This window comes from Oceanospirillum multiglobuliferum (assembly GCF_900167095.1).
GTDB classification, from domain to species: Bacteria; Pseudomonadota; Gammaproteobacteria; order Pseudomonadales; family Halomonadaceae; genus Oceanospirillum; species Oceanospirillum multiglobuliferum.
This window is the reverse complement of the sequence record NZ_FUXG01000019.1, coordinates 1-56,388: the sequence shown is the minus strand read 5'-3', so window position 1 is coordinate 56,388 and position 56,388 is coordinate 1. Positions and strand designations below refer to the sequence as shown.

The following is a 56,388-nucleotide window of genomic DNA, read 5'->3' as shown; positions in this document are numbered from 1 at the left end:
GCTCTCTTCTAGTCTTTATACTCAGAGCAGCTTGGCATCTGAATATGCCGCCCATGAGCATGGTGTAATTCATTTAAAACTGGCACAGGAAGGTCATCAGGTGAGCGTTGAGTTGTCGGGTGCTGCCGATGGTTTTCTGGGTTTTGAGCACTCGCCTAAAACAGAGGCAGAACATGAGCAGCTTGATAAATTGATAGGGCTATTGAAGCAACCCGAGCAACTTTTTGCGTTTGCAAAAAATTGCCAGCTTGATGATAAAGTTCTCTCGATTCCATTCAAAGATGACGACCATGACGCGGATCATGCGCATGAAAAAGATCATGCCCATGAAGACGATCACGCTCATGAAAAAGATCATGCCCATGCAGAAAGCAGCCATAACGACATCGCTGCCAATTACACTTTTGACTGTAAAAGCGGGCAAGCCTCTCCTTTTAGTGTAAAAATGTTTAACCTGTTGCCACATCTGGAACATTTACGCATTGAAGCAGTCTCTGATCGTAGTGTTTTTGTGGGTGAGCGCGAAGCCAACGGCACTTTCACTTGGTAAATCCAACCGGATAACATTGGTATGATTGAACTGCAAAATGTCAGCTTCACTTGGCCCTCTCAAACAGAGCCCACGTTAAAAATAGAGTCGCTGACCATTGCTGCGGGTGAAAAAGTATTTATTCATGGCCCCAGTGGTTGCGGTAAGAGCACCTTGCTCTCGCTCTTAGCGGGGGTCATGGTGCCGCAGCAGGGTGAGATTTTGATTGATCATCAAGCCCTGCAAAGCTTAAGCGCAGGGCAGCGTGATCATTTTCGGGCAGACAATATCGGGTTGGTATTTCAGCAGTTCAACTTACTGCCCTACCTCTCTGTGTTGGATAACGTGACCCTGCCCTGCCAATTTTCTAAACAGCGCAAACTGCGGTTGCAGCACGCTGGCACCAGCCCCAAAGATGCCGCGCAGCAGTTACTGCGCCATTTAGATTTATCTGAGTCACTTTGGCAAAAGCCTATCACGCAATTAAGCATAGGCCAGCAACAGCGTGTGGCCGTTGCGCGCGCGCTGATTGGCTCACCACCTGTTATTATCGCCGATGAACCCACCTCTGCACTGGACAAGCAGAGTCGAGATCAGTTTTTGGCGCTATTAACCGCTGAAGTCGATAACAGCCAAAGTAGCCTGATTTTTGTCAGTCATGATGACGAGTTACAGAAGCACTTCTCTCGCATGATCCGCTTACCCGAGCTTAATCAAGCCGTACTTCGCCACGAGGCTTAATCAAAGGCCATTACTCTCGCTTATTCAACAGGAGCTGAAGCCTTGTTAACACTGCTTAAACTCTCTATCAGCAGTTTGCGCAACCGCCGTTTAACCGTGCTGCTGTCGGTGATCACCATTGCCTTCAGTGTGGCTTTACTTTTGGGGGTTGAGCGAGTACGTACAGAAGCGCGCACCAGTTTTAATCAAACCATTTCAGGAACCGATCTGATTGTTGGTGCGCCCAGCGGAGATGTTCAACTTTTATTGTACTCTGTTTTTCACTTGGGTAACGCCAGCAACAACATCAGTTGGAAAAGTGCGGAGCAGATCAAAGCCCGACCAGATGTGGCTTGGACGATTCCATTAGCACTGGGCGACTCTCACAAAGGGTATCGAGTAATCGGCACAGAGACGGGCTATTTCAAACACTATCAATATGGGCAGAAACAAAGCTTGGCGTTCAGCAGTGGTCAGGCTTTTAGTGGCTTATTTCAAGCGGTGATTGGGGCAGAGGTTGCTCAAAAGCTGGGTTACAAAGTCGGCGATCCAATGGTTGTTGCACACGGCATGGGTAAAACCAGCTTTAAATCTCATGATGATAACCCTTTTCAGGTAATCGGCATTTTGGCGCGAACAGGGACGCCTGTTGATCGCAGTATTTTGGTCAGCCTTGAAAGCCTAGAGGCGATTCATATTGGCTGGGGGCAACCTTCTGTGTCAGATCTGCGTGCACGCTTACAGCAGCGCCAGCAGTCTCACGCCACTTTCACTGAAGAGGCGCTACAACCTAAAGCCATTACCGCTTTATTGGTGGGCGTTAAGTCAAAAACACAGCTGTTTAAAGTGCAACGCGATTTGAACAATCAAAAAGGGGAGGCATTACAGGCGGTAATCCCTGCGGTTGCGCTGCAGCAAGTGTGGCAGCTTGTATCCGTTGCGGAGAATGCGTTATTGATTGTGGCTGCATTTGTGGTGGTCAGTGCCTTGGTTGGGTTGATGGCGGTTATTTTAACCGGACTGAATGAACGCCGCCGTGAGATGGCCATTTTACGGGCTATTGGTGCCCGCCCCCTGCAAGTGATGAGCTTATTGGTAACAGAATCCTCTGTGCTGACGCTGCTGGGTCTTGGTTTTGGCACCTTACTTTTTTATCTCATTTTGCTGGTGGCCGCGCCTTGGCTTTACGCGGAGTGGGGCATTTGGTTTGAGATAAAAACACTCACGCCAACCGAGCTCAATCTATTATTATCCGTTGCCGCCAGTGGTATTTTGGTGGGTTTGTGGCCGGGTTATCGCGCTTATAAAACATCACTGGCCGATGGTTTGGCTATTCGCCTATAACGGTGTTTTAAAAGGTTATTTCAATAGGATTTTAATGTGAGTCAACGTTTAATTTACGGCCTAAAACTCTGTTTATTGAGTGTCAGTTTGGTACTTCTGCCACTGCAAACCAGTTACGCCAACACCGCAAAGCCAGAAGGCTTTGATCAGCTACCCTTTAAAATTCAAAGCCGATGGGATGGCGCTGTACTCGATTTAGACTGGGAGGATCTGATCCCTGACGGCTACCGTGCAGATGCGATATTAGACCAATATGACCCAGAAAAAATCGCCCAGTTGACCGATGACGATCCACTGATGTTAGAGATTATGGCGAAGCTGGAGAAAGCCTATCAAACTGCCCCCGTTGTACTAACCCTGAATAGCCAACCTGTACGCTTAGGGGGTTATGTGGTGCCATTGGAGATTACCCCTGATGGCGTTACAGAGTTTTTATTGGTGCCTTTTTTTGGCGCCTGTGTGCATGTGCCGCCGCCACCGTCTAACCAAATCATTTATGTTAAAACCGAAATTCCTCTGCTTGAAAAGCAGCTAGAAGATGCAGTGTGGGTTTCAGGTCGGTTGTCTGTAACGGGTGAAAATACCGCTTTGGCTCAAGCGGGTTATACCTTATACGCTGAGCATATTGTGCCAGTTGAATAACGTTAAAAGTTAGCCTGTTCCAACCTATTAAAAAGAGCTGACCGCAATAAAAACAGCCCGTAGTGCAAAAGCACTACGGGCTGTTAGATTAGCCACTGATGTTTAAATCAGTATTTACTCGTATTCTTTAGGCAGTTTGAATGTCCAAACCGAACCACCTTGGTTCAGGTTTTTAACACGTTTGGCCACCTCACCACCCCATAGAGGTACTGCGCCGCCCCAACCTGATACAACTGACACATACTGCTCACCGTCTTGTTCCCAAGTGATTGGAGAACCTACGATGCCTGAGCCTGTATTGAACTTGTACTTGATTTCACCTGACTTAGCGTCAAATGCCATCAAATAGCCTTCTGGGTTACCCATAAACACCAAGTTACCTTTGGTGGTTAATACGCCACCCCATAGAGGTGCGTAGTTTTTGTAACGCCATTTTTCTTCACCGGTTTTCGGGTCAATCGCGCGCAGTACACCGATGTAATCATCGTGTAGCGGCTTAATGGTGAAGCCTGCACCTAAATAGGCAGCGCCTTTCTTATAAGCGGTTGGCTCATTCCAAATGTCCATCGCCCATTCGTTTGATGGCACATAGAACAGCTCGGTATCTTGGCTGTATGCCATCGGCATCCAGTTCTTACCACCTAGGAAAGAAGGAATTGCAACAACAGGCTCACCTTTTTTACCATCAGCACTCTTACGTGGATCACCTGGACGACCATTAGCGGCGTAAATTGGGCGGCCGTTTTTGTCTAAACCTTCTGCCCAAGTGATTTTATCAACAAATGGGAAACCACGGATAAAGTCACCGTTTTCACGGTTCAATACGTAGAAGAAACCGTTACGGTCAGCCGTTGCAGCCGCTTTTACTGTTTTACCGTTCTCTTTGTAGTTGAACGAAATCAGCTCGTTCACACCATCGTAATCCCAGCCATCATGTGGCGTGGTTTGGAAGTGCCAAACGATTTTACCGTTATCAGGATTAATCGCTAAACGAGAAGAAGAGAACAGGTTATCACCTGGACGTAAGTGAGAGTTCCAAGGCGCAGGGTTACCCGTACCGAAGAACAACAGGTTAGTTTCAGCGTCATAAGTACCGCCTAACCAAGTGGCCGCACCGCCTGACTTCCACAGATCACCCGGCCAAGTTTTACCCGCTTCACCACCTGAAATACCGGCTTCAACTTTTTTGCCATTTTTATAGGTATAACCCATATGGCCTTCAACTGTTGGACGTGTCCACAGCAAAGTACCATTCTTAGCATCGTAAGCTTCTACTTTACCTACCACACCAAACTCACCACCCGATACACCAGTGATGATCTTGCCGTTTACAACCAGTGGCGCAGCAGAGATTGAGTAGCCTGCTTTATAGTCTGCAACGGTTTTTTTCCAACGCACTTTACCCGTTTTCTGATCTAACGCGACTAGCTTAGCGTCCAACGTTGCAAATACAACTAGATCGTCATACAGCGCAGCACCACGGTTAATCACGTCACAGCAAGGCATAATGCCGTCTGGTAGACGTGCATCGTACTGCCACAGCTCATCACCTGTAGTCGCATCAACTGCAAACAAGCGAGAGTAAGAACCTGTCACGAACATCACACCATCTTTTACCAACGGCTGAGATTCTTGACCACGCTGCTTTTCACCACCAAAAGAGAACGACCATACTGGGCGCAAGTCTTTTACTGTATTGGCATTGACTTTGGTTAGAGGGGAGAAACGCTGACCTTGTAGACCAAGACCGTTGGTTACCACATCACCTGTTGTCAGGTGATCATTATTGATATCTGCATCGGTTACTTTTGCAGATGCAGTACCTGCGACCATCATCGCTGATACTAGAGCAGTCGCCATTAGCGACTTTTTGCCCAAACCATTTGTTAACATGACTGTCTCCTGTGTACGCCTTTCTTATTGGATTGCTTGGCATAGTTGTTTGGCATAGTCATTTGAAAGCAGGGCGGCCATAGCAACAATACAACCACTGAACAGTTTTAGTCGTACAACAGTCATTAAAAAGTGCTGTTTATTGGTACTATAGATGTACAAATTAAGCCGCTAGTAGTAGAAGAGATAGTTCGAAAAAGCAGCCTTAAAAAGTAACGAGCACACACACAAAACTAACCGAAATAGTTAATTTAGGGGTAAAAACTAGGGAAAACCCCAGTAACATCAAACAGCCTTCAGATTGTATAATGGGCCGTTAAATGGTCTAGAACTGCTGCACAAAATAGCAGCAGTTAAAGTGATCACACCTTTTTTAAGCTCCCAGTGCTGGATATTTATCCATGGAAGGTGGATCCAAATTGAATATATATGTCACACATCTATTTGAATTGGTAATTTTGATGCCGATAAAGGCTAGACTTACATTAATATTGATCTTGCTGTCCACACTGTTAGTAGCAAAAGCCTATGCCACAGAAATTCCAAGCTACAACATTGCCGATAATCAGCAACTTCAAGAACAGTTTGAGCTCGCTTACATACAAGCTCCCAGAAAAGAGATGCTGCCAGCAGATATAGCCAAGCTAAAACCTAAATACAGCATTCGTTCATCTCGATTTTATATACCGTCAGTTGATGCTGACCACTGGTTTATTGTCAGGGTTGAAAATAATAGTGATAGCTATATTGAGAGAATGCTGCGTATAGATGAGGGTTATTTTTCTGAAGCGTCGCTTTTTTTTCTACGTAATGATCAGTGGAATACTGAACTTAATGGTCTGCAAATCCCTTTAGAAGATCGTAAAGTTAAAAGCTTACACCCTAGTTTCCTTATTGAGCTAGCCCCATTTGAAACAAAAGTAATTTATTTAAAGTTAAACTCGCACTATTACAACTTAACCGCTGGAATACATATTGAACCTATGGCGCAATTCTATAAAAAAGAACAAGCCAACCTATTAATATATGCAGCCTACTTAGGAGCCGCATTAACCATACTAATTTACAATCTATTTTTATACCTATCGATTAAAGAAAAGCTTTACCTATACTATTTTTATCAGGGCATCAGTTTCTTTGTTTTTGTATTCTTATATAGCAACTTTGACTTATATTTGGGTACAAGTGAAACCATACACTACATGGCAACCACCTCTATTGCTTTAGCAATGGCTTTTTTAATTATATTTGCTAGAGAAATGTTGGATACAAGGTCAAACATGCCTAAAGTCGACATTCTTCTACTGCTATGCTCGTCGCTTTTCTTTTTAATTGCACTCTTGATCTTACTTGATGTAAGAAATCATCGCTTTCTGCTCATGCTTGTCATGCCAACAAGTGTATTGCTACTAGCCGTTGGTGTGAAAGCACTTACCCAAAAAGTCGTGCTATCAAAATTCTATCTGATCGGCTCCAGCTGGCATCTTATTGGATTGTTTACCATAACTGCGGTTAATACCGGATTTATCAGCTACAGTCCTTTTATGCGCCATGCCTACTTAGCAGGTTCGTTGATTGAGCTGACACTGTTTTCTTTTGCGCTGGCTTATAAAATTAAAGTACTGCAAGAAACTAAGTTATCCAAACAGCAACAACAGGTACATAGTGAGCACGAGAACAGCCAGCATCTAAGGCAGCTCATTGACAATCAAGCAATAGCGCTTAGTAGAGCAAACCAACATCTTGATCGGCTGTCGGCAAAAGATAATGTAACCTTTCTGAATAGCCGTCAGCACTTTGATCAACATCTCAGCACACTATGGCAGGAAGGTGATAGCATTTGTTTGTTGTTCTGCGATATCAATCATTTTACCAATTACAATCAAAGCTACGGTTATCCTGCTGGAGACCAGTGCCTTATTCAAGTTGCAGATGTTATCGAAAGCGTTGTAACTGACCTGATTCCATTCTCAGAGGCGCGTCTTTGCTCTCGCTTTGCTGGAGGAAAATTCGCGGTTATATTGCCACAGCTTTCTATTGACAAAGCTTCGTTCATTGCCAATGAAATATCTGACCGCCTTGTTGAGCTGGCGCTTCCAGACTACAGTGGCAGCGCTCATATATCCCTCTGCTTTGGGTATGCTCAAATGACGCCTTTTGCAGATAAGACACCACAAGACCTTGTTAAACAAGCCGATATTGATCTACTGCGTAATAAAGTGACCCAAAGTAACGTAGCAGAAAAAAAGAACTCCAGCGCGCCTTATCACGTTGGCTCCACTTCCATTTCCCATGGTTAACAGCGTACACTGCTAAGCATTGCTCTAACGGAGAAGGAAAGTGCTAATGAAGTTAGTGGGTTCTACTACATCGCCTTATGTTCGTCGTACTCGTTTATGGCTTGCAAATGAAAATTATGAGTTTATCAATCTAAATATATTTGATGCTGAAGAGCGTAAAGTTTTACAGAGCTATAACCCTGCCATGAAAGTTCCAATGCTTTTGGATGGCGATCAACCTATTTTTGATTCTAGGGTGATATTTCGATATCTGAATAACAAGCTACAAAGAGAAACTCTAACTTGGCATGATGAGAATTTATTGACGCTCATAGACAATGCCAATGACTCTCTCGTCACAATATTGCTATCTAAGCGCTCAGGCTTTGAACTTAACGATGACAAATTAATTATCAAACTACAACATGAGCGTATTAATAATACTTTTGCAGAATTAGAACAGGCTGCCCAGAATGGTGATTTTGACCATTGGCATTACCCTGCTATTTGTTTGTTCTCTTTATTAGATTGGACTTTATTTAGAGAACTGCATGACCTTGCAGCTTACCCTGCCCTTAACGCATTTAAGACCAGCGCAATGGATAAACCAATGGTGACGGAAACTGATCCAAGACTATGAATTCTGGCCTCGGCTTGAAGCGCTAAATCTTAATTAACGCTTCAAGCGCAGGTGCGTTGATATTAAAGTGTGCAGTTAGCGCAATTCACCACGCGCCGGATAGTCATTTTTTAATACAAAATCAACAGCGCCTAACATCTCTTTAAAGTTAGGTCGTGCAAATGGCATTGTACTCACAGATCCCCAATAGAGCGTACCATCTGGGCGAATAAGATACAGTGCAGGTTCACTAAACTCAGCAGGCTCTTCAACTCCAATTGAAGTTTTTCCTTTCCCAGCTGAACGATATAAACCCCATGCTTCAGCCTGTTCTTGGCTAAGTCCATAACCTATATTTAATTTATCAAGCGACCATTCTCCTTTCGAGAGTTCAGCACGCGCCTGATTATCACTGCTTAAAGCTAAAAGTGTAATGCCTCGCTCAGCAAAATCTGCACTCAATCGGTTCAGCTCAGTTAAATAGCTACGACAAATTGGACAGTGATAGCCACGATAAAAGACTAACAAGGTGAAGTTTTCAGGCTGTTGGCTTGACAATGACCAATGGCCTGCCAGCGTCTCAATATTCAGTTCTGGTACAGATTGACGTGGATACAACGGTTGCATACTTAGTGCTCCAATATGTAGTTAGCTCAAAAACTACTGATAGCTTAGCCAAAAATAAGTACTTACCATACACAAATATTGCATTTATCATAGCAGATCGTACAGAATGTCTTTTTCAACATACAAGGAAGCCAGCTATTGGACCGCTTATCTTCTCTATTGGCAATATTCCAACCAGAAGCAAAAAGAGTACGCTCCCTTGCACTAACAGGACGTACAGCTATTACAGTATCGGCTCAACTTAATGTCTTATATTTAGTCGACAATATCACTACGGGATCAGCGGCCGTACAAATCGAGCAATCTGTTTACCCTATCCATGAGCAAACTTTAATTTGGCTACCACAAGGCTGCTCGCATGACATTATCACGGAGCAGGCCATCACACTGACACAAATTGAAATCTCATTTGGGGATATCATTGAGAACCCGTTGCTTCAAGCCTTACCGCCAGCTGTATCCATTACACCTGACAAGGACGAGTCTGAGCTTCACACTTTTTTTCAGATGATGTTAAAAGAGGCTCAAGCACAGAGGTGTGGTCATAATGCGGTGTTAAATAGGCTTGCTGAAGTTTTACTAATCAAAGCGCTACGCCACCTTATGTCGTCTAAACAGGTTGAGACAGGTCTTCTGGGTGGACTGAGCGATCCAAAACTAGCCAAAGCTATAACCGCCATGCACCAAAACCCAGCCCAAGCTTGGACTTTAGGTTCACTTGCACAACAAGCAGGTATGTCACGGACAAGTTTCAGCCAAGGCTTTAAAGTAGTGGTCGGTTTAACGCCAATGGATTACCTCACCTATTGGCGAATGCAAATCGCACGTCAACAGCTGCAAAATGGAAGGCTTAGTATTGACGAAATAGGCTCGCAGCTAGGTTACCAAAGTGAGACGGCGTTTCGTCGCGCGTTTAGACGCACAATAGGTACGCCTCCGGGGCAATTCAAACGGAATAAACTGTTTACCGCTCAAGTCTAATCTGTAAACCGTGCATCCACATAAACCCAAGCAGTTAGCCCTGATGCAAGATTTGCAGAAATACGCTTGTAAGCAGACACCTCATATTGATCAGCATTCGCAAGTTCAGCATCCGTTATTTCAAACACCATGCCTGCAACCCGCTCTTCCATATCACCCGTGTGCTTTACAATAGGATGATGGCTTTTGCCACTAGTCGCCACAACCTCTGGATCATCAATTGCAACCATCGTTTGAGAGAAACCTAATAACTGATCATGCTGCCCTGATAGAAGCCTACCAAATGTGGAGATTTGCACCTCAGGTTGTTGCAATGTACCGTATGAAAATAGTAGAGGCATAACCAAATCCTTTAATTATTGGTAAAGACGCCCATCATAAACAAAAAGCCCCGCATATTAATAGCGAGGCTTTGGGTAATTGGTACTGTATCAACAACTAGATTAAGATTTGATATCAAGCAAGTTACCTAAAGCGGCTTGATCTGTTCTGCCTTCTGCTTGTTTGCGTGCTAGATCATTAGACTGATCATGCACCGCGTTGTAAGTTGCAGGCTGTTCAGTTGTCTCAGCCGCTCTGTTGACTTGATCTGAAGGAGCTGAACTAATTGCAACGCGATCCTGCAAAACGTTGGCACCATTAACGCCATTGCTAGAAGTGGGTTGCGAAGACCCCGCCTCTTCTTGTTTAGAGCTGCTGCTGGCATCAATTTTCTGTTGAGCCTGATTATTAGTGCCCGACAGCTGACGGTTGATTAAGGTCGCTTGCGATACACTGGACTCTAACATAAAGCACCCCCGCTAAGGCTGGTTAACATCTGCAAATAAAGAGTGAGGTCTAAAAAGCACTAAACCCATACGAATATCAGTAAGACAACTGGCATAGGCATGGGTTCAATATAGACGCTTTTTCTCATTTCTAACAGCTAACAAGCCACTTGAAATGATATTATTTTTTAGGTTTATCCTTCACAATGAAGATGCCAAAGCCGATAAAGAATGCAATTGCACCACCAACAACCAATAAACCTGCGATTACAGCATCATCTACATACATGGTTATTACTCCACCAAGAAAAATCAAATCACTGGCTACAGGCTATCAGTCAAAAGGTTTATAAACCCTGATCAAGATCAATATTATTAGCTATTCTTAATTTAAGTTTTGACACACATCAATGACTTACCTCGCCAGACAATTTGCTATGTAGCCCCCCATCTCTTCAAGCTGTTTAACACAAACCTCATGCCCCATTGGGTAGCTATTCCAAGTGCTTTTACGACCTTGATCGGCACTTTTCTCATAGGCTTTTTTACCCATTGCAAACGGTACTACATCATCATACAGGCCATGTCCGTGCCAAAAATCAACTGATAGCTTGTTTACCGCATCGCTCGGTAGGGCTTGATAGGTAGAAAGCGCCATAACCGCACTAGGTAACGAACAATTACTGTAACGTTGTGAGTTCAATGCAGCTTCTAGCACCACTGCACCACCTTGTGAGAAGCCAATCCAGATGATTTTATCTGCGGGAATTCCCAACGTAATTTGCTCATGGGTTAGTCTGTGTAGCTCTTGAGCTGAATACTGTAGATGTGCTGGTACAATCTCACGCTCAGGCAGCATTTTTAAAATGTCATACCATGCAGGCATCTCCCAGCCACCATTGATGGTGACAGGTATTGTAGGTGCCTGTGGAAATAAAAATTTAATATTGAGTGTTTCAGCCAGCCTCAGATAAGGCACCGCTGGAATAAAGTCATCAGCACCTGCACCTAAGCCATGTAGCCAAATAATGCAGGCATCAGGCTTGCTAGAACCAATAGTTAGACTTTTCAAACTGTCTTGCATCGACCAATTCTCTAACGACATGCATTTCTCTCTTATTTATTGTCACTATCAAACAACTCAATAGCCAAGATTCTAGCATTTTTGCTGTCATTCATTAGCACATTGGCACTCATAGATTTCGGCTAGTAAAGCTGAAGGGATTCAGTAGAATAATCATATTGTTAGCAAGCGCTAAATATAACGCCAGCATTAGATTTGGCGCACATTGAACAAAATGGATATTTTATGGGCAATCAAACTTGGTCTCCGTCCTCTTGGAGGGAGAAAACAGCATTACAGTTACCGACCTACCCTAATACAGATCAATTACAAGCGGTAGAGCAAAAGCTAGGAGGACTACCACCATTAGTATTTGCTGGCGAAGCCCGCCGCCTAGAAGCACAGTTAGCCGAAGTGGCGAAGGGTAAAGCTTTTCTTCTGCAAGGTGGTGACTGTGCGGAAAGTTTCGACGAATTCTCTGCCAATCATATAAAAGACACCTTTATGGTACTGCTGCAAATGGCAGTGGTGTTGACCTTCGGCGGCCAAAGCCCTGTGGTAAAAGTAGGACGTATGGCAGGGCAGTTTGCAAAACCACGCTCGGCTGATACTGAAACCATTAATGGCGTAACCTTGCCCTCTTACCGTGGCGATATTATTAATGATAATGCATTTACGGCAGAGGCTCGAACCCCAGACCCTGAACGTATGATTCAGGCATACCATCAGTCAACTTCAACCCTAAATCTATTACGGGCATTCTCCCGTGGCGGAATGGCCGACTTACATCAAGTACATCAGTGGAACTTGAACTTTGTTGAAAAAAGCCCTGTATCAGAGCGCTATCACGACTTAGCTGACCGCATCAGCGAAACTTTAGCCTTTATGAGTGCTTGCGGTATTCACCCTGATAACACGCCAAGCATTCATGAAACCCGATTTTACACCGCTCATGAAGCGCTATTATTACCTTATGAACAAGCACTCACACGTCAAGACAGTTTGACTGGTGATTGGTTTGGCTGCTCTGCACATATGCTTTGGATTGGTGATCGTACCCGCCAACTGGATGGTGCACATGTTGAATACTGCCGAGGTGTGAATAACCCAATCGGTGTCAAGGCAGGCCCAACTACAGACCCTGAAGATCTCTTACGTCTAATTGATCGCATTAATCCAGATAATAAGGCGGGACGGATGAATGTGATTGTGCGAATGGGAGCAAACAAGGTTGAGCAGTATCTACCCGCGCTAATTCGCCGAATTGAATCAGAAGGCCGCTCCGTTGTTTGGAGCAGCGATCCTATGCACGGCAATACAATTAAAGCCTCAACAGGTTACAAAACACGCCCCGTTGACTCTGTTCTGCAAGAGGTTCGTCAGTTCTTTGCCATCCATCAAGCGGAAGGCACTCATGCAGGTGGTGTACATTTAGAGATGACAGGCCGGAATGTCACAGAATGCATTGGCGGTCGATTCCAGATTACCGAAGAAGACCTCGGCAATCGCTATCATACTTTTTGTGACCCTAGGCTTAATGCAGATCAGTCTTTAGAGCTAGCCTTCTTAATTGCTGATAGCTTAAAAGCCGCCCGCAACGGTAACTGATTAGTGCAAGCTTTTCTAAATACACTTAAAGAGACTGTTATCAGTCTCTTTTTACATTTAACACACGCTAAGTGAGCCTGTATGAGCAAGCAGATCAGTTTTATAACCGATTTTATAAAACTCTCATTTTTATTACTGATAATCACCTTTGCCTTGAGGGCAAGCTTGCTGCTGTATACACCAGAAGTGGCGACAGGCCTCTCATCTTCTGAAATTACTCATGCATTGCTTTGGGGGTTACGTTTTGACTTAGCCATTGTAGGTGTTTTGAGTTTCTTTAATTTATTGACGGCCTATCTCTTTGGCTTTGGCAAAGGCCCTCGTACAATAAAATGGCTATTGCCTGCCATTACCTTGCTGGTTATGTTACAGCTGGGTGATATGGCCTACTTTAAAGATGCTGGTCGGCATATATCCTATGAATCCAAAGATTTTTTTGCGACCCCTATTAGCTTGATCTCTCAAGGCATAGGCCAACTAGGCTGGCTTGTGCTAGTGCTACCTATCACACTGCTTATTTTTAGCCGAATCCCTTTTAAGCTAGGACGTTTTAATAAGCCTTACTCTTGGGCAAAAGTGCTATTTCTTTTTCCCTCACAAATTTTTATTACGCTACTAGTTGCCGCAATAATGGCAAGAGGTGGTGTAAAAGGCTTACCACTTGACCCTGCAAGCGCCTATAACATTGGCGATGTTCGCTTAGCCCCTATTGCACTGAATGGAGCGTATAGTGCGCTTTATGGTCTACTTCGCAGTAACGATGGTATTCAGGCTAGCAGTATTGCAGCACCAGAAAATAGAGAGCAACTTGTTCGCTCTCTTTATATGCCAAAAGAGCAACCCTTAGAAAATACCAACTTAGAACAGTTTAACCTTGTTTTTGTTTTGCTTGAGAGCTGGCCAATTGTGCGGATGACAACAGAAAGTGGGGAACAAGTCACACCTGTTTTTTCTGCCTTGCAGGCGCAGTCATTATCGGCAGAAACCATGATTGCAAGTGGGCACCGCACCACCGAAGGCATCTATAGCATATTTTGTAGCGGCCAAAATCCATTAGGCAAAACAATCGCTAAAACACAGTTACAAAACATGCCTTACGGCTGTTTACCTCAGCTGCTACGCGAGCAGGGCTGGAGCAGTGCTTTTTTCCAAGGTTCTTATAAAAACACCAGTGGCACAGGCGCTTTTGCGCAAACTACAGGTTTTGAGCATAGCTACGGTAAAGAAGATATAAGCTCTGACCAAGCGCAATATGAGCAAAACAGTTGGGGGTACTACGACCAAGATCTGTATCGCTTTGTTGTTAACTCAATAGAAAGCCTACCAGAGCCATTTATTATCGGCATCAACACCAACACCACCCATGACCTTAAACTCCCTAAAGGTGTTGAAGCACGCTTTGGCTTTGAAACAGAGCAGCAAAAAGAGTTCAGTGTATTATCTTTTGCCGATAGCGCCATTGCAGGCTTTATGGCTCAAATGCAAAGTAAAACGCTAGATAAACCTATAGCTTATATTTTTGTCGCTGATCACACCGCGGGACTTATAGACTCAAGGCTTAACCATTACAGAATCCCATTTGCAATTTATGTCCCAGGCTTTATTCAGCCAAAGTTAATTCATGATGCGGTTTCGCAACGAGATTTAGCACCAACAATTGCACACTTGATTGGATTAGATGCACCTTGGTTTAGTGGGCAGAACCTAATATCCATCGCCAATAATGAAGCCTCAGCTTTTGCAGACTATTACCATGGGGGTGTTGTAGGTTGGATTGAAGGTGATTGGTTAGTAGAACAGTCTACTCAGGGGGATGGGGTACGCTGCTATAATTGGCGTCTGGACCCTAAACAAACCCAAGAGATTGCCTGCTCAGAGCCAACAGAAAATATGCGCCAACGTGCATTGGCATTTACCGCGGTTCAGCAACAGTTACTATTTGAAGGCAAAACTAAGCAGTTTATGGACTACAAACCTTAACGCCATAAGCACGATAGAAAAGCGCCTGTGCAAATCAAACTGCACAGGCGCTTATGCGCTCAAAAAGCAAATTTACCAGTCAATACCGCGGCGAGCTTTAATACCACTATTGAAGGCATGCTTAGTATCCTGCACCTCAGAGACCGTATCAGCATACTCCAATAGATCACGGTGGGCATTACGCCCTGTAATAATCACACTTTGATCTATGGGGCGATTTTTCAGAGCATTCAGTACCTCATCAATTTCAAGGTAGCCAAACTTGAGCATGTAGGTTAGCTCATCCAATAACACCAAGTGAATATTAGGATCTTGCAGCATAGGTAAGGTTTTTTCCCATACGGCTCGACAAGCAGCAGTATCAACAGCACGGTCTTGGGTTTCCCATGTAAACCCTGTTCCCATAATGTGTACCGTTAAGTTAGGGTTTTCTTTAAAAACCTCACGCTCACCACACTCCCAAGTCCCTTTGATAAACTGCGTGACACCCACTTTATAGCCATAACCTAAACTACGGGCGACAGTCCCCCAGCCTGAAGTGGTTTTACCTTTACCATTACCAGTAATGACAATGACAATGCCACGCTCTTCTGTTGCCTGAGCAATTTTTGCATCAACCAGCTCTTTGCGTTTTTGCATCGCTTTTTTATGTCGGGTGTCACGATCAGTCATAAAGACTCCAAATAATTGCAGTGATTCAGCTTGCTAGAATGTATAGCTGACGCTAGCAAACAAGCTACGACTTTCAGTCTCATAGCCTTTTTTACTGACATAGGATTTGTCGGTTAGGTTTTTAACGCTCAGTTTAGTAACTAATGCACGGCTTACGGCATATTGAGCATCAAAATGTACTAGCGTATATGCATCCAAGCGATCGGTATTAGCTTTATCCGTGTAACGACTACCTGTATAAGCCGCACTTATGCCTAAGGTTAGTTGATCTAACTGTTGGCTGATACGTAGTCCTGAGCTTTTCTGAGCACGATAAATTAAAATATTGCCAGTTGCTTTGTCTTTTGGCTCTAACCACTCTAAGTGTGCATCCAACTGTGTATTGCCGAACAGCCATTGTCCCGTCAGCTCAACACCTTTGATACTGACATTATCAACATTCTGAGGCGTCCAAGTGAAAGAGCCAGGGCTGATAGGTGCCCAAGCGACCAAATCTTCAACCTCAGTTTGGTATAGGTTAGCGGTTAAATAAACGCTTGAACTAGGTTGGTAATTTAGCCCCAAGCTATTGGTGCTAGAGGTCTCCGGCTTCAGATCAGGATTGCCTAATGCTGGATAGTACAAATCATTAAATGTAGGGGCTGTGAACGCAGTTGCACGACCTAAGGTTAGCTCTAAATCAGCGAGTAACTCTACGCCTAGCTCAACACCATAGGTATTAAAAGTACCAAAAGCTTGGTTACGGTCAGCACGACCAGAAATAGCAGCACTTAGCCCTTTCTGCTGCCATTGCCAAAGTGCAAACAGCGCTTTATTGTCCCGTGTTTTTTCTTGGTAGTTATCAACACCACTGCCGCTGACTTCATCCTTTTTATAATCAATCCCCGCTAATAGCAGCTGCTGCTCTGAAAGCTGGTACTCACCTTGTAAGTTAAGCATGCGGGTTTGTGTCACAAACTTATCAGCTTTAATACCCTCAACTTTCTGTTGACTACTATCATTATGCTGACTTGCTTTTATTTCCCAACCTAACTTTTGGTTTGCACGTTGCGCTAAGCCTAACTGTAAACCGTCATTAACAAATAACGACTCACAGTCATTACTCTTTGACCAATCGGGTTTAGAGCACTGATCATAGTCATTGTGACCTTGTGCACGCTGATAGCCACCAAACAAGATCAGGCCGCTACTATATTGATGCTCTGCAGTTAAATTAAGTGCTTGGTTAAGGTAGCCATCTTTATCTTCGCCACCTGCACTGTAAACATCAAAACCCTCTGTTGAGAATCGACTCACTGCGGCAGTTAATCGAGTATTCTCATTGCCAAAACCACCGCTTAATGACAGTTGTTGAGTATTTCGACTGCCAACACCTGCTTCAATCACTGCATAATTAGACTGTAGATGCTTTTTCTTGGTAATAATTTGAATGACGCCAGCAATTGCATTAGCACCATAGAGACTAGAGCGTGCTCCACGAACAATTTCGATGCGCTCAATCTGCTCGACAGGAAAATGCTCTAAACTGGCATAACCTAAGGTTGCGCTACCAATTTGTACACCATCGACCAGAACCAGCATGCGTTTTTGATCTAAACCACGCAGATATAGCGTAGAGTTTTGGCCATACCCACCACTATTAAGCACTTGCACTCCAGCGCTTTGCTCTAAAGCTTGAGCCACACTTTTTGGTTGTGTTTGTTGTAGCTGTTGATGAGTGATTACCGTTGTTGGTGTAATAGACTGGCTTAAAGCCTGTTCTGTACGGCTTGCCGTAATCACAATAGTTACGGGGTCGGCTGCATAAACAACAGGAGATACAACAGCAGAAATAGCTGTGGCTAAAATAATTTTCTTCACTTTTTTCCTCGGCGCAGTAGCTTAGCGTAGAGGGAGGGCAGGCGTAACGTCTGCAAGGCCAATAGGCAAGGCGGGGTCACACTGGTGTCGCCCTCCGCAACACCGTTTAATGATAATTTCGATTCAGACTGGTAATCGGGCTTACAACAAAGTCTCTCTGTTGCTTACCGTTGCGGGGGCAGCTTAGGCTTTTAACCTAATTCCCCAATCTGAAATGAAGGCCGCATCTTATAGAGCTGATTGAAGTAGTCAAGCGCGCATTTCTCAACAGAAATTGAATTGTATTCATACCTAAGTTGTTGCTGTTCATCAAAAAGCCTTCCAACATAAGCTGTTTACAAAATAATTTATCATTGATTAATTTAATTACATTCACAAAAAATTGCCGCTTTAGTAGTCTCGCCCACCTTACTTCATCTGCTTTCTAGCACAGGTTAACTAAAATGCGTTTATTTTCTCCAGCTCAAGCAGCGCTTTTAGTGGCAATGCTATTATGGGCAAGCTCTTTTATTGCCCTAAAATTTGCTTTTGAATACAGCTCGCCTGAATGGGTGATTTTTGGCCGAATGTTAGTAGCTGCAATCTGCTTTTTACCTTTTATCACTAGACTTGCGCCTAAGAAAATTAGCAAAGCTGATTGCTACTGGTTTTTACTACTGGGTTTAGCTGAGCCCGGGTTGTACTTTATTTTTGAAAGTTTGGCACTGGCGAATACGAGCGCCTCTCAAGCAGGAATGATCACTTCATTATTACCCATGCTTGTGGCTATTGGTGCCGCAATATGGTTAAACGAGCGGGTAACTAAACTCACAATGATTGGCTTTGCCTTGGCGATTGGAGGTGCGGCATTGCTCAGCATCAGTAGTGAGTCCAGCGCCAGCGCACCAAACCCTATTTTTGGCAATATGATGGAACTGATGGCAATGATTTGTGCGGCAGCCTACACCCTACTGCTGAAAAAGCTTTCTGGCAGTTACAACACTTGGTTTATTACTGCTTTTCAAGCCTTCTTTGGCACCTTGTTTTTCCTGCCTTTGGCACTAATGAGCTCAGCAGTACCGACCCTCTCTGCTGAGGGTGTCGGTGCGGTTCTATACTTAGGTGTGTTTATTACGCTGGGGGCTTATGGTTTATATAATTGGGCTGTACAAAAAATCCCTGCCACCCAAGCCAGCGCCTTTACCAACTTGATTCCTGTATTCACTGTGATTTTAGCTTTTATTATTTTGGGCGAGCGCTTTACACAAGGCCAAATATTGGCCAGCTTGATGGTGATAGCTGGACTGGCACTTAGTCAAATTCCTGTACGCCAATCTTCTAACACCATAAAGCCTCACTTAGATATCGAGTGTTAAACGCCTAAAAAGCGTACTAATAATGGCAATATAAAAGCGCTTAGCATACCCGTTAACCCCATAGCTAGACCTGCAAAAGCACCAGCCAGAGAGCTAACAGTGAAGCTTTGCGCTGTACCAAAGCCATGCGCTGCAAGCCCCATGGTAAAACCTTGTACACTGTGATCTGTGATTTTCAACGCTTTAAACAATATTGGACCAATCACACAACCAATTGCACCAGTGACTAGTACCAAACCTGCTGTTAAGGAAGGATAACCACCAATCTTTTCAGCAATTCCCATCGCAATAGGTGAAGTAACTGACTTAGGCGTGAGAGATAAAACAGTTTCTCTACTACCACCCATCATCATTACAATCGCAATAGTGGAAAGAGCAGCCGTGAGTATGCCTGAAATACAAGCGATAATGAGCGGCCAAAACATCTGCTTCACCCGCTCTAAATGATCATATAACGGTACGGCGAGTGCGACGGTCGCAGGCCCTAGTAGAAAGTGGATAAACTGCGCACCCTCAAAGTACTGATTATAGCTAGTACCTACTAGGCTAAGAAAAGCCACAATCAATGCGATCGCAACAATAACAGGATGTAAAAAAGCACTGCCGCCTGCCAGCTTATTGATGCGACTAGCAATTAAAAAACCTGCAATTGTGATCACAATACTCAAAATAGGACTGGCAGATAAATAAACCCAAAGTGCTGATAACTCAGTCATGTAGGCCATCCTCTACCTGCTTTTTCTTAACTAGCTTGTTTAACATACCACCTGTAACGAGCAATGTGATTGCAGTACTCAGAATCAGTGCTGTTAAAATGGTCAGACCATCCTTGGCAATCAATTGATAGTGCACCATCAAGCCAACACCTGCTGGAACAAACAGTAAAGCCAAGTAGGATAGCAACCCCTCACTGGCCTGTCGTACACCACTAGGTACGCCCTTATTGACAATCAAAGCGGTCAACAACAGTACCATGCCTACAACTGGGCTAGGAAAAGGTAACTCAAAATAACGCACAATCAGTTCACCGATAAACTGACAGCTCAATAGAATCAGTAGGCCAAATAGCATAAATCACCTTACATCAAATTTGATTTAGGTCTGAATTGAAGCATGGCGATTATATTAAATAAATAAAATAAGATAAAAGAGGCAAAGGTCTTACCAATTCAACAGTTAGCATCATCACAAAAATACTGAAAAAATGTCATAGCCTTGTCATATCAAGAGAGGAAAGTATAGGCAATCCATACAAGACAAGCCTCAGCAAGAGAGGACATTATGATTCGCCATATGCACTATTCCGGTCACTTTTCTGGTTTTTTCTGCCAAGGCTGTTACCGTCGATTGGCTAGATCAGAGTTTTACCTACCTTCAGAGAGACGCTATTTAGAACAGTGTCGAGCCTGCACGGCTCAGATGCAAAAGAGGGCACGCAAGCTTAATGCCGCTTAATCCTAAACAAGCTTCAGTGTCGACCTGTAATTAAAGCGCAGAGGCAAGACCTAATCTTATGAGTACGGTATGATTAGCAAAACTGGAAATCCAAAGCTCAATCAAAGTATTTGATTAGCAAGATTTCCGCTCCACAAAAGATCATACAGTTGTAGATGCATTATGATTATTACTCCAAAGATTCGCGGCTTTATCTGTACAACCACTCACCCAACAGGCTGTGAGGCCAATGTGGCTGAGCAAATTGCTTACACTAAAGCTCAAGGCAAAGTTACCAATGGCCCTAAACGTGTTTTAGTAATTGGTTCATCTAGCGGCTATGGCCTATCTTCGCGCATTGCAGCAGCTTTTGGCTCTGACGCGGCTACTATTGGCGTATTTTTTGAAAAGCCAGCTAACGAGAAAAAAACAGGCACGGCAGGCTGGTACAATGCGGCTGCATTTGAAAAGTTTGCTCACGAAGCTGGCTTGTATGCAAAAAGCATCAATGGCGATGCATTCTCTAATGAAGCACGCGATAAAGTTATTGAGCTGATCAAAGCCGATTTAGGCACTATTGATATGGTGGTGTACTCGTTAGCATCACCTGTACGCAAACTACCAACAACAGGTGAGGTGGTTCGCTCAAGCTTAAAGCCTATCGGTGAGCCATACCGTTCTACAGCAATTGACACTAACAAAGATGTCATCATTGAAGCATCAATTGAGCCTGCAACTGAGCAAGAAGTTGCAGACACTATTACTGTAATGGGTGGTGAAGATTGGGAGCTTTGGATCAACGCACTCAACGACGCAGGTGTACTGACTCCAAACTGCAAAACCGTTGCATACTCTTATATCGGTACTGACATCACTTGGCCAATTTACTGGCATGGTGCATTAGGTAAGGCAAAAGAAGACTTGGATCGAGCTGCACAAGCATTGAATGCTAAGTTACAAGCAGGCGGCGGCAGTGCTAACGTCGCTGTATTGAAGTCAGTAGTGACTCAGGCAAGCTCTGCAATCCCTGTTATGCCGCTATACCTTGCTATGGTGTTTAAGATCATGCGCGCTCAAGGTCTGCATGAAGGCTGCATGCAGCAAATCGACCGCATGTTCCGCACCCAATTATTCCAGGACGATGGTGCTGCGCCAACATTAGATGATCAAAACCGCCTACGCTTGGATGATTGGGAGTTACGCGAATCAGTTCAGCAAGCTTGTCGTGAACTATGGCCACAAGTAACCACCGAGAACCTGTTTGATGTAACAGACTATCAGTTATACAAAGATGAGTTCCTGAAGTTATTTGGCTTTGGCTTAGAAGGCGTTGATTACGCAGCCGATGTAAGCCCGCTGGTAGAGTTTTCTCCCATTGAGCTGTAATGCGCGAATTGTGCAGTGATCACTAAAAAATGGGCGCTTATTGCGCTCATTTTTTTATACAGATTTTTTTGGCAGGCATAAAAAAGCCAGCTTTTGGAAAAAAGCTGGCTTTTAAATTTGGCTCCCCGAGCAGGACTTGAACCTGCGACCAATAGATTAACAGTCTACTGCTCTACCGACTGAGCTATCAGGGATCTCTCTAAGAGATGTCGCGCATTATACAGCTATCTTACTGAGCGTCAACAGTTTTTTTATTTAACTTGCGACACTTCACTAAAACTGATGTTGCACTAAAATAGTGTAGTATGAGCAGAATTTGAACTTAATAGGTTTCAGTGGCTATGGATAACAATCACACATCATCAATGCCCTTGGCACGAGTTCCCGTGTGTGACCGAGAGTTCAATGTTCTTGCATATGAATTAATTGCAGGCGCTACACCGCAACCCCAGTCCTCATCTTTATCAGAAGTCATAACCGCTGTACTGACCGATCCTCGTGTCAAAGGTTTGCTCAATGGCAAACCTGCACTGCTGTTAACAAAGGCCAGTGTTTTAGCTCAACTCCATCAAGACCTTAGCTTCCCCTTAACCGATTTCTGGCTGATGATCGCAGCAGAAGAGCTTCACGGGCTTGATCTAAATTTAATTAAAAAGCTGATAAAACGTGGTGCTCGCTTTGGTATTCAGCTCTCACAGCTGCCAATGCCAGAGCTTGATGAGAACTGGTCTAATCAGATTGCTTTTTTTAGAGCGCCAATAAAGGTGCTGCAAGGGCGTTTGCAGGTTGAAGTTATTGCCCCTCACTGGCTGAGTATTGCCCATGGCATAGACGACGCAACGCTTTTTAATCAGTTACAGCAACTCGATATCAAAGCCTTGCAGGGTCGTTACCTGCCAAGGCCAGAAGTTGCAGAAATTAAGCGTATCCCCAGTAACAAATTGATTGCACTGCAAATCCTCAGTTTATTGGGAGATGTCAACGTCTCGCTAGAAGAGCTCGAATCTTTAATTGTTCAAGACTTACAGTTGTATTATAAACTGTTAAGATTCATTAATTCTGCGTATTATAATTTCAACCGAAAAATTAACAGTATCAAGGAAGCGCTGATCTATCTCGGGCTGAACACACTAAGAAGTATCACCTTGGTGATAGCACTTGCTGAGTCCACCACACGCTCTCCTGATCTGTTTTATTTGGCTCTTACCCGAGCCAAAATGTGTGAACACTTAGCTATAGCAAGTGGTTGGGCAAATGAATCGATGTATTTTAATGCGGGACTGATTTCATTATTGGATGTGCTACTGGAAATTCCGATGTCAATGATATTATCGGAGCTACCTCTAAGTTCAGCTATTAAAAATGCTGTACTACACTTTGAGGGTAGAACAGGTGCAGCACTACAATGTGCAATCAATTATGAACTGGTAGACTGGCAAAAAATTGAGGATAGCCAGTTTGAAAAGGAGATCGCTCATACGGCTTATTTGGAAGCGAGTCGATGGGCAACCGCGTTACAACAGAGCTTAATCGCTGCGGTTGAGTCACAGGAGTGCTGAATGTATGAGTAAGCTTCTGAACAGTGTTAACCAGCGTACACAGCTGGCGGGTGAAAACCGGCTTGAGTTATTGCTGTTCCGTCTTGAAGACAAACAACTTTATGGCATCAATGTTTTTAAAGTTAAAAAAATCATCACTTGCCCCGCGTTAACGGCAATGCCACATCGTCACGCCATCACTTTAGGTGTTGCCAACACGATGGATGGCCCTTTGCCAATTTTGGATCTAAAGCTCGCAATTGGACACGGCAACTCAAACAACGTTCGCGGCAAAAGCGTAATAGTTGCTGAGTATAACCGCAAAATGCAGGGCTTTTTGGTTGATAAAGTTGAACATATTATCAACATTCAATGGAGTGAGATTCATCCACCACCACGCGGTGTAGGTCGAGACCACTACCTGACAGCAATTTCAAAACACAATAATGAAATTATTGAAATTATTGATGTTGAAAAAATTATTGCTGAAATCATGCCGTTTAATGAGCAGGTAGATGCCCCAATGTCGCAAGCATTGGATGACGCATTTGAGCAGCAGCAAGAAAGCTCAGGTACAGTACCTAATAAAAATGTATTGGTTGTTGATGACTCAGTGGTTGCTCGCAATCAGATCAAACGCTGTTTAGAAGCGGTTGGGTTTAACTGCACTCTCTTAAAGAATGGCTTAGAGGCTTATCAGTTTCTTGAGAACATGACGCTAGAGGGGAGAAGTCCAACAGATGAATATCTGATGATGATTTCAGATATTGAGATGCCCGAAATGGACGGTTACACCCTAACTCGACGTGTAAAAGAGAATGCGGAGATGAAGGGACTCTATGTATTACTACACACCTCTTTGAGCGGTGTTTTCAACAAGGCTATGGTTGAAAAAGTAGGTGCAGATGACTTTATTCCAAAGTTTGATGCTAACGAATTAGCTAACGCTGTATTAGAGCGCTTAGGTTTAAAACCAACCAAGTCAGCTTAACCTTTTATAGTTTTAGCTCAAAAATAAAAAGCCGTAGCCCAATCAGACTACGGCTTTTTATTGGCTGCTTCTTATTGATTGCTTCGCCAACTCTTTCCATGAATCAGTGCAAGCGATCTTTACTCATTAGAGCACGCATTTTTTCAGCATCTGGGCGTTCGACTATACCTTTTTCAGTCACAATCACATCAATTAAGTCCGCAGGCGTCACGTCAAATACCGGATTAAAGACCTCAACCCCTTCAGGCGCTACACGTAGCCCTTTGTAGCAAACCACTTCTTCAGGATCTCGCTCTTCAATCACAATATCCTCACCACAAGCCAGCGACATATCAATGGTACTGGTCGGTGCAACCACCATAAAACGCACCCCATGATGCATGGCCAAAACAGCCAAGTTATAAGTGCCAATCTTATTAGCTACATCGCCATTGGCTGTAATGCGATCTGCACCGACAATCACCCAAGAGATATCTTGAGTACGCATCACATGAGCCGCAGCACCCTCAACATTTAAAGAAACCGGAATACCTTCACGCATCAGCTCCCAAGCCGTTAAACGCGAGCCTTGAAACCAAGGGCGGGTCTCATCAGCGTGTACGTGATCGATATAGCCCTTTTCAAATGCTGTGCGAATAACACCCAGTGCCGTGCCTACACCGCCAGTTGCTAGGGCGCCAGTATTGCAGTGGGTCATCACTGAACGTCCTGCATCATTGCTTTGTGCGATAATCTCTGCCCCAAACTCGCCCATGGTACGGTTCGCTGCAATATCAGACTCATGAATACGGATCGCCTCAACCAGCAGTACCGCTTCAGGGTCATTCTGATCTGACAAGTGGTTAATCGCTTTTTGCATATTATCCAATGCCCAAAACAGATTCACCGCTGTTGGCCGAGAGTCTGCTAGCACCTGAATTTTATCGGCAATTGTAGTTTTCCACTGATCCCCATCGGCTGCAAAACAGGCTCTGGCAGCCAGCACCACACCATAGGCTGCACTGATACCAATTGCAGGCGCACCACGCACCACCATATCTTTGATCGCCCCAGCAACACCTTCTGCCGAGTCGTAGGTTAAATAAACCTCTTGTTCAGGCAAAATACGTTGATCCAGAAGTAATAAACGGCCATCGCGCCAGATGATCGCTTCTACGCTTTTTGGGTTTGAGGTGGTCATGTGGAGGTCACCGATACTTGAGTTGATAAAACAGAGAATAAACAAAGGCGGCTATTATAACGATGAGCGCCAAAATCGACAGTGCCAGCTCGACAAAAAGTGCATATACTGTGCGGAAGTTTTTGTTATTTATCTGGATTTTCTGCCATGTCAACACAAGTCGATACTTTGTTGCATGCCCGCTGGGTGCTACCGGTCGATACAGCACGTTCTGTTTTAGAACACCACAGCGTGGCGATTCACCAAGGTAAGATTGTTGCAATCTTACCAACCGCCCAAACCGAAAGCACCTACACAGGCCAAACAGAGCTGCATCTGGCAAATCAATTGCTCATGCCAGGCTTAATCAACAGTCATGGCCATGCTGCAATGAGCCTGTTTCGCGGCCTAGCAGATGACCTACCGCTTATGACTTGGCTGCAAGAGCATATTTGGCCAGCTGAAGCACAATGGGTAAGTCCTGATTTTGTCCGAGATGGCACTAAACTGGCGATTGCTGAGATGCTACTGTCAGGCACCACCTGCTTCAGTGACATGTATTTCTTTCCCGACATCTGTGCACAAGTGGCCAGCGAGTTAAAAATTCGCGCTCAAGTCTGTTGTCCAATCTTAGACTTTCCAACCCCTTGGGCAGCTAACGCAGAAGAAGGCATTCATAAAGCAATCGAAGTTAACTCAACTTTCAGACATAACCCGCTGATTCAAATTGCTTTTGGACCACATGCACCTTATACCGTGTCAGATGAACCCTTGAAAAAAATCGCGGTTTATCAGGAAGAGCTACAAATTCCGGTACAGATGCATGTACATGAAACGGCTTTTGAAGTGGCTGAGGCTGAGAAAAATACAGGGCTGCGCCCAATTGCTCGTTTAGAACAACTCGGATTGCTTGGCCCTCAATTTCAGGCTGTACACGTCACACAAGTCAATGCCGAAGACTTGGCTCTGCTGAGCCAATACCAAGCCAGCGTGATCCACTGTCCAGAGTCTAACCTCAAATTGGCCAGCGGCTTCTGCCCAGTTGACCAGTTACAACAAGCAGGTATTAATGTTGCACTGGGTACGGATGGCGCTGCCAGCAATAATGATTTAGATCTGTTTGGCGAGCTGCAAACTGCGGCTCATCTTGCCAAAGCGGTCTCTGGCAATGCTGCCGCAGTTCCTGCCTATGAAGCGATTGCAATGGCAACGATTAACGGGGCAAAAGCATTAGGCATAGAGACAATCACGGGTAGTCTTGAAGTAGGTAAAGCGGCAGACATCATCGCCCTCAACTTCAATACACTAGAAACCCTTCCGGTTTACCAACCTGTTTCTCAAGTCGCTTACACACGCATGGCGGATAAAGTTAGCCATGTTTGGGTGCAAGGAGAACACTTGGTTCGAGAGGGCCAATTGACACAGATCGATACTGAGCAATTAAAGTTAAAAGCCCAGCAATGGGGGGAGAAAATTCGTGCAGGAAAAACCGATGACTGAGAATAGTTCAGCGCAAAATGTCGACTTTTCAGAAGTGGCCAAATTTGAAGCCTTAGCGTCACGCTGGTGGGATCGTGAAAGTGAATTTAAGCCGCTGCATGATATTAACCCACTGCGCTTAAACTTTATTGATGAGCGTGTTGGTCTTGCAGGCAAAAAAGTATTAGATGTTGGTTGTGGCGGCGGCATTCTTTCAGAAAGTATGGCGCTGCGTGGTGCCGATGTATCAGGTATCGACATGGGTGAAGCCCCCTTGTCTGTAGCTAAGTTGCATCAACTGGAAAGCGGTTTGCAAATCAACTATCGCCGCATTACGGCCGAAGAACTGGCTGAGCAAGAGCCTGCACAATATGACGTGGTAACTTGTTTAGAAATGCTAGAGCACGTGCCTAATCCTGCGGGTGTTATTGCCGCTTGTGCACGCTTAGTAAAACCCGGCGGACAAGTTTTTTTCTCAACAATCAACCGCAATCCTAAAGCCTATTTATTTGCGATTGTAGGCGCTGAGTATGTGATGAAGATGCTGCCTAAAGGCACTCATGACTTCAGCAAGTTTATTCGTCCGTCAGAGCTAGGTAACTGGTGTCGTAATGCAGGCCTGAAAAATGCAGACCTAACGGGGATGACTTACAACCCGTTGACTAAGCAATATAAACTAGACTCAAAAGATGTCAGCGTAAACTACCTGCTACAGTGCTTAAAACCAGACGCGTAGCTTTCCATCCTGCATCACATTCTACACAGGCCATCCCTTTTATTACTTTAAGAGAGGGGCCTGTGTTGTTAATAGAGGCCTGAAAAATGTTATCAAAACCCTCTGCCGTTTTGTTTGACCTTGATGGCACGCTGATCGATACCGCTGATGATTTGGCCGCCTGTTTGAATCGCTTGTTAGCAGAGGAGAGCTTAGCGCACTTGCCCCATGCACTGATTCGCACACAAGTGTCCAATGGCGCAAACGCTATGATTAAGCTGGCTTTTGGTCATGATCTGGATGAACAGTTAGCACTCAGCTACCGTAACCGCCTTCTACAACACTACGCAGAGAATATTGCTCAGCACAGTTGTTGGTTCGACGGTTTAGAAGCTTTTACACACAAACTGAAACAGACAGGCATCCCTTGGGGTATTGTCACCAATAAGCCTCGGCTTTATACCGACTTATTGTTGAACGCGATGGGGATTGACCAACAGGTAGATGTCGTGGTGTGCCCTGACGACTTAGGGGTTGCAAAACCCGACCCTAGACCGCTGCTGCACGCATGTACTCAGGTTCAGGCAGACCCTGCAAACGCCGTATACGTTGGTGATCACATTCGTGATATCCAAGCGGGCAGAGCGGCAGGTATGCGCACTGTTGCAGCCGCTTATGGCTATATAGAGGCCGAAGATAATATTCAGCTTTGGCAGGCTGACCATATTGTGCAACATGGCGCAGAATTAACTGCGCTGATAACCCCTTGATTAAGCCATATACAGCTAGAAGGTAGATGAAATCAGCTGATTTCATCTACATCATAAGCCCTACACTCGACATTTAGCGCTGAAATCTTTACAGTGCGCCTCCATTATCTTTGCCCAACAAAGGCATAAATACCCCTCTTTTTTGACAGCGCTCAGGAATACGTCTTTGATCACCACTGCTAATATCACCATGCAATTTGGCTCTGAGCCACTATTTGAAAATATTTCCGCTAAATTTGGCGGCGGCAATCGCTACGGCCTGATTGGAGCCAACGGTTGTGGTAAATCAACCTTCATGAAGATTTTAAGTGGTGAGTTAACACCAACTTCAGGCAACGTTTCAATATCTGAAAACTGCAAGCTTGGTACGCTGAAGCAAGATCAGTTTGCCTTTGAAGAGTTCAGCGTTATTGATACGGTGATCATGGGGGACACGGCACTTTGGGCAATAAAGCAAGAGCGCGACGCAATTTATGCTAACCCTGAAATGTCTGAAGAAGATGGGATGCGTGTGGCGCATCTTGAAACTGAGTTTGCCGAAATGGATGGCTATAGCGCCGAAAGCCGTGCAGGAGAGATTCTGTTAGAAGCAGGCATTGCAGAAGAACTGCACTATGGACTAATGAAACAAGTAGCCCCAGGCTGGAAGGTACGGGTATTACTTGCACAGGCTTTATTTGCTGATCCAGATGTTTTGCTATTAGACGAGCCTACCAACAACCTGGATATTCATACCATTAACTGGCTAGCAGGGGTTTTAAACCAACGTAAGTCTACGATGATTATCATCTCGCACGACCGCCATTTTTTAAACTCGGTCTGTACACATATGGCTGATATTGACTATGGTGAACTGCGGATTTACCCAGGTAACTATGAATACTTTATGGCGGCTTCAAGTTTAATTCGTGAGCAGCTATTGACTGAAAATGCGAAGAAAAGCGCTGAGCTTGAAGAGCTTCAACAGTTTGTAAACCGCTTCTCGGCAAACGCCTCAAAAGCGAAGTTGGCCAGCTCTCGCGCTAAAAAGATGGATAAAATCAAACTGGATGAAGTCAAGGCATCCAGCCGAATTACGCCATCTATTAGTTTTAAGCAAAGCAAAAAACTACATCGCCAGGCTCTCATTTTAGAAGACCTAGCTCATGGTTATGAGAACCTGCCTTTATTTAGCAATGGTAATCTGATCTTAGAGGCTGGCGCACGCTTAGCTATTATTGGTGAGAATGGTGTCGGCAAAACCACTTTACTACGCTGCTTAATGAATGAAATCCAGGCCAATGAGGGCGCTGTGAAGTGGTCAGAGAATGCCTCTATTGGTTATTGCCCACAAGACTCTAGTGCTGATTTTGACTCAGACCTGACTATTTTTGACTGGATGTCACAATGGCGTACACCTAAGCACAATGACTTGATGGTACGGGGTATGTTAGGCCGCTTACTATTCACAGAAGACGATGCCAATAAAAAAGCTAAGGTTTGCTCCGGTGGTGAGAAAAACCGCTTACTCTTTGGCAAGCTTATGATGACTGACAATAACGTACTGGTGTTGGATGAGCCAACCAACCATATGGACATGGAGGCTATTGAAGCTCTGAACAAAGCGCTGGAAAACTATGATGGCACACTGATCTTTGTCAGCCATGACCGTGAGTTTGTCTCATCTTTGGCAACCCGTATTATTGAAATCAAAGGCAATCGTTTGATCGATTTTCACGGTACTTATGATGAGTATCTTGCCAACCAAGCTGCTAACCAAGCCGCCTAAATAGCAAACACTCTAAGGCTGATGGTCAAGGCGGTATGCACTACAACCGCCTTGACCGCCTTACTTACTAGATAGGTTGAGCATTCAATTTCTGACCACTCACACCTTTACTATCAGGCCCCATCAAATACAGATAAGTACCCATAATCTCTTCTGCTGTTCTCAATGTACGCGGATCTTCACCTGGGAATGCCAGCTGGCGCATTGCTGTACGCGTTGCACCAGGGTTTAGGCTGTTAACTCGAATAGCACTGACGTTCTCAAGCTCATCAGCCAAAATCTCAACCAAACCTTCAGTGGCAAACTTAGAGATGCTATAAGCACCCCAAAACGCACGGCCTTTTCGACCTACACTTGAAGAGGTGAAGATCAAGCTAGCGTCCTCAGACTTCTGCAACAAAGACAATAGTGCTTGCGTCATTAATAAAGCTGAGTTGAAGTTAACTTGCATCACCTGCTCCCACATCTGTGGATTATATGCCTCCACAGGTGTGATAGAGCCTAAAATACCCGCATTGTGCAAGATACCATCTAGGCGACCAAACTCTTCTTCAAGTAGAGTGGCCATTTCGCCATAATCTTTGTAGGTGGCACTTTCAAAGTTTAGTGGAAAAATAGCAGGCTGAGCACCGCCTGCTGCTTCAATTTCATCATAAACCGCCTCAAGCTTCTTAATGGTTCTACCCACTAAAATAACTGTTGCACCGTGGGCAGCATAGGCTTTTGCAGCCGCTTTCCCTATACCATCACCTGCACCTGTTACCAAAATAATCCGGCCTTTTAGCAAGTCTGGTGCTGCCTGATAGTCAAATTTACACAGCATAAAATTCTCTCTTAATCTGATTCAGCAACAATTATTGATAACGTGTTGGATCGACAACGCCAGCATCAGCAAAACCTTTGGCGCGTAAACGACAACTGTCACAACGGCCACAGGCTTTACCCTCTTCATCTGCTTGATAGCAAGATACCGTTAAGCTGTAGTCAACACCTGCAGCAATGCCCATACGGATAATCTCTGCCTTGGTAAGTTGCATTAATGGTGTGCGAATACTCAGCTTATGACCTTCAACCCCTGCTTTAGTTGCTAAGTTTGCCATGGACTCAAAGGCTTGAATAAACTCAGGGCGACAGTCGGGGTAACCTGAATAGTCAACAGCATTTACACCAATAAAAACCTCATTGGCAGACAGCACTTCAGCCCAACCTAAAGCTAAGGATAAAAACACAGTATTACGAGCAGGTACGTAAGTAATTGGTATCCCTTCTTCAAGGGTTTCGGGGACATCGATACTGTGATCGGTAAGTGCTGAACCTCCAAAATCATTTAGGCTTAAGCGCACAACTTTGTGATCAACAGCACCATGCGCCAGTGCAACTGCACGAGCGGCATTTAATTCAGAAATTTGGCGCTGACCATAATCAAAGCTTAAAGCGTAGCACTCATATCCCTGTGCCTTTGCGGTGGCTAACACCGTGGCTGAATCTAAACCGCCAGAAACCAATACTACTGCTTTTTTATTTGTTGCACTCATATTCAATTTAATACCTAAGCGATCGGCACAGGGCATTAGTGGCCGGGTTCATCGTTCCAAAGAATTTTGTGTAGCTGGACTTGCAAGCGTACTTGTAGACGATCCTCAATGATCCATTCTGCTAGAGTCTTCGCGCTTAATTCATGGTGGCTAGGTGAAAATAAGATTTCACTCACACGCGAATTTAAGTCTAGCTCATTAATTTTGAAGCGTACCCACTCGTAGTCACTGCGATTGCAAATGACAAATTTAACCTGATCATCTTTTTTTAGGAGGGCAATATTGCTCCAAAGATTTTTGCCTAGCTCACCTGATGCAGGGGTTTTTATATCCAAAACTACGCAGGCTCTAGGATCAACAGAAGCAATATCGATAGCGCCACCAGTTTCTACAGAAACTTGATAGCCAGCATCGCAAAGTCGTGTAAGTAACTTGGCACAGTTTTTTTGCGCCAGAGGCTCTCCGCCTGTAACCGTGACATAGCGAGCTTTATACTGCTCTGTCTGCGACATAATGCTGTCGATACTAACTGTTTCGCCACCGGAGAACGCATAACTAGTGTCGCAATAGACACAACGCATAGGACAGCCCGTGAGTCGAATAAAAACTGTCGGTAGACCTACCGTGCGAGTTTCGCCTTGTAAGGAGTAGAAAATTTCTGTGATACGGAGAGTAGAGTTAGACATTAAGCTGCATCTTAGGGAAAAACAAACGGCGCATTGTAACGGAAAGCGCCGTTTATCCCTATACCGAAATAATGATAAATAATCACTATCTGTTATTTCGAAGCTACTTTGCGGTAGATTCTAAGAACTGATCGGCTAATTTTGCAGCAGTGCTATCAGGGTGAAAAGACTTTACCGACTCCATCTGTTTACGAGCTTTGTCTTGTTGACCATAGCGGGCATAGACAAGACCTAGCTTATAACGTGCATCTGGAGTTTTTCGGCTTTTTGGATATTGTTCAACAACCGAATTAAAAACACGCTCCGCTTCCTGTGTCAGGTTTTTCACCATATACAGTTCACCTAACCAATAATAGGCATTAGGCAAGAGTGCTGAGTCGGGATAGTTTTTAATAAAGGCTTGATAAGCGGTAATAGCTTGGTCGAACTGTTTACTGCGCACAAGAGCATAGGCATTCTGATACGCATCTTTGGCAGAACCTGATACAGGTGTAGAAACTGCGCTGTTGTTGATTCCACCTGCGCTTGTGGTGTTTGCTTCTGGCGCAGCTACGCGACCTTTTTTCAAGGTATTAACGTCACTGCTAACAGAGAGTAATCGACGATCAACGTCAATATATCTATCTCGGCTATCTTTTTGAAGCTGTCGAATCACTTGTCCCTGTTGTTCAAGCTGATCCCTTAAGGCTTGCATCTCGGTTTGCAGCTGTTGCACCTGCATAAGCAACTCAGTATTCCCCTGTCGTTGATCAATATAAACTGGGGCTGGGACTGAAGATGCCGTGCCTAAGGGCACTGATGATTGAGACGTAAGGTCTGCAGCTTGTACAGTAGATGCTGTCAGAAATGACAGCACCCACAGTCGGGAAGGTAAAGGGAAACGCATCCTTACCCCCAATTAACTTAGTAGTTAATTTCTACACGACGGTTTTTAGACCATGCAGATTGGTTATGGCCAATCACTGCTGGACGCTCTTCACCGTAGCTGGTCACTTCAATCTGGCTAGCACTCACGCCTTGTACTTGGAAATAGCTTTTTACAGCATTACCACGACGTAGGCCTAGCGCCATATTGTACTCACGAGTACCACGCTCATCAGCATGGCCTTCTAAAGTTACTTTAGCCATTGGGTTCGCACGTAGATAAGCAACGTGTAAGTCTAGAACTTCACGGCTATCTGCACGGATAGAGGATTGATCAAAGTCGAAGTAAATCGTGCCAACATCAGGCATTGCTGCCATTTTTTGATTCATATCGTCTTGCATTGCAGCTTGTGTATCTGCACCCAGCTGCTGACCCGACACAGCGCTATCGCTATCTGTGCCTGAACCCGTTGCACCATCACTAGTAACTGTTGGAGCAACAGCTACTTGCTGGTTATCATTTGCAGCAGTGGTGCCTTCTGTTTGCTCTTGAGTAGCAGCGTTACCACCACAACCTGCTAGTACAGCTAGCGTTGCACCAAAAAATAGGGACTTGCTATATTTTTTTAATTCCATATCGGGCTCCTGAAGCAATCCGGTTTTTTCATTATTTGTTTAAAAAAGGTGACCATGCTGGCTCACGTACATCCCCCAACTGAGAGGGAAGACGATACTGAACTTGCCCATCTACAGACACAGCGCCCAGATATCCTCGCAAACCTTCTTGTGTTGCATAAATTAACATACTTCCATTAGGAGAAACACTAGGGGATTCATCTAATGGTGTCTGCGTCAGTATTCTTAGCCGATTTCCATTAAGGTCTTGTGCTGCAATATGAAATATGCCTTCATTTTGGTGCACAAAATAGATCTCTGAGCCATTAGGTGAGTATCGCGCCCTAGCGTTATAGCTCCCCTCGAAAGTTAAACGCTGGGTTTCTCCTGTTGCAAGGTCTAACTCATAAATTTGTGGCCCGCCGCTTCTGCTAGAGGTAAAAATCATCTTCTTACCATCTGGCGACCAATCTGGCTCAGTGTCAATACCGTAATGGTTGGTTAAGCGCGTAATTTTATAAGTGGTTAAATTAATTGAATAGATCTCAGGGTTCCCATCTTTGGATAAAACCACAGCCAATTTTGAACCATCTGGCGACCAACTAGGCGCACCATTTAAACCTTTGAAGGCCGTTAGCTGACGCCGCTTACCGGTGAAGACATTTTGCAAGTAAATACCTGGACGCCCAGTTTCAAAAGAAACATACGCCAAATATTGAGCATCCGGCGACCATGAAGGGGAGAGCACAGGCTCATAGGATTCTAAAATTGTTTTTTCTCTGCGGCCATCTGCGTCAGAGATTTTCAACTCATATTTGGTTTGCTTAAGTTCATCGCGCCTTGCCGTAATGTAAGCGATTCGTGTTGAAAATGCGCCTGCCAACCCTGTTAAATGCTCAAAAACTTGATCACTAATATAATGAGCCCGCGAGCGTAACTCTTTGCTGGTGCCTGAAATAATTTCACCTAACACACGCTCTTGACGTACAACATCATATAGTTCGTAACGAATTGAAAGCGGCCCTGCAGGAGTTTTCTGTGAAACTTGCCCTATCAACAGATACTCTTGCTTCAATAATGACCAATCACGGAAAAAAACCTCTGCTTTTTTACTGGGTAGACTGAGCATCTCCGTACGGGATAGAGGCTTTAATAAACCACTACGCTCAAGGTCATCTGAAACAATTTGTGCAATATCTTCTGTTAGCACACCTTCACCAGACCATGCAAAAGGCACAATGGCTACAGGAGTTGCGCGGTCATTACCTTGTGTAATTTCAATGGTGAGGTCTGCCCCTGCTTGCTGATAACTGAATAGTAGCAATATTGCAGCCGCTTTTATCCATCGGGATAAGCGCATATTAGATATCCTCTGGCTTGAATAGCATGTTGAATTCTCTGAATGCTTCGCGCTGATGGGGTTTCAAGTCCATCAGTTCGCGAAACGGACCTGCTTTATGTACAGCTTGTTCTGCTGACCGATCAAAAGATGAGTTACCACTTGACTGCATCACTCTAACACCTGCCACCTCTCCAGTAGAAAGAAGTGTGATTTTGAGTAATGCTTGCATGCCTGATTTAGCACTTGGTGGACGTGACCACTTTTGCTCAACATAAGTTTTGATCAAAGCCTGCATTGAACCTAACTTAGCTTGATCCTCAAGCTCGCCTAAGAACTGTTCCTCTGATTCAAGTGCTGCTTCAAAAGCTCTTTTTTCGGCGTCAAGTGTTGCCTGCCGCTTTTTCTCAGCCTCCGCTTTAGCTAAAGCTTCTTTTTGTTGCTGGGCCGCAGCGAGCTGTGCTTGTCGACGGTCAAGTTCTTCTTTTTGGGCTTGTGCCTCTTTTTCTTGCGCTTCTTTTTTCTTGGCTTGTTCTGCCTTCAACAAGGCTTGCTCACGTAGCTTCGCTTGCTTAGCCAACTCCGCTTGTTTTTTCAGCTCAGCCTGACGCTTGGCTTCCTCTGCCGCTTTTTGTGCCAGCTCTCGCTGCTTTTTCTCTTCAGCCCTTTTTTCAGCCAACTGCTTTTGCTTTAGCTCTTCTTGCTGTTTACGAATCAGTGCTTGCTTAGCCAACATTTCCTGCTTTGCTTTTTCAGCCTGCTTTTTCTGTGCAAGCTCAGCTGCTTGGCGCGCCTTCTCTGCCGCCTGTTTTTGTCGTAATGCCTCAATAGGATCATGCGTGACGGTATTGGCCATAATTAACTCACCAATCTGCATCACAGGCTGACGCTGTTTATGAATTTGTGTCGATTGATGCCAACCATACCAAAGCAACCAAGCCAACAAAGCATGACAGGTCAGCGTGATTAAGAACGGAAAAAAGAATCCGCTTTTATGCCGTTGCATATCAGGTCTCATTTTTCTGGCGGCTGCGAAAGAAGGCCGATATTTTTAGCGCCTGCCTGCTGCAAAATGCCCATTAACTGCACAACAGCACCATAGCTGGCGGATTTATCTCCACGCACCAATACTTGGACGTTCGGATTCTGCCGAGTGATTTTGCTGACCTTCAATGAGAGCTCTGATGCTTTAATTGCTTGTTCTTTATCAACGCCGATTTCTAGAAAGTACTCTCCCGTCTTTTTAACAGCCACAATTAGAGGCAGATCATCCTCTTTGATATCTAAAGGTGCAGACACGGCCTCAGGCAGATCTACTTTAACTCCTTGGGTTAAAATAGGGGCTGTCACCATAAAAATCACCAGCAACACCAACATCACGTCGATGTAAGGGACTACATTGATCTCAGCAACCAGTTGCTTGCGTTTACGATAGCGGTAGCGAGACATAACCTAGCCTATATTTTGACTGTGTACATTACGATGCAAAATACTGGAGAACTCATCAGCAAAGGTTTCATAGCGCACCATTAGTAATTCTGTTTTAGCTGAGTAACGGTTATAGGCAATCACCGCTGGGATCGCGGCAAAAAGCCCCATTGCCGTTGCGATCAACGCCTCAGAAATTGACGGAGCGACGACAGCAAGTGTCGCTTGCTGAACATGGGCAAGATCTCGAAACGAATTCATGATGCCCCAAACAGTACCAAACAAGCCAATATAAGGACTAGTCGAGCCAACTGTAGCTAGGAAGGGTAAGTGATCAGCTAAGTGTTCCTCTTCTCGTGCTAGAGCTACACGCATTGCACGCTGAACCCCATCCATAACCGCCTCAGAGTCGGGGCTACCCTTCTGGCGTAGACGAGAGAATTCTTTAAAACCTGCTCGAAAAATATTCTCAGCTCCCACCCCACTACCTTCAGAGCTAATTTCTCGATAAAGCTGGCTAAGGTCCATACCAGACCAAAATCGCTCTTCAAAAGACTCCAACATTTTTCTAGCATGACCAATAACTGCCGCACGCTGTAAAATAAACATCCATGATAACAGTGATGCCAGAAGCAATGCGGCCATCACCAGCTGTACGACCACGCTGGCATTTAAAATCAAACCCAGCAATGAAAGTTTATCGTCCACAAAAGCCCCTTTTAAGAATATTATGTTTGAAGCCAAGCCGTTTTAGTGCTTGAAAAATATCAGGTTAGGATCAAATTTAAAACCACTCTCAGACAATCAGACCGATTGTTTAATGAAAGTTCAGTGATTTGGTTTAAACAGAACTATTTTCAGCCAACTGCTCAAGTGCGCTACGCATCTCGACTGGGATAGCCAGAGGCTTCATTTGTTGCTCACTGACTGCCGCAACCTTGACTTCAGCCTCGCTCAAGAGCTTATCATCACAGAAAATCTGCTGTTGAAAGACCAGATAAGTCCGTGCAATTTTTTCAATACGCACCAATACCGTTAACTCATCGTCTAGCTTAGCGGGTCGTTTGTAGCTCACATTAATAGAGCTGACCACAAATAACAGCTTAGCCTCAGTGCGTAGCTGCTCTTGCTGAAATCCCAGTGAGCGCAAAGCTTCAGTACGGGCACGTTCATAGAACTTTAAATAGTTCGCATAAAAGACAACGCCTCCGGCGTCTGTATCTTCGTAATAGACGCGCACTGGCCATTGAAAGGGATAACGCTGATTCATACATGGCTACCTTGAGGGTTAGAGTGATCACGAGAACAAGCGATCAAATTGATCTCATTCAGGCATTGTCATGCCAAAGTGTAAATAAGCTGACTGTGTGACAACACGGCCTCTTGGGGTGCGCATAATAAACCCTTGCTGAATGAGATAGGGTTCTAACACATCTTCAATGGTATCGCGCTCTTCACCAATGGCAGCCGATAAGTTATCGACGCCTACAGGGCCGCCAGCAAACTTTTCAATCATCGTCAGCAATAAGCGACGATCCATGTGATCAAAACCATGAGTATCGACATTCAGCATATTCAAGGCTTGATCTGCAATATCGCCCGTGATGATGCCATCACCTTTCACTTGTGCATAATCTCGCACCCGTCTGAGCAAACGATTGGCAATACGGGGGGTCCCTCTTGCTCGACGCGCAATCTCAACCGCCCCATGCGGCTCAATCTCCATCCCCATCAGCTGTGCAGATCGGGTCACAATAAAACTTAAGTCCTCAACATTGTAAAACTCTAAGCGCTGTACAATGCCAAAACGTTCACGCAGGGGAGAGGTGAGCAACCCCGCACGAGTTGTAGCGCCGACTAAAGTAAAAGGCGGAAGGTCAATTTTGATTGAGCGCGCAGCAGGCCCCTCACCGATCATAATGTCCAACTGATAGTCTTCCATCGCTGGATAGAGCACCTCCTCCACCGCAGGGCTCAAACGATGAATCTCATCAATAAAGAGCACATCCCCCTCTTCTAAGTTGGTCAGTAATGCCGCTACATCTCCCGCTTTTTCTAGCACAGGGCCAGAGGTGCTCTTAATGGCAACCCCCATTTCACTGGCAATAATATTGGCCAATGTGGTCTTACCTAAACCCGGTGGGCCAAATACCAAGGTGTGATCTAGCGCATCATTTCGATTCCGTGCGGCTGAGATGAAAATATCCATCTGCTTGCGCACTTCGGGCTGCCCCACATAGTCAGCTAATAGACGCGGACGCATGGCACGATCATGAAATTCGTCACGCTCTTTATGACTGGCAGAAACTAAGCGATCAGGCTCGATCATGGTCTACATCATCCCTTTTAAGGCGCTACGGATTAATTCTTCTGTACTGATGCCATCGTGATAAGCACTGTTAACCGCTTTGCTGGCTTGAGCAGGTTTATAGCCTAGGGCAATCAACGCTTGCTCGGCATCTTCTCGGCCATCAGTAATTGCGGTGATTGGTAAACCTGACTCTGGTGCAGTGAGTGTAAAGGTTTCTGGTAATGTGCCCCAGTCTTTAAGGCGGTCTTTCATCTCAATAACCAGACGCTCAGCCGTTTTCTTACCCACACCGGGTAGTTTTACCAATGCATCGCTGTCACCGTTATGCACATATTGCACAAACTGTGAGGCTTCAATACCCGATAAGATGGTGAGCGCCAGTTTTGGCCCTACTCCATTAACCTTGATTAGATCTCGGAACAAGCGTCGCTCGTTACGATCAATAAAACCATACAGTAACTGAGCATCTTCACGCACAATAAAGTGCGTAAACAGATCAACAGATTGCCCTACCGCAGGAAGATGATAAAAGGTACTCATAGGCGCTTCGACTTCATAGCCAATGCCATTAATATCCACGACAAGCTGCGGCGGAGACTTCTCTAGCAACACCCCACGTAGTCGACCAATCATACTGTTTACCTTTTCCGTTAATATTCAGGGGTTAGTCAATCACTTGCGCTCAGATGGGGTGCTCAGTAAAAATACGGGCAACTGCAAATGCCAATGGATGGCCGCTAGACGTAGGCCAATCACCACAATCATGGTGATGATAGCATTAATCGCCTCCATACCCGACGGCATAAACCACTGTAAATTCACAAAAACAACCGCACCAGCCATTGCTGCGGTTGCATAGATCTCTTTGCGGAAGATCATTGGGATTTCGCCTGTCAGCACATCTCGCACCACGCCGCCAAACACTCCGGTCATAATACCCATCATCACGGCGATGACTGGAGGGTGCCCAAGATTGAGGGCTACTTTGGCACCAATTACGGTAAAGACGCCTAAACCAACCGCGTCAGACACCAATAGTGTGCGTCGAGGAAACGGGTGAAATCGTGCCACCACAAAAGTCACAACGGTCGTGCTTACAATAATCCAGACATACAATGGCTCAACCACCCAAAAAACGGGGGTTCGCCCTAGCACAAGATCTCGAATAGTACCCCCACCAATGGCAGTCACCATACCAATCACGATGATACCAAAAAGATCCAAACGCTTTTCACTAGCGGCTAACACACCCGTAATGGCAAAAACGATGGTGCCAAAAATATCAAGATAATAAATAAAAGGAACATCAAACAGCGTCATTTACGCTTTACTCCGGACGGAACTGTCGCCAACTACTGGCTTTAGTTTTACTTTTAGAACCTGCTTTTGCCACCAATCCCAATGAGGTATTGGCATGACAAATCGCAATGGCTAATGCATCTGCGGCATCGGCTTGAGGTAGTGCAGACAGCTTTAATAATGCGGCAACCATCTGCTGAACTTGTCGCTTATCCGCAGCGCCACTGCCTACAACCGCTTGCTTAACTAAACGAGCCGCATATTCACTCACAGGTAGGCCTTGATTGGCTGCGGCCACAATTGCAACCCCTCTGGCCTGCCCCAACTTCAACGCTGAATCCGCATTTTTCGCCATAAAGACCTGTTCAATGGCAAACTCTGTCGGCTGATACTGAGCAATCACCTCAGATACCCCTGCATAAACTTGCTGTAGCTTATCGGCCAAAGTATCGCCTGTGATGCTGATAAAACCGCTGGCAACATACAGAGTACGGTGCCCCTCTTGTCGAATCACACCATAACCTGTTTTTCGACTGCCGGGGTCAATACCTAAGATAATACTCATGTACGCCCTCTCTCAGCGCTTATACGCAAAATACCCTTGTCAGAAACAAATCAGGCAGAGCTTTTGGCTCTGCCTGATCAGGTCTTGCCGACTGAGCTTAAGCGTCAGCTGCGCCTTCAGCACCTTCTGCTAGACCCTCAGCAGAGATTTTCTGGCGTAAACGAATGTTCAGCTCTTTCAACTGCTCTGGGCTGACTTCACCCGGTGCCGCCGTCATCACACAACCCGCACTTTGCGTTTTAGGGAATGCGATCACTTCACGAATCGATTGGGCACCGGTCATCAGCATCACCAAGCGATCCAGACCAAATGCTAAACCACCGTGTGGTGGCGCACCGAATTTCAGTGCATCTAATAGGAAGCCGAACTTCTCACGCTGTTCTTCTTCACTAATACCCAATACACGGAATACAGCTTGCTGCATTGCCTGATCGTGAATACGGATAGAACCACCACCCAACTCAGTACCGTTCAACACTAAGTCATAAGCCACTGACAGCGCTGCCGCTGGGTTTGCTTCCAACTCTTCAGCTGAACACTTAGGTGAAGTGAACGGATGGTGTAGTGCAGACAGGCTGCCATCATCGTTCTCTTCAAACATTGGGAAGTCGACAACCCACAAAGGCGCCCACTCAGCGGTATACAGATTCAGATCAGCACCCAGCTTGCAACGCAATGCACCTAACGCTTCGTTAACAATCTTCGCTTTATCAGCACCGAAGAAGATGATATCGCCATCTTGTGCGTCAACACGGTCTAGCACTTGATCGATCACAGACTCCATAAACTTCACAATTGGAGACTGTAAGCCTTCTAAACCTGCTTTACGGTCGTTAACCTTGATCCAAGCCAAGCCTTTAGCGCCGTAGATACCTACAAACTTGGTGTAGTCATCAATCTGCTTACGAGATAACTCAGCACCGCCCGGTACACGTAGCGCAGCAACACGGCCCTTAGGATCAGTGGCTGGGCCAGAGAAGACTTTAAAATCAACCTGCGCCATTAAATCGCCCATATCGACGATCTCTAGCGGAATACGCAAGTCTGGCTTGTCGCTACCATAGCGGCTCATCGCTTCAGCGAATGGCATACGTGGTAATGTATCAAACTCAACGTTCAGCACTTCTTTGAACAGTTGTTTGGCCATGCCTTCAGCCAGATTCATAATGTCTTCGTCGCGTACAAAAGACGCTTCGATATCGATCTGAGTGAATTCTGGCTGACGATCTGCACGCAGATCTTCATCACGGAAACATTTCGCGATCTGGTAATAACGGTCCATACCTGCCACCATCAGCAGCTGCTTGAACAGCTGAGGCGACTGTGGCAATGCAAAGAAGCTACCTGCATGAGTGCGGCTAGGCACCAAATAGTCACGCGCACCTTCTGGTGTCGCACGAGTCAGAATTGGGGTTTCAATATCTAGGAAACCTTTTTCTTCTAAATAGTGGCGAATCGAGTGCGTGATACGCGAACGCAGACGCAGCTTTTCCAGCATCTCTGGACGGCGCAGATCAACATAACGATATTTCAGGCGAATATCTTCACCAACCTTAACGTGCTCATCCAGTGGGAATGGCGGCGTTTCAGACGCGTTTAATACCGTTACTTCTTTGCCTAGTACTTCGATCATACCTGTTGGCAGGTTCGCATTAGTTGTGCCTTCTGGGCGCGCGCGTACCAAGCCTTTAATCTGTAGCACATATTCGCTACGGCATTTGTCAGCGGTGGCAAATGCCTCTTGAGTATCAGGGTCAACGACCACTTGAGTTAAACCATCACGGTCACGCAGATCAAGGAAGATCACGCCACCGTGGTCACGACGACGGTGTACCCAGCCGCACAGCGTAACTTCTTGGCCAATATGAGTTTCTTTCAGCTCGCCGCAATAATGGCTGCGCATAGTCTTATCCTGTTTCTAGTGTCTTAATTCGTAAAACCGATATGAAACAATCATATCCCAGTCTATTAATCAGCCTGAGAACGACGTCTCAAACTTGTGCTTGCAACGGTTTAATTACCTGAACCACCGTTGTCTGCAAGATTCTTTTTACTACCAGTTTTAAAGTCAGTTTCATACCAACCACCACCTGCCAAACGAAAACCTGGTGCAGACAACACTTTTCTTAGTTCAGGCTTTGCGCATTTAGGGCAGTCGGTCAAAGGTGCGTCACTCATTTTTTGCAACGCTTCCATCTGATGATCACATGCCTGACACTGATATTCATAAATAGGCATAAGCAGATACCTTTAAAAACTAAATTTCGATTATCAAAAGCGCAGCATTATATACCTGAGATTCGATCAACTCCACCGCAGTGACGCATAAGCACGAATTGCTCACTGATAGCGTTGGCAAATTAACTGCCAAACCTTTTCAACCATTGGCTTTTCAATAGATGCAGCACGATATAAGCAGATTGAAAGCGGCGCAACCCATTGCTCAGTGCCGCAAAGCACAATTTGCCCTGATTCCAGCTCATGCTTAATGGTCAACTCAGGCAACCAAGCCACCCCCTCTCCCGCCAACACCATCTCTTTTAAACCCTGAGCCATTGCGGTTTCATAAACCTTCTTCAAACTCAGGCGACCGACTTGACTACGTAGGCGCTCTCGCACAGCCTGACCTAACATGGCCTCTGCCGTATAAGCCAAATAAGGCACATCTTGATCAACCCCCAGCTGGTAAATTGGCTTACCGTGACGAGTGGCTTTGCAAACAGGCATTAATCTTGTCCAACCCAGTTGACAGCTTGGAAATAGATTAGCATCTAACTTGACCCAAGATTGAGGGTCATGAAATGCCAGAAGAAAATCACATTCACCCTTGCGTAACGCACTCAAGCCTACATCAACATTAGCCGCTTCTGTGCGCGCCATAAAGCCTGGCTCTTGTCGACGAATCCACTGCACCAGTTCAGGCATCAAGGTAAAAGATAACGCATGAGCCGCACAGAAATTAATTCTAGGCAAATAAGCGCCCGCTTGAGATAGCTGTTTAATGCCACCTTGCAGCTGAGAAAGGACTTTTCTTGCCACTGGTAGAAATTGCAATCCTGACTCAGTTAAGCGCACAGGCTGGGCATCACGGTCTACCAACTGCACTCCCACCGCTTGCTCTAGCACTTTTATACGTCGACTAAATGCAGGTTGAGTAACATGACGAAGCTGAGCTGCACGAGAAAAGCTTTGGCTTTGTGCAAGCGCGATAAAGTCTTCAAGCCATTTGGTTTCAATATTGTGCATGCCTGCCTCCATTAAGGGCGTCTATTGGAAGCAGTTTTCAAGTTTTTTTCAACCTTTAGTCTAAGATCTAATATTTTTAACTCAAAAAAACAAAGGCAGGCGCTAGGCCTGCCTTTGTTTTGCACTGAGGATAATACTGAATTAAGCGATACGCTTAGGCAGCACATCACGCAGTTTTTCTGCCATTTTCAGTAGCGTTTCTTTGGTTGTTGCCCAATCGATGCAAGCATCTGTTACCGATACGCCGTATTTCAGCTCAGATTTATCCGCTGTGATATTTTGATTACCCCAGCCAATGTTACTTTCAATCATTAAGCTTACGATTGAGCCGTTGCCTTCTAGAATTTGGTTGGAAACATTCTCCATTACCAAAGGCTGCAGAGCTGGGTCTTTGTTAGAGTTTGCATGGCTACAGTCGATCATAATATTCGGGCTGAGCTTAGCTTTTTCTAGGTCTTTTTCACACAGCGCAACACTAACAGAATCGTAGTTAGGCTTGCCATTACCACCACGCAATACCACGTGGCCATATTGATTGCCTTTAGTACGAATTACCGCCACTTGACCTGCTTGGTTAATACCCAAGAAGCTGTGTGGGTGCGAGGCAGATTTCAGCGCGTTGGTGGCAACTTCTAAACTACCATCGGTGCCGTTCTTAAAGCCGATCGGCATAGATAAACCACTGGTCATCTCACGGTGTGTTTGTGATTCTGTAGTACGCGCACCAATGGCAGACCATGCAATGACATCTTGCAGGTACTGAGGTGAAATAGGGTCTAGAGCTTCTGTTGCCAACGGCAGGCCCATCTCAGCCAAATCAACCAGCAGCTTACGGCCAATGTGTAAGCCTTCTTCTAGCTGGAAGCTATCATCTAGATGAGGGTCGTTGATTAAACCTTTCCAACCCACGGTAGTACGTGGCTTTTCAAAGTAAACGCGCATGACGATATATAGGGTATCGCTTACTTTTTCAGATAAAGCTTTCAGGCGTTGGGCATAATCTTTGGCCGCTTCAACGTCATGAATCGAGCAAGGACCAACCACAACAAACAGGCGGTGGTCTTTGCGATCTAAAATAGCCTTGATGGTTTCACGGCCTTCAACCACTGACTGACGAGCAGTTTCAGTTAAAGGAATCTCTTTTTTGAGTTGTTCAGGCGTAATCAGGATATCTTGTGACACCACATTGATATCGCTCAGACGTGTTTCAGGCATCTGAAAAATCCTATGTTAGCTTTTATGAGTCTGATGCATTAATGCAACTTATCTTGTTATAGGTAGAATATTGTTTTTATTGCAGAAGATACAGAGCTAAAGCTTGATACTTTTGGCCGTTAGCCCTTTGGACGAATGTTTTTAGCTCTGAACCGACCTTCTATTACCGATTAAAACTTAATACTGTTACAAGCAGTTGGTCGGCTTAGGCAACCCTGCAATTTTGCTGGCCATTTTTGCGGGGCTTTCACCAAACAGCTGCATCAAATAGATACTACGAGCTTTTTCGGGGCTTAAATGCTGACTTAAGTATTTCACCAAAGGGCGCATAGCCGGAGAAAGCTCAAAAGTTTGATAAAACTCACGCAGTAGATGAATCACCTCCCAGTGCGCATCAGTCAACCCAAGTTGCTCTGATTGTGCAATTTGCAGGGCAACCGCCTCGCTCCAGTCATCAAGATTCAGCAGATAACCTTCATCATCAGTGGCAACTGTGATCATCACTTAAACTCCTAAAACCAACTACAGATAGAAGCATGCTGCTCGGTTAGCTCAACAAAGCCACTATAATCAACCCATTGAATCTCTGGGTGACAGTGTTCTGCCTGTAAACCTCGGGCTTTGGCATCCTCCATCAGCACATACCAAGTGCACTGAGCCTGCTGATCAGTAAATGTGCGGGCTGTTTTTAGCGCGTTATAAACACCATCTTCGATCAATAAAATAGCGTCATCAGCCTGTACAGTACGCAAACACTCTTCTAATAACTTGCTAGAAAAGCCAGATTTATTAACGGTATGTAGCATCATATTAAAAATTAAAAACTTGTTGATGTTGTTGTAAAAGCTTAGGCATCTCATCTGCATTTAAAACTTGGCAGTTCACCGCTAACTGTTCTAAATCAAGACCACGCTCGACCAGACTATGCCCCTCAACATAAAGGTTGTCGATTTCATACATGGGCAACGCCTGCATCATCGCTTGCGTACCTTTTTGTCCGATTAACTTAGGGTTTTGCTGTTCAAGAAGCTGAAACACACCATCTCCCATAAATAGCAGACTCACCTTTTGCCCAAACGCTGCGCCGACCAAGGCAAGGTCTAAGGCTTCTCTAGCCCAAGCACTACCCGCAGGTGCTTTTCGAAAAATCACAAGAATCTGATTATCTTGTTGAGAGGTTTCAAGATCTGACATGGTTATGGCCCAAAGCTGATTAAACGATCTGACTCTAAACTGGCATCTATCAACTGTCCAAGACCTGAAAGTTGATAGCCCTCAGCCAAGTTAGCTGCGGGCTTTTGGTAGCGACGAGCCTCATTCGCATCCAGTACGCCACGGCGTACAGCAGCAGCAATACAGACCGTCAATTCAAACTGATGAGTGTTTGCCAACTGCTGCCATTGCTGTGGCAAATTAACCTCATCTTGTGGCGGGGAGACTAGCGCCGACGCGTTATAAACACCGTCATGATAAAAAAACACCCGTTGAATGTGATGACCTTTCGCCAGCACAGCTTGGGCAAAGTGATAGGCCGAGTGGCTGGCCTGATGACCATAAGGGCCGCCATAGATCGCAATGCTATAGTTCATTTTTTCTTTTCACAGGTTTCAGTGTCAGACACCGCTCTACTCACAAACAAAAACGCCCTGCATTAACAGGGCGTTTGCAAGGGTATTGAGTATACCCTAATTTACAGCACAGGTTTCAATCAGTCATCACTGCTTAAAAAGCCTGTTAAGTGCAGTAGGCTAGTAAACAGGTTATAGATTGAAACATATAGGCTAACAGTGGCAACGATATAGTTACGCTGACCACCATGCACAATCTGACTGGTTTCAAACAAAATCGCGGCAGACGCGAATAATGCAAAACCTGCTGAAATCATCAACTGTAGGCCTGCAATTTCAGTGAACAAGCTCACCACAACTGCACCCATCAGAATGATAAAGCCAGCGAATAAGAAGCCGCTTAAAAAGCTGAAATCTTTTTTCGAGGTTAGAGCATAACCTGACAGTCCCACAAAAATTAGAGCGGTTGCCGATAATGCGGTCATCACAATCTGACCACCATTAGGCAGTGACAGATAATTAGATACCAACGGGCCTAGTGTTAAGCCCATGAAACCTGTAAAGGCAAATGCAGCGGGTAAACCCCAAATGCTATCTTGTAGTTTGTGCGTTAAAAACAGCAGGCCAAAAGCACCGATCAAGAAGACAAATATATTCATCCGCTCCAGACCCATTGCCACTGCGGCCACTGCGGTTAGCGCACTAAAACCCAGTGTTATGCCTAACAGCATAAAAGTATTGCGAATCACCTTGTTCACTTCAACGCTGTGTGCCGCGCTGCTGTGTAAAGTGTTCACTTTATCGCTATGTTCAAATGCCATTGTGTCCTCCTGAGTAATGCACAATTGCCCGTCATGATCAAAGGCCAAAATAACACGATTTACATGTCGGTTATTTTACTGTCATTAGAGTAACCGAACTGAAATTAGTTCCTAAACAAAAAAATAGATATTTTTATAAAAAACAAGAAACTAAGTATTGACGAATAAATCCCAGCTGCTAGAATGCGCACCAGCTGGAGGGATGGCAGAGCGGTTGAATGCACCGGTCTTGAAAACCGGCAAAGGTTAATAGCCTTTCTAGGGTTCAAATCCCTATCCCTCCGCCATTATTTGAAAGGGCTGCTTAAACAAGCAGCCCTTTTTTTACGCCTGAAGAAACCCTACTGCAAAAAACAAACAGTATCAGGGCAACTCTAGACAACAGGCCACCCCAATACCGCTTTAAGTGGTGCAGCTGTTACTCTGTGGCGACACCATTGATAGTCAAGCGCCCTTGCTTAAGCTCAGCCATCACACTCATTTTGTCCTCTTTTTCTTCGTAAGCACCTGCTCCATATAATTGCATGGCTAACATTTGAAGTGGCATTGTGCTTTGCACAAGGGTTTTATCAACCAATAAATTAGCATTAGCGTCCAGTAGGCGAGTTAACAACATAGGAGCACTCAAGGCTTGTATAAGCTCGTCTTGAGAGGCATCAACTTGCAGCTGCAGGTTACTGTCTAGACTACCCTCTGGAGTGGAAACGTTAAGTGAGTCTATTTGTACGTTAAGCGCCTGTAAGAACTCTATCAGCAACGGTAATATCTGCTGCGCTTGTTCGTTGCTCATTTGCTCAGGATCTATCTGTTGACTGGCCGATATCAATGCCTCTGTATTCGCAACTGTTGGGCCTGAAATTTGATATGCCAGAGAAGCACTGTTAATTTTCAGCGCTGTTTGCCCAAACTGCTCGCCAGTTAACCCCTGTAGTTTTAATTGACTTTGATAGTGAATGCTAGAGGGTGTTTTATCCTCTTGAGCCGTCAATGAAAACTGATCCTGTAGCAGTAACGCCCCCGCCTTTAGCACAAAACCTTGATTACCAAACTCCATGCCTGTTAAGCCTAGCTGGCTCTGATAGCGCCATAAATAATCGGTTGCTTGGCTACCTGTCACTTTAAAACTTGCTGGGCGCAGCTTTAGATAATCACGTCCCGCGATAAGGTCTGCGCCATTCCACACGGTGTTTAACCGATAATGATTTTGTGCAATACCTTCTACCACTTCACCTTGCTGATAAAACAATTGTGCGACAGCAGGCTGAACATAAATAGTCCCCTCTTGTCCTTGAGGCTTAAGGGTAAAACCATCTAAATAGGCATCTAAATTTAAACTGTTATGATCAAACTCACCTTTCAAGCGCAAAGGTGATTGATCATTGAAGTAATCTTTTAAGAACTTGTTACCTTGCTGCTCTGGTGCTAACTCAGATACAAAGCGCACTTTGCCAAAGCCATGCTGTAGCTGATGTTGGATATCTAAAGACAGCAGTGGCCGACCATTTTGCTGAGCATCAATATCCGCCAAAGTGATGCGACTCAGAAAGGTTGTACTGTATGCAAAGCGCTGATAATTAAGCAGCTCGATCTGAAAGCCTGAGTTAACTTTGGCATTTTGTACATTAACCACTTGCTGTAATTGTGCTTCAACTTGATAACCAACCTGCACAGGAATATAAGCTGCGCTCGCAGCACCTATAACAATGGCTCCAGCAAAAATTCCTGTGGTAAGCTTTTGCATTACAATTAAGTCCTTAATAATTAAATAGTTTTTAACGCTGATCACTATAACAAATTGCCCAAATTTATAATTTAAATTTGCCATCCTTGGCATAGCCTTATAGCAAGCCTAAAATCCTGTAAAAACAATATGACGTTTTAATGCCGTGCTTATAAGTGTTCTAAAACTGTCACTTTCTCTTCTCGCCCAAGCATTGCAGCCATTGTGCCCGAAATTTGTATACGGGCATCAGATTTGTACCAATTGTGCCAAGCACTCTGGTCTCGCCACAGTGTAAAAATGAAACGGTGATTAGGGTGCTCAGCATCTTTTAATGATTCACCTGAAATATAGCCACCCGCATGCATCGCCTGTTGTAGAATGCGTCGAGAGAACTCTTCATATTCAGGTTCTAAGCCAGGAATGATGACACGTTCGATCATTACTTTAATCATGATAAATCCCTCTTTTACTGATTTATATTTTTATACTGAGAAAGCGCTGCGAATTCTGCAAGTTAAATGTGGAAATTTCTTGTGGCGAAAGGCTCTGTTAAACTGCCCAAAATTTTGTTGCTTAGGAATAAGATGCTATGCCAGAGATTCAGTTTACTCACGAACTAGACACTTCAGGCCTGCTGTGCCCAGAGCCTGTAATGATGTTACATGGCAAGGTCAAAGAGTTAACCACTGGTGACATTTTAAGAGTAGTCGCAACAGATCCTTCAACCACGCGAGACATCCCAAAGTTTTGCCAGTTTCTAAGCTTTCCATTGCTGGCACAAGAGCAGCAAGATGACATCTTCATCTATTATATTGAGAAAAAATAGACCGTACTATGACATCAAACACCACCCACAGAATTTCTCCTGCGGGTGGCTTTGTGCTAATCAAACAGAAGCTGCATGCCGTTTCGCGTACATCATGCGTATCAATGCTTGCATCGCTTCAGGCTCTTGCCGTTTGATTTGATTGGCAATTTGGTATTGAAAGTAAAAATTAGTGCCCTCTACTTCACTGGCAGGAAATAAACAGTCATCTCCAAGTAACACGGGGGTATTCACAACTTGCGTTTCATCTATCAGCATCGCTTCAATACGGCCATCGCCGAATAGTCGCCAACTGAAAATCTCCATCACTTGAAACCGGTCTGACTCATTCAACAGAGAAACAATATGAGTACCTGTCGAATCAGGCATTTCCTGCAATATAAAGGATTCTGGATTAAGGTCACTACTATACTCGTAAGCCTCATAAGCACTACGTAGCTCAAGCACTTTATGCTCAGGAGGCTCAGTAAACACCGTATCTGATTCTAGATCATAATAGCCCTGCCACCGCCCGCCCCTAGGGTCTTCAGCATCTGTTGCAGGGATAATATTCTCCAGCCAAGGCACAATGCCGACAACCTTGCCGTTGCGTTGCAATCCCCAGCCAATTAACCGAAGCGCAAACAAAGCATGAGGATCACTAGGGTGGCTGTACACCATTGCTAAACCATCAAGCTCTGGCGCTATACGTACAAAAGCTTTCTGTTTTGGATCATGAACAGGACTGCGACTGAACAGGTCAATCACGTTATTTTTATTACCATGATGTAGGGGGGCGGTATTCATAACTGATCCTCCTTTTCACAGAAGTAAGCATCCGCTTACCCTGCGTTCAGGCTTTTAGCTGTTTTAAAAGCATTTTAAAAACAGCTGTTTCTGGCTCAATAAATCTATTCCCTATCGTTTAAAGATAATGCAAGAATCGTGATTTGAAAATGAAAGACAAGTATTTCTTACTATTTTACTCAGATTTAACCGTACGAGCTGGAACCAACGGCTCCGATTCACTTGTTTTATACAAACGCCAACACAACAGCAGCGCCGCGCAACTTAAGCCAGCTATTAGCCCTATCCAAAAGCCCTTTACACCAACTGGTGCTATCAACCAGTCAGTTAATGCCAGCACATAACCTAGCCCCATTCCAACGCCCCAGTAAGAGAACAAGGTAATCGGCATTATGATTTTAGTATCTTTGTAACCTCTTAATGCACCGCTAGCACTTACTTGAAGCGCATCTGAAAGTTGAAAGATTGCTGCGAAGTACAACAGCGCAACCGCAAGCTCAACCACCCCTTGATCAGGCGTATATAAGCCTGCAATTGAAGACGCCAATAACCATATCATCGCAGAGATAACGAATGACGCTCCTACCGTGCAGAGCACGCCAACTTTCGCAGCCATTTTAGCCTGCAAATAACCTGACTCACCTAGACCATGCCCAACACGTACGGTTAGCGCCATTGCCAAGCTTAAGGGCACCATAAAAGTGACAGAGGTAACATTCAACGCAATTTGGTGTGCCGCAACTTCTGTTGAGCCTAAGCGCGCAATAAAAAGCGCAATGGTTGTGAACAAGCCGACTTCAAAAAAAATCGCAATACCGATGGGCGTACCTACTTTTGCAATTTCAGATATTGACTGCCAGTCTGGACGTGCAAAATGATCAAGCGGTGAGCTGTCCTTATAACGACGGCGATAACGAATATTCAGCCACATCAACCCTACCGATGACCACATCGCAATTGCAGTACCTAAACCGCAACCTAACACCCCAAGCGCAGGAATAGGGCCAAAACCATAAATTAAAATTGCATTTGCAATTACATCTATGACCAAACAAATCAGGCTGATCACCAAGACAGGCTGAGTAAAGCCTAAGCCCTCGGTATAACTGCGTAAGGTTTGATAAACGGCCAACGCAGGAAAGCCCAACATAATACCAATGAGGTAATCAGCAATCATAGGATGCAAATGCTCTGGCACCTCAAGCCAAAATAACAACCATTGGCTGTGGTACATCAGCAATATGCTAACCAGTGCGATAATGCTGCCAAACCAAATACCTTGGAAGGTGAAAGCGCCAATCTTTGCGCTCTCTTTTGCCCCTGTCCATTGCGCGACAAACGGTGTGATACCGAGTAAACAACCCGCTAGAAACAGATATAAAGGCATCCAAATGCTCGTACCTAATGCAATCGCAGCAAGAGGATCAGCACCTAGACGCCCCACCATTAAGGTATCAGCCACACTCATGCTCGACTGCGCAATTTGGGCACCCATAATAGGCAAGGCAATTGCCAACAGCTTTTTAACCTCAACAACTGAACTTGATGAGTGATGCATAATATTTAATGGCCTGAAGCAGAAGAAATGAGAAATCCAATACGCTTAAAACACGCAAATAGCACGATTTTCCCTTTGCCATTTCAGCACTAAGAAAAAACAGGCGCGGATTGTAGCGTTTTTTTAACAGCGTAATAAGCCTATGACTTCGAATAAAAAACGCACACAGTGTAAAGAAATTGACTCAGATCATTAAATGAAAATGATTCTCAACAGATATTGCATTTGAGGTTTTTTTGCTGTTAAATACAATTATTCTCATTTTGATTAAGCGCATAACTGCGTAATTTTCTTAATATCTATGTGGTGCTGGAGTTAAAAATGTCACAAGCTCATGCTCTAAAAAAAGCAATTGCAGGTTTAGTATTAGTTGCAGGCTCTACCGTTGCAGTCAGTGTGCAAGCTGCAAATGAAATTAACATTTACTCCGATCGCCAAGCATTTTTAATGCAGCCTATTTTAGATGCATTCACCAAAGAAACCGGCATTAAAGTTAATGTAGTTTTTGCCAAAAAAGGCATCATTGAGCGCTTAAAAAATGAAGGTGCGAACAGCCCAGCAGACCTACTGTTAACCTCTAACGTAAGCAACCTGAGCAGAGCTGTTGACGCAGGTGTTACACAGTCTGTTAACGACAAAACCATCAACAGCAATGTACCAGCTCAGTACCGCGATCCTAATGGTCAATGGTTTGGCCTAACGACCCGTGCGCGTGTTATTTACGCCTCTAAAACTCGAGTTAAAGAGGGTGAGTTCCAGCGTTATGAAGATCTAGCTGATCCAAAATTCAAAGGCCGTATCTGCACCCGTAAAGGTGGCGATACTTACAACATCGCGTTAATCGCATCTATGATTGCCGCCCACGGTGAAGCAGGTGCAAAATCTTGGCTAGAAGGCGTTAAAGCCAACCTAGCACAAAAACCACAAGGCAATGACCGTGCACAAGTGAAAGCTGTAAAAGAAGGCGTTTGTGACATCGCCATTGGCAACACTTATTACTACGGCCATATGCTAGCCAATGAAGAGCAACGTGCATGGGCAGAGTCTGTTAACATTGTCTATCCAAACCAAGCTGATCGTGGCGCGCACGTTAATATCAGTGGTATGGCGCTGACTAAAGCTGCTCCACACCGTGCAGAAGCGTTACAATTGATGCGTTTCCTAACCGAAAACAAAGCACAAAAGATATACGCTGAAGAAAACTACGAGTTCCCAATCAAAGCAGGCGTTAGCGCAAGTAAGCTAGTCGCACATTGGGGTGACTTCAAAGCAGACAAAGTGTCACTAGCTGAAGTTGATAAATATCGTAAGCAAGCTGCCAAACTGGTCAATGAAGTAGGCTTTGACAATTAATATAATGCGACCTTAATCATTGATAAAACTAGGGTAGCCATGTGCTACCCTTTGGCGTTCTAGCTAGGTCGAATATAAAGGTGTTCTGAAAAACAATGACTGTGAATAGCCTGCAAAAAAGCAAAGCACCCCGTTGGTTTGAACGCGTTTTCACACCAAGTCACAACATCCAAACTGTACCTGCGCAATGGCAGTGGAGTGTTTGGTTGATTGCAGCCATTGTGCTTCTGCCTATTATTGCGGTGTTATGGCTGACTTTTTTTCCAGAAGAAAACATCTGGCCACATTTACTCGATACTGTATTGCCCAATTACCTATCTAGCACCTTGTTGCTCATGTTAGGCGTTGGCCTACTCTCCTCATGGATCGGCATTTCAACGGCATGGGTGAGCACCATGTATGATTTCCCAGGACGACGAATATTTGAATGGGCGCTGCTGCTGCCCTTTGCTGTACCCGCCTATGTAATTGCCTATGTTTATACCGATATGCTGGAGTACTCCGGTTGGGTACAAACAGGTTTGCGCGGCCTGTTTGGCTGGGAGTCGGCAAGAGACTATTGGTTTCCGCATATTCGCAGCTTAGGGGGCGCGATTTTAATGCTCTCTTTGGTGCTCTATCCTTATATTTTTATGATGGTGCGCGCGACTTTTATCGAACAATCTGCATCATTAAGAGATGCAGCCAGAACCTTAGGCTGCAACCGAAGAGAAGTCTTTTGGCGCGTATCCCTACCAACCGCACGACCTGCTTTAGCTGTAGGTTTAGCATTGGTATTGATGGAAACATTGAATGATTTTGGCACCGTTGACTACTTTGCCGTGCGCACCCTAACAGCGGGTATCTACGATGTTTGGATGAATATGGGCAACATTGGCGGAGCTGCACAAATTGCCAGCGTGATGATGATTTTTATTTTGGTATTAATCGGCTTTGAGCGCTATTCCCGTCGTCGCCAAAAGCAGTTTTCCCGTGGCGACAGCTTTAAAACCTTCCAGAGAGTGAGATTAAAAGGCCGCAAAGCATTGGCCTGCTGGCTAATCTGCGCGCTACCTTTGCTACTAGGCTTTATTGTGCCTGTTGCAGCTTTATTCCGTCACGCTGTAGTGTATTTTGAGGATTCTTGGACCACTGACTTTTTCCACATGAGCTGGAACAGCTTCATGCTGTCATCCATTGCCGCAATTTGTACAATTATACTCGGCCTGATTTTGGCTTACGGTAATCGCTTGGTAAAACGTGGCAGCGTGCAAAAAGCCGTGCGTTTAGCGGGTTTAGGCTATGCCATGCCGGGCGCCGTATTGGCGGTGGGTGTGATCATGCCATTGGCAGCCTTCGACAATGCGGTTGATCATTTAGCCCGAGAATGGCTTGGTGTTTCTACGGGCTTATTACTCAGTGGCACTTTATTTGCCATTATTTTTGCCTATATCGTGCGCTTCTTGGCCGTTGCGTCTGGCTCTATAGAATCAAGCTTAGAGAAAGTCACCCCTAGTATGGACATGGCTGCACGGTCTCTGGGCTATTCAACTGCGGAGATCTTACGAAAAGTCCATCTACCCATGATCAAACCGGGGGTACTCACCGCGGCATTGGTCGTGTTCGTTGATTGCATGAAAGAGCTACCCGCCACATTGGTTTTACGCCCGTTCAACTTCGATACACTGGCAACCCACGTTTATCAGTATGCGTCTGACGAAATGCTAGAAGCCTCAGCTTTAGCAGCCTTAGTCATTGTATTGGTGGGCATTGTGCCTGTAATTTTATTGAGCCGATCTATCATCGCCTCTCGTAATGAGATGGTATCAGTAAAGCCTGACTCGGATTAGGCGAATGGGTGATTATTGCCAGCACATCAGAAAACAGGTACAAGAGAGCCTTATTAGAAACAAATAGTGAACCAAGCGAGCGATTTAGGCGCGGAATAGCCCAGAAAATAGCTCGCAGATAAGCCACAGGTTGACAGGGAAAACATCATATTAAAAAGCAAATCCCCTAGCATCCTGCGGCTGTTCAACAAAGGGTTATCGCCATGGCGTCGCCATTTGTATGGCGGCTTAATAGTTATAAGACTTTTATAGCATAGCAATATGAACAAAGCACATTTAGCACAATTAAACTTAAAATTTATTGAAAAGTCAGCGTGGATTGTAACAGTAAGTTTCTTTGCATTAGTTACTATAGTTTTTGCTTTTAAATTATCTACAACTGCAATATTTTTAGGTGCTGCAGCAGGTTTTATTTTAGGTATTATTTCTCCATTTTTTTGGTATAAAAACTATCAAATTTTAAATACGCTAGCGCCTAGTTTTTTGCTAATAATTCCGGGAGGCTCGCTTGCAAACTCAAGTGATACTATTAATGTATCTTTCCAGTGGCGGTTGCAGACGCTGAGTGCAACACGCTACTGAACTAATGTGGTGGTATTATATTCTTTCGCCATCACTTCACTAATTACTTCAATGGGGCAT

Annotated in this window: 60 protein-coding genes, 2 tRNA genes and 1 riboswitch (1 of these 63 only partly in view); of the genes, 23 read left to right on the top strand and 39 right to left on the bottom strand. The window is 44.8% G+C overall.

The genetic code is table 11. From position 1 onward, the window contains the following. The 4 genes in view from B5D26_RS12650 to B5D26_RS12635 are tightly spaced (at most 42 nt apart) and all read left to right on the top strand, a layout consistent with a single transcriptional unit that may run on beyond the window. Positions 1–550 carry the 3' portion of a ZrgA family zinc uptake protein gene (locus tag B5D26_RS12650; RefSeq protein WP_078746091.1) on the top strand. 44 nt of this gene lie to the left of the window's left edge, so the window shows 550 of its 594 coding nt (coding positions 45–594); the start codon falls outside the window, past its left edge; it ends in the stop codon at positions 548–550. A 21-nt stretch (positions 551–571) separates the two neighbouring features. Next, entirely contained in the window at positions 572–1,270 is a 699-nt protein-coding gene (locus B5D26_RS12645) for an ABC transporter ATP-binding protein (RefSeq protein ID WP_078746090.1), read from the top strand. A 42-nt stretch (positions 1,271–1,312) separates the two neighbouring features. Next, positions 1,313–2,593 (top strand): ABC transporter permease, encoded by a 1,281-nt coding sequence (locus tag B5D26_RS12640; RefSeq protein ID WP_078746089.1) that lies wholly within the window; start codon positions 1,313–1,315, stop codon positions 2,591–2,593. Positions 2,594–2,629: 36 nt separating this feature from the next. Then, positions 2,630–3,235 (top strand): DUF3299 domain-containing protein, encoded by a 606-nt coding sequence (locus B5D26_RS12635; protein ID WP_078746088.1) that lies wholly within the window; start codon positions 2,630–2,632, stop codon positions 3,233–3,235. A 114-nt stretch (positions 3,236–3,349) separates the two neighbouring features. Here the strand turns inward: B5D26_RS12635 and B5D26_RS12630 are convergent, their stop codons facing one another. Then, the gene (locus tag B5D26_RS12630) at positions 3,350–5,128 is read right to left on the bottom strand and encodes a PQQ-dependent methanol/ethanol family dehydrogenase (protein WP_078746087.1); all 1,779 of its coding nucleotides are present in this window, start codon (positions 5,126–5,128) and stop codon (positions 3,350–3,352) included. Between the two features lie 461 nt (positions 5,129–5,589). On the opposite strand from B5D26_RS12630, the gene B5D26_RS12625 reads away from it, so the two are divergent. Beyond that, the gene (locus B5D26_RS12625; RefSeq protein WP_169917403.1) at positions 5,590–7,428 is read left to right on the top strand and encodes a sensor domain-containing diguanylate cyclase; all 1,839 of its coding nucleotides are present in this window, start codon (positions 5,590–5,592) and stop codon (positions 7,426–7,428) included. Positions 7,429–7,474: 46 nt separating this feature from the next. Further along, on the top strand, positions 7,475–8,047 hold the full coding sequence (locus tag B5D26_RS12620; RefSeq protein ID WP_078746085.1) for a glutathione S-transferase family protein: 573 nt from the start codon (positions 7,475–7,477) through the stop codon (positions 8,045–8,047). A 75-nt stretch (positions 8,048–8,122) separates the two neighbouring features. On the opposite strand, the gene B5D26_RS12615 is transcribed toward B5D26_RS12620, so the two are convergent. Continuing rightward, positions 8,123–8,653: a peroxiredoxin-like family protein gene (locus B5D26_RS12615; RefSeq protein ID WP_078746084.1), complete on the bottom strand. Its 531-nt coding sequence runs from the start codon at positions 8,651–8,653 to the stop codon at positions 8,123–8,125. A 138-nt stretch (positions 8,654–8,791) separates the two neighbouring features. On the opposite strand from B5D26_RS12615, the gene B5D26_RS12610 reads away from it, so the two are divergent. Continuing rightward, positions 8,792–9,634 (top strand): AraC family transcriptional regulator, encoded by an 843-nt coding sequence (locus B5D26_RS12610; RefSeq protein ID WP_078746083.1) that lies wholly within the window; start codon positions 8,792–8,794, stop codon positions 9,632–9,634. Here B5D26_RS12610 and B5D26_RS12605 read toward each other — a convergent pair. The 4 genes from B5D26_RS12605 to B5D26_RS12595 form a co-directional block, all read right to left on the bottom strand. Next, positions 9,631–9,975 (bottom strand): gamma-glutamylcyclotransferase family protein, encoded by a 345-nt coding sequence (locus B5D26_RS12605; protein WP_078746082.1) that lies wholly within the window; start codon positions 9,973–9,975, stop codon positions 9,631–9,633. The two genes, B5D26_RS12610 and B5D26_RS12605, sit on opposite strands and share 4 nt — an antisense overlap. A 102-nt stretch (positions 9,976–10,077) precedes the next feature. Continuing rightward, entirely contained in the window at positions 10,078–10,422 is a 345-nt protein-coding gene (locus B5D26_RS12600; protein WP_078746081.1) for a hypothetical protein, read from the bottom strand. A 160-nt stretch (positions 10,423–10,582) separates the two neighbouring features. Beyond that, the gene (ccoM, locus tag B5D26_RS16625) at positions 10,583–10,690 is read right to left on the bottom strand and encodes a cytochrome c oxidase subunit CcoM (RefSeq protein WP_282956124.1); all 108 of its coding nucleotides are present in this window, start codon (positions 10,688–10,690) and stop codon (positions 10,583–10,585) included. A 126-nt stretch (positions 10,691–10,816) separates the two neighbouring features. Further along, entirely contained in the window at positions 10,817–11,506 is a 690-nt protein-coding gene (locus tag B5D26_RS12595; protein ID WP_078746080.1) for an alpha/beta hydrolase, read from the bottom strand. A gap of 204 nt (positions 11,507–11,710) precedes the next feature. On the opposite strand from B5D26_RS12595, the gene B5D26_RS12590 reads away from it, so the two are divergent. Continuing rightward, positions 11,711–13,072 (top strand): class II 3-deoxy-7-phosphoheptulonate synthase, encoded by a 1,362-nt coding sequence (locus B5D26_RS12590; protein WP_078746079.1) that lies wholly within the window; start codon positions 11,711–11,713, stop codon positions 13,070–13,072. Between the two features lie 81 nt (positions 13,073–13,153). Then, positions 13,154–15,052 (top strand): LTA synthase family protein, encoded by a 1,899-nt coding sequence (locus B5D26_RS12585; RefSeq protein ID WP_078746078.1) that lies wholly within the window; start codon positions 13,154–13,156, stop codon positions 15,050–15,052. Between the two features lie 72 nt (positions 15,053–15,124). Here B5D26_RS12585 and cobO read toward each other — a convergent pair whose 3' ends face one another. Both cobO and B5D26_RS12575 read right to left on the bottom strand, forming a co-directional pair. Then, entirely contained in the window at positions 15,125–15,724 is a 600-nt protein-coding gene (gene cobO, locus B5D26_RS12580; RefSeq protein ID WP_078746077.1) for a cob(I)yrinic acid a,c-diamide adenosyltransferase, read from the bottom strand. A gap of 33 nt (positions 15,725–15,757) precedes the next feature. Then, positions 15,758–17,584: a TonB-dependent receptor domain-containing protein gene (locus B5D26_RS12575; protein ID WP_078746076.1), complete on the bottom strand. Its 1,827-nt coding sequence runs from the start codon at positions 17,582–17,584 to the stop codon at positions 15,758–15,760. 109 nt (positions 17,585–17,693) lie between these two features. Further along, positions 17,694–17,839: riboswitch (cobalamin riboswitch) on the bottom strand. A 188-nt stretch (positions 17,840–18,027) separates the two neighbouring features. Between B5D26_RS12575 and B5D26_RS12570 the strand changes: the two genes are divergently transcribed. After that, positions 18,028–18,939 carry a DMT family transporter gene (locus tag B5D26_RS12570; RefSeq protein WP_078746075.1) on the top strand — a complete coding sequence of 304 codons (912 nt, stop codon included), beginning with the start codon at positions 18,028–18,030 and terminating at the stop codon, positions 18,937–18,939. Here the strand turns inward: B5D26_RS12570 and B5D26_RS12565 are convergent. Together B5D26_RS12565 and B5D26_RS12560 are read right to left on the bottom strand one after the other, a co-directional pair. After that, complete coding sequence (locus tag B5D26_RS12565; protein ID WP_078746074.1) at positions 18,936–19,655, bottom strand: LrgB family protein; 720 nt, start codon at positions 19,653–19,655, stop codon at positions 18,936–18,938. The genes B5D26_RS12570 and B5D26_RS12565 overlap by 4 nt on opposite strands. Further along, complete coding sequence (locus B5D26_RS12560; protein ID WP_078746073.1) at positions 19,648–20,010, bottom strand: CidA/LrgA family protein; 363 nt, start codon at positions 20,008–20,010, stop codon at positions 19,648–19,650. The genes B5D26_RS12565 and B5D26_RS12560 overlap by 8 nt, the downstream gene beginning before the upstream one ends. 210 nt (positions 20,011–20,220) lie before the next feature. On the opposite strand from B5D26_RS12560, the gene B5D26_RS16200 reads away from it, so the two are divergent. Next, positions 20,221–20,394: a hypothetical protein gene (locus B5D26_RS16200; protein ID WP_159445662.1), complete on the top strand. Its 174-nt coding sequence runs from the start codon at positions 20,221–20,223 to the stop codon at positions 20,392–20,394. 162 nt (positions 20,395–20,556) lie between these two features. Further along, positions 20,557–21,759: an enoyl-ACP reductase FabV gene (fabV, locus tag B5D26_RS12555; protein WP_078746072.1), complete on the top strand. Its 1,203-nt coding sequence runs from the start codon at positions 20,557–20,559 to the stop codon at positions 21,757–21,759. A 118-nt stretch (positions 21,760–21,877) separates the two neighbouring features. Here the strand turns inward: fabV and B5D26_RS12550 are convergent. Beyond that, positions 21,878–21,953, bottom strand: a tRNA-Asn gene (locus tag B5D26_RS12550). Between the two features lie 147 nt (positions 21,954–22,100). Here B5D26_RS12550 and B5D26_RS12545 point away from each other — a divergent pair. Both B5D26_RS12545 and B5D26_RS12540 read left to right on the top strand, forming a co-directional pair. Next, positions 22,101–23,318 (top strand): EAL and HDOD domain-containing protein, encoded by a 1,218-nt coding sequence (locus B5D26_RS12545; RefSeq protein WP_078746071.1) that lies wholly within the window; start codon positions 22,101–22,103, stop codon positions 23,316–23,318. A 4-nt stretch (positions 23,319–23,322) separates the two neighbouring features. Further along, positions 23,323–24,288 carry a chemotaxis protein CheV gene (locus B5D26_RS12540; protein ID WP_078746070.1) on the top strand — a complete coding sequence of 322 codons (966 nt, stop codon included), beginning with the start codon at positions 23,323–23,325 and terminating at the stop codon, positions 24,286–24,288. Between the two features lie 103 nt (positions 24,289–24,391). On the opposite strand, the gene mtnA is transcribed toward B5D26_RS12540, so the two are convergent. Continuing rightward, a complete protein-coding gene (gene mtnA / locus B5D26_RS12535) occupies positions 24,392–25,468 on the bottom strand; it encodes an S-methyl-5-thioribose-1-phosphate isomerase (RefSeq protein WP_078746069.1) in 1,077 nt (358 codons plus the stop codon). Positions 25,469–25,615: 147 nt separating this feature from the next. On the opposite strand from mtnA, the gene B5D26_RS12530 reads away from it, so the two are divergent. The 4 genes from B5D26_RS12530 (at position 25,616) to B5D26_RS12515 (ending at position 30,179) form a co-directional block, all read left to right on the top strand. Then, positions 25,616–26,947 carry a TRZ/ATZ family hydrolase gene (locus tag B5D26_RS12530; RefSeq protein ID WP_078746068.1) on the top strand — a complete coding sequence of 444 codons (1,332 nt, stop codon included), beginning with the start codon at positions 25,616–25,618 and terminating at the stop codon, positions 26,945–26,947. Further along, entirely contained in the window at positions 26,940–27,662 is a 723-nt protein-coding gene (ubiG, locus tag B5D26_RS12525; protein WP_078746067.1) for a bifunctional 2-polyprenyl-6-hydroxyphenol methylase/3-demethylubiquinol 3-O-methyltransferase UbiG, read from the top strand. Before B5D26_RS12530 ends, ubiG begins: the two co-directional genes overlap by 8 nt. A gap of 86 nt (positions 27,663–27,748) precedes the next feature. Continuing rightward, positions 27,749–28,411, top strand: coding sequence for a phosphoglycolate phosphatase (gph, locus tag B5D26_RS12520; protein WP_078746066.1), 663 nt, complete (start codon positions 27,749–27,751; stop codon positions 28,409–28,411). Between the two features lie 166 nt (positions 28,412–28,577). After that, positions 28,578–30,179 carry an ABC-F family ATPase gene (locus B5D26_RS12515; RefSeq protein ID WP_078746065.1) on the top strand — a complete coding sequence of 534 codons (1,602 nt, stop codon included), beginning with the start codon at positions 28,578–28,580 and terminating at the stop codon, positions 30,177–30,179. Positions 30,180–30,246: 67 nt separating this feature from the next. On the opposite strand, the gene B5D26_RS12510 is transcribed toward B5D26_RS12515, so the two are convergent. From B5D26_RS12510 to B5D26_RS12400, 23 genes are all read right to left on the bottom strand, one after another. Further along, positions 30,247–31,002 carry a YciK family oxidoreductase gene (locus B5D26_RS12510; protein WP_078746064.1) on the bottom strand — a complete coding sequence of 252 codons (756 nt, stop codon included), beginning with the start codon at positions 31,000–31,002 and terminating at the stop codon, positions 30,247–30,249. A gap of 31 nt (positions 31,003–31,033) precedes the next feature. Further along, the gene (gene queC, locus B5D26_RS12505) at positions 31,034–31,714 is read right to left on the bottom strand and encodes a 7-cyano-7-deazaguanine synthase QueC (RefSeq protein ID WP_078746092.1); all 681 of its coding nucleotides are present in this window, start codon (positions 31,712–31,714) and stop codon (positions 31,034–31,036) included. A gap of 35 nt (positions 31,715–31,749) precedes the next feature. Continuing rightward, a complete protein-coding gene (queE, locus tag B5D26_RS12500; protein WP_078746063.1) occupies positions 31,750–32,400 on the bottom strand; it encodes a 7-carboxy-7-deazaguanine synthase QueE in 651 nt (216 codons plus the stop codon). A 103-nt stretch (positions 32,401–32,503) separates the two neighbouring features. Further along, complete coding sequence (gene ybgF, locus B5D26_RS12495; protein WP_078746062.1) at positions 32,504–33,286, bottom strand: tol-pal system protein YbgF; 783 nt, start codon at positions 33,284–33,286, stop codon at positions 32,504–32,506. Positions 33,287–33,303: 17 nt separating this feature from the next. Continuing rightward, positions 33,304–33,900, bottom strand: a complete 597-nt coding sequence (gene pal, locus B5D26_RS12490; protein WP_078746061.1) for a peptidoglycan-associated lipoprotein Pal — start codon at positions 33,898–33,900, stop codon at positions 33,304–33,306. A gap of 31 nt (positions 33,901–33,931) precedes the next feature. Then, the gene (gene tolB, locus B5D26_RS12485) at positions 33,932–35,239 is read right to left on the bottom strand and encodes a Tol-Pal system beta propeller repeat protein TolB (protein ID WP_078746060.1); all 1,308 of its coding nucleotides are present in this window, start codon (positions 35,237–35,239) and stop codon (positions 33,932–33,934) included. A 1-nt stretch (position 35,240) separates the two neighbouring features. Beyond that, a complete protein-coding gene (gene tolA / locus B5D26_RS12480; RefSeq protein WP_159445661.1) occupies positions 35,241–36,224 on the bottom strand; it encodes a cell envelope integrity protein TolA in 984 nt (327 codons plus the stop codon). A gap of 8 nt (positions 36,225–36,232) precedes the next feature. Then, positions 36,233–36,667: a protein TolR gene (gene tolR, locus B5D26_RS12475; RefSeq protein WP_078746058.1), complete on the bottom strand. Its 435-nt coding sequence runs from the start codon at positions 36,665–36,667 to the stop codon at positions 36,233–36,235. Positions 36,668–36,670: 3 nt separating this feature from the next. After that, positions 36,671–37,354 carry a protein TolQ gene (gene tolQ, locus B5D26_RS12470; protein ID WP_078746057.1) on the bottom strand — a complete coding sequence of 228 codons (684 nt, stop codon included), beginning with the start codon at positions 37,352–37,354 and terminating at the stop codon, positions 36,671–36,673. Positions 37,355–37,487: 133 nt separating this feature from the next. Beyond that, entirely contained in the window at positions 37,488–37,916 is a 429-nt protein-coding gene (ybgC, locus tag B5D26_RS12465) for a tol-pal system-associated acyl-CoA thioesterase (RefSeq protein WP_078746056.1), read from the bottom strand. 54 nt (positions 37,917–37,970) lie between these two features. Further along, positions 37,971–38,975, bottom strand: a complete 1,005-nt coding sequence (ruvB, locus tag B5D26_RS12460; protein WP_078746055.1) for a Holliday junction branch migration DNA helicase RuvB — start codon at positions 38,973–38,975, stop codon at positions 37,971–37,973. Between the two features lie 3 nt (positions 38,976–38,978). Beyond that, positions 38,979–39,590 (bottom strand): Holliday junction branch migration protein RuvA, encoded by a 612-nt coding sequence (ruvA, locus tag B5D26_RS12455; protein ID WP_078746054.1) that lies wholly within the window; start codon positions 39,588–39,590, stop codon positions 38,979–38,981. A gap of 39 nt (positions 39,591–39,629) precedes the next feature. Continuing rightward, the gene (locus B5D26_RS12450) at positions 39,630–40,277 is read right to left on the bottom strand and encodes a trimeric intracellular cation channel family protein (protein ID WP_078746053.1); all 648 of its coding nucleotides are present in this window, start codon (positions 40,275–40,277) and stop codon (positions 39,630–39,632) included. Positions 40,278–40,284: 7 nt separating this feature from the next. Continuing rightward, on the bottom strand, positions 40,285–40,821 hold the full coding sequence (gene ruvC, locus B5D26_RS12445; protein WP_078746052.1) for a crossover junction endodeoxyribonuclease RuvC: 537 nt from the start codon (positions 40,819–40,821) through the stop codon (positions 40,285–40,287). 97 nt (positions 40,822–40,918) lie between these two features. Next, positions 40,919–42,724, bottom strand: coding sequence for an aspartate--tRNA ligase (aspS, locus tag B5D26_RS12440; protein WP_078746051.1), 1,806 nt, complete (start codon positions 42,722–42,724; stop codon positions 40,919–40,921). Between the two features lie 110 nt (positions 42,725–42,834). Then, positions 42,835–43,059, bottom strand: a complete 225-nt coding sequence (locus B5D26_RS12435) for an FmdB family zinc ribbon protein (RefSeq protein ID WP_078746050.1) — start codon at positions 43,057–43,059, stop codon at positions 42,835–42,837. A gap of 102 nt (positions 43,060–43,161) precedes the next feature. Next, on the bottom strand, positions 43,162–44,067 hold the full coding sequence (locus B5D26_RS12430; RefSeq protein WP_159445660.1) for a LysR family transcriptional regulator: 906 nt from the start codon (positions 44,065–44,067) through the stop codon (positions 43,162–43,164). Positions 44,068–44,208: 141 nt separating this feature from the next. After that, positions 44,209–45,282 (bottom strand): 3-deoxy-7-phosphoheptulonate synthase, encoded by a 1,074-nt coding sequence (locus B5D26_RS12425; protein WP_078746048.1) that lies wholly within the window; start codon positions 45,280–45,282, stop codon positions 44,209–44,211. 186 nt (positions 45,283–45,468) lie between these two features. Continuing rightward, on the bottom strand, positions 45,469–45,783 hold the full coding sequence (locus B5D26_RS12420; protein ID WP_078746047.1) for a TusE/DsrC/DsvC family sulfur relay protein: 315 nt from the start codon (positions 45,781–45,783) through the stop codon (positions 45,469–45,471). A gap of 11 nt (positions 45,784–45,794) precedes the next feature. Beyond that, positions 45,795–46,091: a sulfurtransferase complex subunit TusB gene (gene tusB, locus B5D26_RS12415; RefSeq protein WP_159445659.1), complete on the bottom strand. Its 297-nt coding sequence runs from the start codon at positions 46,089–46,091 to the stop codon at positions 45,795–45,797. A 1-nt stretch (position 46,092) separates the two neighbouring features. Then, complete coding sequence (gene tusC / locus B5D26_RS12410; RefSeq protein ID WP_078746045.1) at positions 46,093–46,476, bottom strand: sulfurtransferase complex subunit TusC; 384 nt, start codon at positions 46,474–46,476, stop codon at positions 46,093–46,095. Positions 46,477–46,478: 2 nt separating this feature from the next. Then, positions 46,479–46,871 carry a sulfurtransferase complex subunit TusD gene (tusD, locus tag B5D26_RS12405; protein WP_078746044.1) on the bottom strand — a complete coding sequence of 131 codons (393 nt, stop codon included), beginning with the start codon at positions 46,869–46,871 and terminating at the stop codon, positions 46,479–46,481. A gap of 119 nt (positions 46,872–46,990) precedes the next feature. Then, positions 46,991–47,671, bottom strand: coding sequence for a Bax inhibitor-1/YccA family protein (locus tag B5D26_RS12400; protein ID WP_078746043.1), 681 nt, complete (start codon positions 47,669–47,671; stop codon positions 46,991–46,993). A 196-nt stretch (positions 47,672–47,867) separates the two neighbouring features. Here B5D26_RS12400 and B5D26_RS12395 point away from each other — a divergent pair. After that, a tRNA-Ser gene (locus tag B5D26_RS12395) sits at positions 47,868–47,958 on the top strand. A gap of 131 nt (positions 47,959–48,089) precedes the next feature. Here B5D26_RS12395 and B5D26_RS12390 read toward each other — a convergent pair. After that, positions 48,090–49,412: a DUF945 family protein gene (locus B5D26_RS12390; RefSeq protein ID WP_159445658.1), complete on the bottom strand. Its 1,323-nt coding sequence runs from the start codon at positions 49,410–49,412 to the stop codon at positions 48,090–48,092. A 149-nt stretch (positions 49,413–49,561) separates the two neighbouring features. After that, complete coding sequence (locus B5D26_RS12385) at positions 49,562–49,846, bottom strand: antibiotic biosynthesis monooxygenase family protein (RefSeq protein ID WP_078746041.1); 285 nt, start codon at positions 49,844–49,846, stop codon at positions 49,562–49,564. A 137-nt stretch (positions 49,847–49,983) separates the two neighbouring features. Between B5D26_RS12385 and tusA the strand changes: the two genes are divergently transcribed. Then, on the top strand, positions 49,984–50,220 hold the full coding sequence (tusA, locus tag B5D26_RS12380; RefSeq protein ID WP_078746040.1) for a sulfurtransferase TusA: 237 nt from the start codon (positions 49,984–49,986) through the stop codon (positions 50,218–50,220). A 60-nt stretch (positions 50,221–50,280) separates the two neighbouring features. Here the strand turns inward: tusA and B5D26_RS12375 are convergent, their stop codons facing one another. Together B5D26_RS12375 and B5D26_RS12370 are read right to left on the bottom strand one after the other, a co-directional pair. Beyond that, positions 50,281–51,006, bottom strand: coding sequence for a hypothetical protein (locus B5D26_RS12375; RefSeq protein ID WP_078746039.1), 726 nt, complete (start codon positions 51,004–51,006; stop codon positions 50,281–50,283). Positions 51,007–51,181: 175 nt separating this feature from the next. Beyond that, a complete protein-coding gene (locus B5D26_RS12370; protein ID WP_078746038.1) occupies positions 51,182–52,564 on the bottom strand; it encodes an MATE family efflux transporter in 1,383 nt (460 codons plus the stop codon). Between the two features lie 321 nt (positions 52,565–52,885). Here B5D26_RS12370 and B5D26_RS12365 point away from each other — a divergent pair, with 321 nt between their 5' ends. From B5D26_RS12365 to B5D26_RS12355, 3 genes are all read left to right on the top strand, one after another. Next, positions 52,886–53,917, top strand: a complete 1,032-nt coding sequence (locus tag B5D26_RS12365; RefSeq protein WP_078746037.1) for a Fe(3+) ABC transporter substrate-binding protein — start codon at positions 52,886–52,888, stop codon at positions 53,915–53,917. Between the two features lie 95 nt (positions 53,918–54,012). Beyond that, positions 54,013–55,746: an ABC transporter permease gene (locus tag B5D26_RS12360; RefSeq protein ID WP_078746036.1), complete on the top strand. Its 1,734-nt coding sequence runs from the start codon at positions 54,013–54,015 to the stop codon at positions 55,744–55,746. Between the two features lie 261 nt (positions 55,747–56,007). Further along, positions 56,008–56,328 (top strand): hypothetical protein, encoded by a 321-nt coding sequence (locus tag B5D26_RS12355; RefSeq protein ID WP_078746035.1) that lies wholly within the window; start codon positions 56,008–56,010, stop codon positions 56,326–56,328. Positions 56,329–56,388 lie beyond the last annotated feature (60 nt).

What these genes read in the sequence shown, in the direction of transcription:
- tolB (WP_078746060.1), bottom strand. Translation starts at nt 35,239, where the DNA reads ATGCGCTTATCCCGATGGATAAAAGCGGCTGCAATATTGCTACTATTC.
- mtnA (WP_078746069.1), bottom strand. Translation starts at nt 25,468, where the DNA reads ATGACCACCTCAAACCCAAAAAGCGTAGAAGCGATCATCTGGCGCGAT.
- B5D26_RS12510 (WP_078746064.1), bottom strand. Translation starts at nt 31,002, where the DNA reads ATGCTGTGTAAATTTGACTATCAGGCAGCACCAGACTTGCTAAAAGGC.
- B5D26_RS12605 (WP_078746082.1), bottom strand. Translation starts at nt 9,975, where the DNA reads ATGCCTCTACTATTTTCATACGGTACATTGCAACAACCTGAGGTGCAA.
- cobO (WP_078746077.1), bottom strand. Translation starts at nt 15,724, where the DNA reads ATGACTGATCGTGACACCCGACATAAAAAAGCGATGCAAAAACGCAAA.
- B5D26_RS12625 (WP_169917403.1), top strand. Translation starts at nt 5,590, where the DNA reads ATGCCGATAAAGGCTAGACTTACATTAATATTGATCTTGCTGTCCACA.
- ccoM (WP_282956124.1), bottom strand. Translation starts at nt 10,690, where the DNA reads ATGTATGTAGATGATGCTGTAATCGCAGGTTTATTGGTTGTTGGTGGT.
- B5D26_RS12360 (WP_078746036.1), top strand. Translation starts at nt 54,013, where the DNA reads ATGACTGTGAATAGCCTGCAAAAAAGCAAAGCACCCCGTTGGTTTGAA.
- tolR (WP_078746058.1), bottom strand. Translation starts at nt 36,667, where the DNA reads ATGTCTCGCTACCGCTATCGTAAACGCAAGCAACTGGTTGCTGAGATC.
- tusA (WP_078746040.1), top strand. Translation starts at nt 49,984, where the DNA reads ATGCCAGAGATTCAGTTTACTCACGAACTAGACACTTCAGGCCTGCTG.
- tolA (WP_159445661.1), bottom strand. Translation starts at nt 36,224, where the DNA reads ATGCAACGGCATAAAAGCGGATTCTTTTTTCCGTTCTTAATCACGCTG.
- B5D26_RS12385 (WP_078746041.1), bottom strand. Translation starts at nt 49,846, where the DNA reads ATGATTAAAGTAATGATCGAACGTGTCATCATTCCTGGCTTAGAACCT.
- aspS (WP_078746051.1), bottom strand. Translation starts at nt 42,724, where the DNA reads ATGCGCAGCCATTATTGCGGCGAGCTGAAAGAAACTCATATTGGCCAA.
- tusC (WP_078746045.1), bottom strand. Translation starts at nt 46,476, where the DNA reads ATGTCAGATCTTGAAACCTCTCAACAAGATAATCAGATTCTTGTGATT.
- B5D26_RS12560 (WP_078746073.1), bottom strand. Translation starts at nt 20,010, where the DNA reads ATGCTATTTGGCCTACTGATTCTATTGAGCTGTCAGTTTATCGGTGAA.
- B5D26_RS12450 (WP_078746053.1), bottom strand. Translation starts at nt 40,277, where the DNA reads ATGACGCTGTTTGATGTTCCTTTTATTTATTATCTTGATATTTTTGGC.
- B5D26_RS12595 (WP_078746080.1), bottom strand. Translation starts at nt 11,506, where the DNA reads ATGTCGTTAGAGAATTGGTCGATGCAAGACAGTTTGAAAAGTCTAACT.
- B5D26_RS12530 (WP_078746068.1), top strand. Translation starts at nt 25,616, where the DNA reads ATGTCAACACAAGTCGATACTTTGTTGCATGCCCGCTGGGTGCTACCG.
- B5D26_RS12645 (WP_078746090.1), top strand. Translation starts at nt 572, where the DNA reads ATGATTGAACTGCAAAATGTCAGCTTCACTTGGCCCTCTCAAACAGAG.
- B5D26_RS12545 (WP_078746071.1), top strand. Translation starts at nt 22,101, where the DNA reads ATGGATAACAATCACACATCATCAATGCCCTTGGCACGAGTTCCCGTG.
- tusB (WP_159445659.1), bottom strand. Translation starts at nt 46,091, where the DNA reads ATGATGCTACATACCGTTAATAAATCTGGCTTTTCTAGCAAGTTATTA.
- B5D26_RS12590 (WP_078746079.1), top strand. Translation starts at nt 11,711, where the DNA reads ATGGGCAATCAAACTTGGTCTCCGTCCTCTTGGAGGGAGAAAACAGCA.
- fabV (WP_078746072.1), top strand. Translation starts at nt 20,557, where the DNA reads ATGATTATTACTCCAAAGATTCGCGGCTTTATCTGTACAACCACTCAC.
- B5D26_RS12355 (WP_078746035.1), top strand. Translation starts at nt 56,008, where the DNA reads ATGAACAAAGCACATTTAGCACAATTAAACTTAAAATTTATTGAAAAG.
- ruvB (WP_078746055.1), bottom strand. Translation starts at nt 38,975, where the DNA reads ATGATCGAGCCTGATCGCTTAGTTTCTGCCAGTCATAAAGAGCGTGAC.
- B5D26_RS12600 (WP_078746081.1), bottom strand. Translation starts at nt 10,422, where the DNA reads ATGTTAGAGTCCAGTGTATCGCAAGCGACCTTAATCAACCGTCAGCTG.
- B5D26_RS12420 (WP_078746047.1), bottom strand. Translation starts at nt 45,783, where the DNA reads ATGATCACAGTTGCCACTGATGATGAAGGTTATCTGCTGAATCTTGAT.
- B5D26_RS12540 (WP_078746070.1), top strand. Translation starts at nt 23,323, where the DNA reads ATGAGTAAGCTTCTGAACAGTGTTAACCAGCGTACACAGCTGGCGGGT.
- pal (WP_078746061.1), bottom strand. Translation starts at nt 33,900, where the DNA reads ATGGAATTAAAAAAATATAGCAAGTCCCTATTTTTTGGTGCAACGCTA.
- B5D26_RS12425 (WP_078746048.1), bottom strand. Translation starts at nt 45,282, where the DNA reads ATGCCTGAAACACGTCTGAGCGATATCAATGTGGTGTCACAAGATATC.
- B5D26_RS12430 (WP_159445660.1), bottom strand. Translation starts at nt 44,067, where the DNA reads ATGCACAATATTGAAACCAAATGGCTTGAAGACTTTATCGCGCTTGCA.
- B5D26_RS12585 (WP_078746078.1), top strand. Translation starts at nt 13,154, where the DNA reads ATGAGCAAGCAGATCAGTTTTATAACCGATTTTATAAAACTCTCATTT.
- B5D26_RS12370 (WP_078746038.1), bottom strand. Translation starts at nt 52,564, where the DNA reads ATGCATCACTCATCAAGTTCAGTTGTTGAGGTTAAAAAGCTGTTGGCA.
- queC (WP_078746092.1), bottom strand. Translation starts at nt 31,714, where the DNA reads ATGAGTGCAACAAATAAAAAAGCAGTAGTATTGGTTTCTGGCGGTTTA.
- queE (WP_078746063.1), bottom strand. Translation starts at nt 32,400, where the DNA reads ATGTCTAACTCTACTCTCCGTATCACAGAAATTTTCTACTCCTTACAA.
- ubiG (WP_078746067.1), top strand. Translation starts at nt 26,940, where the DNA reads ATGACTGAGAATAGTTCAGCGCAAAATGTCGACTTTTCAGAAGTGGCC.
- B5D26_RS12375 (WP_078746039.1), bottom strand. Translation starts at nt 51,006, where the DNA reads ATGAATACCGCCCCCCTACATCATGGTAATAAAAATAACGTGATTGAC.
- B5D26_RS12630 (WP_078746087.1), bottom strand. Translation starts at nt 5,128, where the DNA reads ATGTTAACAAATGGTTTGGGCAAAAAGTCGCTAATGGCGACTGCTCTA.
- B5D26_RS12390 (WP_159445658.1), bottom strand. Translation starts at nt 49,412, where the DNA reads ATGCAAAAGCTTACCACAGGAATTTTTGCTGGAGCCATTGTTATAGGT.
- ybgC (WP_078746056.1), bottom strand. Translation starts at nt 37,916, where the DNA reads ATGAATCAGCGTTATCCCTTTCAATGGCCAGTGCGCGTCTATTACGAA.
- B5D26_RS12565 (WP_078746074.1), bottom strand. Translation starts at nt 19,655, where the DNA reads ATGACTGAGTTATCAGCACTTTGGGTTTATTTATCTGCCAGTCCTATT.
- B5D26_RS12400 (WP_078746043.1), bottom strand. Translation starts at nt 47,671, where the DNA reads ATGGCATTTGAACATAGCGATAAAGTGAACACTTTACACAGCAGCGCG.
- B5D26_RS12435 (WP_078746050.1), bottom strand. Translation starts at nt 43,059, where the DNA reads ATGCCTATTTATGAATATCAGTGTCAGGCATGTGATCATCAGATGGAA.
- ruvA (WP_078746054.1), bottom strand. Translation starts at nt 39,590, where the DNA reads ATGATTGGTCGACTACGTGGGGTGTTGCTAGAGAAGTCTCCGCCGCAG.
- B5D26_RS12365 (WP_078746037.1), top strand. Translation starts at nt 52,886, where the DNA reads ATGTCACAAGCTCATGCTCTAAAAAAAGCAATTGCAGGTTTAGTATTA.
- B5D26_RS12570 (WP_078746075.1), top strand. Translation starts at nt 18,028, where the DNA reads ATGCGTTTATTTTCTCCAGCTCAAGCAGCGCTTTTAGTGGCAATGCTA.
- gph (WP_078746066.1), top strand. Translation starts at nt 27,749, where the DNA reads ATGTTATCAAAACCCTCTGCCGTTTTGTTTGACCTTGATGGCACGCTG.
- tusD (WP_078746044.1), bottom strand. Translation starts at nt 46,871, where the DNA reads ATGAACTATAGCATTGCGATCTATGGCGGCCCTTATGGTCATCAGGCC.
- ybgF (WP_078746062.1), bottom strand. Translation starts at nt 33,286, where the DNA reads ATGCGTTTCCCTTTACCTTCCCGACTGTGGGTGCTGTCATTTCTGACA.
- B5D26_RS12620 (WP_078746085.1), top strand. Translation starts at nt 7,475, where the DNA reads ATGAAGTTAGTGGGTTCTACTACATCGCCTTATGTTCGTCGTACTCGT.
- ruvC (WP_078746052.1), bottom strand. Translation starts at nt 40,821, where the DNA reads ATGAGTATTATCTTAGGTATTGACCCCGGCAGTCGAAAAACAGGTTAT.
- B5D26_RS16200 (WP_159445662.1), top strand. Translation starts at nt 20,221, where the DNA reads ATGATTCGCCATATGCACTATTCCGGTCACTTTTCTGGTTTTTTCTGC.
- B5D26_RS12615 (WP_078746084.1), bottom strand. Translation starts at nt 8,653, where the DNA reads ATGCAACCGTTGTATCCACGTCAATCTGTACCAGAACTGAATATTGAG.